Raw genomic sequence first — 55,540 nt, 5'->3', positions numbered from 1 at the left:
AGCTTTACTGCGTAAGCATGAAGCATTGATACCAAAAAGCTCTTTGACGGCTTGGTTCGTGTTCAAATAACTTACTGGCATACAGCGTCCTGGATAAACCTTTCTTCACTACGGTAATAGGATATATCTAGTTCCGCGATTTTTTGTGCTGATCTGTATTTTGAACTTTGATGGCAATATTGGTCTGGTTCAAAGTGGCTAATTGCTCCGAGGCAATAGCCTGCTCGAAAGCTTTCTTCTTTTGATGTGGTCAAAAAGGCACCAAACATTTCGTTGTCTTTTTTATTATATAGCTCGATGTATTCTTGGCACGCTGATTGAAGAAAAGCAGGAGAGCCTGGTTCATTTATCCTGTCTGTTTTCGCTGCTGAACAGAAAGAGATACTGATAAGAGTGAGGAAAAATAATGGTCTCATTGAAGGTTTTCCTTAGTTGTTTCTACTTCAATTTCCTTTTTAGGAGCAGGAAGGGCTAAATTAGTTCTTTTAATTTTGAAGTTACTAACTCTTATCACTACTAGAACAGAAGAAAAGTAAGTTATATTAAGTATTGGGTGATGAAAAACATATAAGTTTTTCATTATGATAGCTAAAGCTATGGCTGCGGTGAACCAAGCACCGAGTAGGTATCCTTGTGGTATGAAGTAGTATTGAAAGCCTTTAAAGGCACCTGTCTGTGATGACTTAACTTGACAAAAGTAATTTCGTGTAAGTATGACAAAAGCACCAAGAAAAATTAGTTCTGAATAATCCAACTCACTAAATGATATTGAGTATTCAAAGATGTCGTAGAGTATTAGGCCCAGCCCCAATATTCCTATTAGGAAGAAAGTTCCCTTCCAGAGGAATTTAAGAAAAACTTTGATTGAATGGCCAATACGAGAGAGTGTTGAGTTATACGATTGTTCCATGTCTAGTCTGTTGTTATTTGTTGTTGATATGCAATTATACACATTTGGCGGTATCTTGTTGATACCTAAAAGTCTAATATTTATCGAAAAACTGGATTATTGATGATTGCGAACCTTTTAAATTAGCGTATCCCCATCAGTCAATAGCTAGTAAGTGTGACTCGTTGAGCTGGTTGTATGAAGCCAATACCTTTGTGCGTAGTCAGAACTTATCCAGGTATGAACAGGGTGACTTGTCGAAATTGACTTAAGATACTGTCCCAATCGCAAGTTCAAACAGTATCTTAAGTCGGATGAGAAGCTAGTTTTTCTGTAGTTTTGAAAATTGCTCTTCGATCTTCAACAGATGGCAAACGATACTCTCGGTGAGCTTCTGCACTTCATTCTCATTGGTCAGAGAAAGCAGTACAGGATCGGTATCAAATGAGTCCCCAAATTCTGCGAATTTAACGATGGGTTGTGTTGTTTGCTCATCATTGTAGTAACAGGTAACCCAGTCATCCTTCTTGCTGTTAACAGCGTTTCCAGTAGGGAGGAGAGGAGCGATATCGTTTTTGATGTCGCGTCTGCTGACAGCATTTCCATGTTCGTCGCAAACACGCAGCCCATAATGAACCCAGCTATATAGATTGATATACATGTATACGTTCATATCGGCGTATTGCCCAATAGGGTACTTGAGTCCGATATTTTTGTTACCTTTGCTATTTTGATAGTAGTTCTTCGATATATTCTTTATCGATTTTCCACCATAGACTGCTACGATTTTTTCCTGACTCTCCAAGGCTTGCTTGAGCGTTGTCCAGAAACGCTCCTGAAGCATTATCTTACTTTTTACAATTGCATGTTCGATGGCAAGAGCTGCTTGTAAGTCATTAGGGTTTGATGCCAGTTGTTTAGCCAATTCCATCTTAAATTCCTGTCGTTGCCCGGTTAATTTCTCAATGAGAAGTTTGTATTGAACTAATGCTTCCCTAAGGACTGGCTTCATTGCCGCCTCTTTAATACAAGCCGTGAGCCAGTCGACGATGTGGCTGCTAAATGCAATAAGCTCATATTGTTTATCAGTAAGGCTATTGAGGCTGCCTGTACTTGGTTGAGTACCGAAGAGGGTGAGATAATAAAGACGAACTTCTTTATTGGTTGCTCTTTTCTTTAGCTCTAGAAAGTAGTCATACAATTGGTTGTGTTGATCGGCAGCATCAATCTTCATCTCAATGCCGATCATTGAGTCTGCTGACTCAATGGTAAAGTCAATTCTGCGGCCTTCATCAGTACCGTCTTCACGTTTTACCGTGTACTTACCACGCTGATTGTCTAGAGAGAGGACATCTGTGATAAACAATTCCAGAAATGTTGTCCCCATTCCGTGGCGTCCATGAGGGTTGAGTAACTCATAGATAAATCTCGAATGGGTTTCAACTTCTTTTCGTTCCATTTTTAATATACTGAAGATATTAAAACGCTCTCCTTGCTGATTAGAAAATGCTCGATGTTGTTCAAGTAATAGGTGAGTGCGATGCAGTAGATTGGTTTCGTTAATTGGTCTGTTAGCGTTGTTCTGCAAGTTCGGAAGTTCCTTTTTGTTTACATAACAGGCAGGTGTCAGTTCTTGTGAGCTTCATTGAATGGTTGCCTATGCCGGTAGATTTTATGCCTGAACATTTAATAGAGTCTTTGTAGTGCATCACAAAGTTACAGGTGCGAGCTTTAGAGTATAAGGGTGAGGAATGGACTTGAATGAGAAACAATCAAAATTACTGAAAGAAGTGAAATGTTTGCTTAAGGATATTGATGGTGAATTACACTTTCGCTTGCCTCACTCCTCCAAGCGAACTGATATACGGGATATGCTGGAATGGCTGGAGACCGGCGAGCCTGTCGGCAACTTTGAGGTTCTGTACGATCTTGAACAAGAAAGTGAAAACACAGAGGGTGCAGATAATAGAGAAGGGTTTTGGAGCTCTCCGCTAGAGAGTATTTTGGAACAACCTGACATGGTGACTCAGATTATGCTGAAGCTGGATCAGCATCATGGTGAAGAGTTGATTTACGAGCCCTTAATCTGCGAAGTGGGCAAGCCTTTTTACTTCACTCTCCTCAAACATCGGTGCCAGGGCGAACTCGAAGCCTTTGTGATTCTGTTCTGCCATTATCTCAGGTATATGGAGGAATTGAGCTGGGAGGAGATACGTCCTGAAAATGTAGATAATTTGATTGACGACAAGCTGATCTATTCAGTGGCAATGTGCTGCGAAAGTATCGTTCCGGCAGAAGCTGTAAAGAGTGAAACTCATTGGCATATAAACGTTGCATTAGACGATATTTTAATAAACTCTGGCAACCCAGATGTTGGGATCATACATAATGGAATAAGGCTTGAGATTGATGAAAATTATGAGCCTCCCATTAGTCCCTTAATCCATTATGCTCTTCAGCTCGAGCTGGACAATGATAACCCGTTGTTCTTTTTCGAGACCGAGAATGAATATGTGCTTTTTGGGAGTTAACGGATGAATCGATGCACATTGACCCTGATATCTTTGATGCTAGTTAGCCGAACCATGCCAGTACTAGCTTCAGACAGTCAGATTTTACGGCACATTGAAGCCCTTAGCCGAGATTATTACTACGTGCATATCGAAAAGCCTGCACGGCCGTTTCAGGTTAAGGATATAGTCGGAGGCGAGCATGAGAATAAGTACCATATCCTAGGTTTTAAAGGTGATTCCTTTATTATTTCGCTCGAGTCAGCAGAAGGTGAGGCAGGGTACTCGTTGTATGGCGATGGGTTTGAAAGAGTAAGGGAAAAGCACGGTGATAGGGTAACCGTTCAGGGCACCCAAACCTGGATTAGTATTGGTGTGTCAGCAACGCCTTATGCGGAATATATATTAACGGTAAAAAAGCATGAGCAATAAAATCGTTCACCAACAACACACATTTCGAGTTCAAACAAAAGCCTTGCTTGATTTATTGCCAACACTTAAGGCTGAACTGTATTTTGCTGGATGTGATGAGAAGTCTCGTCTCCTGCAGCGTATCGATCAGGTATACGGTGAATTAACCCAGTTTCAGGCATTACAGGCAGAGAAACTGGGCTCAGATTCATGCAATGGTGATGATCCCATCCACTTACTGCAGCAATATGAGTTTAGCGAACCGGTTTATCACTCTGATGGGTTAGGGCATATTCAGGTACAGGAAAGCGATCCGCCATATCCTTTGGAAGCGTTATTACAACAAGTAGAAGAAAGAAAAGAATGGGATGTTTGTTTCTTGATGTTCGAATCTCAGTCAAAGGTGTGGTTGTTGGATTTTGCGGAGCACCTGGAAAATACTGCGTCATATCATACCGATTGCAACATTGTAATAAGTCAGATTTTAACGGATAGAAGTGATCTCATTACTTTGCTGCAAAATGCCGATAGATGGTATTGGAATAATACAAACAGGCACTTAATCCCTGCTTTGACTAAATCTGTCGATGCATTGCTAAGCTACCATGAGCCAGATGTTCTACAACGGGAAATTGATACCAGCATTTTAACTGGATTGAAGAGCCGTTTAGATAGGCTCTACATGAACGAGCATAAACCCAAGCGAACATCTTGAGGTAAAGGATTACGATGGTGTTATTGTGACCTCTATTGCTTATCATTTGGATAGTGATGTAGTAGGCTGATTGTTACGATATTGTTTTAACAGGGAAAGGTATTGTGAATGACCTGAGTTTAACAAGTATTGCAGCCAGCCACCTCTTAACCCGTCTCACCGATGGGGTGCTTATCATGACAATGAACCGACCAAAGAAACTCAATGGTTGGACATTGGATATGATGGATGCACTTGGTGAAGCCTTTGTAAAGGCGAATACTAACGAGGCTGTCAAAGCCGTTGTTCTGACTGGCTCCGGCAATTATTATTCCGCCGGGGTTAACCTGGGGGGCTCTCTTAAGCTCATGCACCCCAAAAAGTTGCGCGAGTTGATCGTAAAAAATAATAAGGCTTTATTTGAGCTTTTCCTTAACTGTGAAAAGCCTCTGTTAATTGCTGTGAATGGCCCGGCAATAGGTGCCAGTGTTACAGCGTCCACCTTGGCAAATAGTATCATTGCATCCGAAAATGCGACTTTCTCAACACCATTTGCGGCACTGGGTATCACGCCGGAAGGGTGCTCAAGTGTTCATTTTCCCCGTCTAATGGGAGAAAAGAATGCACAGCGTATGTTGGGAAGCGAAGGCTGGAAACCTAAGGCCACGGAAGCGTTAGAAGCAGGTTTGGTTCAAAGAGTTGTACCCCATGAGCAATTAATGGATGAAGCAGAACGCATTGCACGAGGTTGGGTGATCAACCAAGAACCGCGACAGTTTATGGCTGGAAGTCAGTTGGACGATCTGAAAACGGCTAACGCTCGGGAATCTGAACAACTTGCGGATGCTTTTCTAGGCGCGGACTTTCTAAGAGAGCAATCACGTTTTTTATGGAGCAAGAAAAAATATGCCCCGTCGATGATGTTCTTTTCGCTGTGGAGCTTAAGACCCTTTTGGGCCCGTTTAATATAGCTTTCCATTAACGATTGGCGGCCAGATAGTGCCGCCAGAGCTTGATTTCGTTATTGAAATCAAATTTTTTCTTTCTATTTCATCAGTTTGTAAGACTAATAAGAGCTTCGTCAAATTAATATTCAACTAGCTTGATATTATGATAAGCCTTCAAATGTAGAAGGTACTAATAGATTGATAAATAAGGGAGCTGCATAATGAAATTTGCCGCCTGTTTCGTGCATATACTGCTTTGGCTGAAAGTAGCGGTATCGCCAGCCTTATTAGGGGCGTTTATTGGTGGGATGATTTGTTTTGCACTGAATGAAATGGTTCTTCCCGTCGTTGCGATCTGTACTGGTTTAGGTATCGTTTGGGGTATTATTTGGGCAGAGAAAACACGCCGAACAGTGGGGTTGTCTAAGTTCCATGGTCGATTAATTGGCCATCCTGAAATTGATGGCTCAAAGAGCAAATAAACTCGCTGTTTGCTGGCTTGGTTGTTACGTTAAATTAACGCTTGAAATAAAGTATTACAATTGTCGCCTATCGTATAGGTTGCGTTCACATTATTGGTTGATGTTAGACTTTTTTATTCGCTAGTGTTGCTGTATTGATTTAGTATTTGCACGTGAAAAGTTTCAGATCTTCAATAGACCCCCAATTAAATTCAGGTTTTTATGATGTAAATTTCTCCAGTGGCCGATGATTTGTCGGCTGGAGTAATTTACAGCTCTGATTGGGCGAATATTGGGTTTAATCGTATTTAATTTGGCGAGTGTATTCTTCGCATCGCTCATACTGGCGATATAAGCTATAGGGTAAACGGTGAGTAAGCGAATAATAGAAGTTGTTGACTATGATCCTAAGTGGGTCGAGTTGTATGAATTTGAAGCGACGGCGATTAAAGAAGTACTAGGAAATACGGCTGTCAACGTTCACCATATTGGTAGTACGGCGGTAAAGGGGTTAGCGGCAAAACCCATTATCGACATTCTTGTAGAAGTGACTGATTTGAATTCTGTGGATTTACTTACTTCAGAGTTGGTTTCACTCGGCTATGAAGCGATGGGTGAATTTGGGATAGCTGAGCGCCGGTTTTTCCAAAAGGGGGGAAATCATCGTACCCACCATATCCATGTTTTTAAGGTCGGGGATAATAACGGAGAGTTGCACATCACATTTAGAGATTACCTGATTGCTCACCCTGAGATAGCAATCGAATATGGTGAACTAAAAAAGAAGGTTGCACTTGAGTGTGATAATAATCCTGATCGTTATAGTGCGGGGAAAAATTATTTCGTGAAGTATCATTTGCTACAACTGCTTAAATTTCGTAAATAGCGTTAAGGGTAGCAAACTAAAAAGACGAAGCCACCTTCAGCGAAGGTGGCTTATTACTATGAACTATTTTTTATTTACACCTTTTTCCAAGGGCCTGAAGCGCCGCTGGTTTCGGGGTTATCACCTTGTGTCCACCATTTGGCCTCGTAGGTCACGCCATTCACAACCACACGATCGCCGGTGTTGTAGACTTTATTTGAATCCCAGGCATTGCCTATAGGATCTGTCGGACCTGTGCCAGGATCTGTTGGCGGCATGGTATCGACGACACGTACCTGAGGCCAGTTGGCATGGGACTCATAGAAGTTGGTAATACACTTCTCGTAGTCGCCGGGAACCAGCGCCGAATAGGCCGTTTGATACCCAACCAGTTCACACTCGAAAGAAACGCCTTCAGGGCGATCCGGGTAGTATTTCCAGTTAGCCTCCCAGTTAGTGTAAAGCACATCGGTTGAGCCGTTCAGGTTCAGGCTGCCATAAGGCGTCTGTTGCCAGCAGGTGTTGCTTTCATCCGCTTCGATAGGAATATTGTAGTGTGCAGATAAGCCTTCCCAGTAACGGATCCGGTTTACAGGCTGGCCTTTATATCTGTTTTGCTCGCCACACTCGATACCGCCGTTAATGATATTGATTGTGGTACCAAACCCGTAGCCAATTCCGGCTTCTTTCTCGGCTTTGGATGGTACCCAGGTACGGTCGATAACGTGCAGCATTGCAGGTTTAGGGGCCTGAGGGGTAAGGAAGAACCAGATAGCAGAAGAGAGGTTGAGCCAGGTATCAGCAACGAGAGCGGGGTTATTCAACAGTACCGTGGCATCGCCGTCGTACATGACTTCAGAGAAGGGCCCATAGTTGAAGTGGTAGGATAGCTGCTTGGCACCACGACCAAAGTATCCCTGTCCTGGTGAGCAAGGCCAGCGCTTATTTTGCCAGTCATTCTGGCCGCAGCCTGTGGTATAGCCCGGTTGGCCTTCCTGCCAGCCCATTTCACGAACGTGAACCAGCGCTTGTTGCCACTCCTCAAGTCCAAGTGGGTTGTCCCAATAGTTGTCCTTCGCTATGTGACCACCCGTTTCCTGTGCGAAGTGGGCAAATGCAGTGATAATTGACTTCTTACAGATCGCGTCAGAATCACGGCCATCGGTATACTCACCACAGAATGCCGGGAACTTACCTATAGCGCGCAGGAAGCGGGTATAGGTGTATTCGGGCGCGGCCATATGAGTCAGGAAGTCCCAGTCTGATTGGGGGAAAACGCGTTCAACGCGTTTGACATTTTCAGGGTTGCTGGCAAGACCGGGTTCAATGGCTTCTACTATTGTGTTCGGACGGGTCGCAAGCGCCTTAGCCCAGACTTTATACATAGGATCTGCCGTTTTAGCTTGTTCTGCGGCTACGACGTCAGCTTTCGATACAATATAGCCAGTGGGATTTTGTGGATCGGGTTGGGGACTCATGGCATAACTGCTTGCCGCTATACTACAGCCGATTAAGGTAGACAGAAGCTTTAGCTTTAACATGTGAAACTCCTTGTAAGGGACAGATATTGGATGTGTTATTACTGGCTTTTTTGTTTTCTTGATGTCCAGAAGCCAGCCAATACGACGATTGACAGCAGTACCTATACCTGAGGAGAGGATGAGTTTGTGACACACAGTAAACCAAGGATTAAAAGCTCTTCCTTTTATTCATCATGTTCGCCTTTGGTAAAGAGACTGAATATCACTCACAGCTTTCAGTCTTAATTACTGTCTAACCACGCAGCGACTTCACTATAGAACTTAAAATTGAATATTCTCAATATTTTGTTCTTCATTAAAATTATCTTCAAATGACCACGTTAAAAGGTTTTTTGTCTAAATATTAAAAGCATGATAAGAAAGAGAAGTGTGAAATTTAATCCATTCTAAAAATTCAGATTAATATTCTGATGGGGTGAAGGTGTGCTTGTTTCTGTATCTGCGAGTGAATTCAAATGAATAACTGGGAAGTTGTATTGATTTTAAAGGTGAATGTTATTTGTGTTGATTTTTTGTTCAAGAGAAAAGGTTGAAAGCTATCTATGTTCAGTGGTTTGCGGTGGGGGAACTATATAACCTGTGATAGTTTGTCTCTAATTTAGGCTGAAAATGAAACAGCTTAACGATCTGGTGGAATACTTTATTGTTAAAAGGCATTGCAATAGTGCTTAAGCAATGCCTTTCTGTCATATCGACTAGTTAACTATTTGCTGATTAAGCTGGATGTACTTATTAGATAGCTTGTCTTCTTCGGCGCAGACACTCAACAGATCGTCGATAAAGTGGTTAAGTGCTCGTTGTTCAATCTGTCTGATCTTCTCTTGCTGTTTTTCAGTGAGCATGTGATACATGGTCGCGGCACCGAAATCTCCAAAAATGATGTTGGCCTCTTCGTCAAAAAGCGTATTGTGCGCGTACAAGTCGCCATGACTCACCTTATTGGTGTGCAAATGGTCAAAGAGATCCTTCATTTGAGCAATGATCTTATCTATCTCGTTTATAGACAGCGTAAAGCCGGGAGGGAAAGTATCACGGGTGCAGCTGTCCAGGCATGGCGGAAAACCCAGATTGCTGTAATGCGACGGGATCAGTCCCATAATCAGTGCCGAGTAGTCTTCTTCGTTGACCTGAGCCAAAGACTGGACCAAATTAGGGTGTCTGCCTACTTTCAGGCAAGCTTTTAGTTCATCCTCAGGGTAACCGTCACTAGTGACTTCACCCTTAAAAACTTTTACTGCTATCTCGCTTGGGAATTCGGCCTGAGGCTGGTTCCATGCGGCCTTGGAAATAACACCGGATGCACCTTGTCCGAGCACTTCTTGCAAGGTATAGCTGGATGAAGCCACTTCAGGGACTGAGTGTATCTCGAGATCTGACTGGCTGAACGGGTTCCCCGAAAAAGCAAGCCAGGCAAGCTTCGGCAGGTTTAGTAGATGCTCAGGGCATTCAGCCAGTTGGTTGGCCGAGATACGTACCAGTTCGAGGTTGGTTAACTGAGCCATGGTCTGCGGTAATTCTGTTAACCGGTTACCGGCAAGGGCCAGCTTCTGCAGTCGAGGGCGCTCGCCCAGTGAGTCAGGCAGTGTCTCGACACAATTATCCGTCAGGATAAGCCAGCGCAGTTTTTCCGGCAGGGCGTTTGCCGGAACGTTAGAGATTTTGTTTGCCTTGAAACCGACCATTTCGAGGTTAGGGCATTTGCCGAGTACTTCGGGCAGAGTTTCAAACAGGTTGTTCGAGGCAAAAATAATTTTAAGCTTCTGAAACTTGGCCAATTCATCAGGTAATGATGTTAATTGGTTACCGGATAAATCAAGGATTTCTAAACTGTCAGCCAAAGAGAATATTTCTTCTGGGAAAGTCGTTAGGTTTTCTGATAGTTTTAAGTGCTGAGTACCTGATAATTCACCAGATTTTAGCTGAGATAGTGTGTGCAAAATGATGGACCATGAATGAGAGGGACATAAAACGGCTCGTAGTCTACAAGAAAGTAAAGCAAATGGTAAGTTGGTGTTGCTAACTTGCCATGAATTCAATACTTAATTACCTGCAAATGATAAGGAGTGGACTGTATATGCAGAGTGAGAGAATCAAACTAGTACCACCTTCAATGGATTTGGCCCAGCCAATGTTAGAAGCTATTCGAGCAAGCCAACATGAGCTTAGCGAGTATTTGCCTTGGGTACCACATGCGCTAACTGAATCCGAGTCTATCAAAAACATGCAAGAAGCGATTGATAAGTATGAGCGCTTTGACGGTGAGCTTCGGTTATCCATTCTGCGAAATAGTGATTCGAAGTTTCTTGGTGCGATTGGGCTAATTATTCGCGATAAATCGGTGCCATTTTTTGAAATTGGCTACTGGCTAAATACCAAAGAAACAGGGAAGGGGTATATTACTGAAGCGGTTTCCCTGATAGAAGACTATGCATTTAACGAGCTGAAAGCGCTGCGTTTGGAGATTCGGGCTGCTGAAACCAACAGTAATAGCCGTGCGGTTGCCGAAAGATGTGGTTATCATCTTGATGCCACTTTGGTAAATGATCGTCGGCTGCCTTCCGGAGAGCTGTCCAGTACGGTTATCTACAGTAAATTGGCTCGGTAAAAAGTCTGATTTGGCAGTTAGATAAAGACAAGTTCAGTAATTTGACGAAATTATATCTTGAAGCCAGGTTTATTGCTTGATAGATTCGAGCAATGAACTTAAATCATACGTATCTAATCATTTCAATTTCTTGGTGGCGCTCTATTAAATAGAGCGGCGCTGAATCACATCTATTCATTGCCGTCGGAAGACTGACAATGAATACCTTCACTATGTCTCCGGCGGTCTATTTAGGAGACAATTATGCAAAATCAATTTCAATCTAACTTACAGTCTGATGATCCGGTAGAGAAAATACTGACTGGCGATCGTGCAACAGGACAACTTCACATTGGTCATTATATTGGTTCGCTGCAGCAACGGGTCGAGTTACAGCACAAATATCAACAGACTATATTAGTGGCCGATCTTCAGGGGCTCACAGACAACGGCAATAACCCGCGTAAAGTTTCTTCCAATATATTGAATGTCGTGGCGGATTACCTGGCGATTGGTATAGATCCGTCGAAAACTACTATTTGCCTGCAATCGGCGATCCCGGCACTGGCGGAGCTGACCATGTATTATTCAAATCTGGTATCGGTAGCGAGGTTGCAAAGAAACCCGACGGTGAAAAATGAAATAGCCAGCAAATCTTTCGGTAGCTCTATCCCGACAGGTTTTTTGATGTATCCCATTAGCCAGGCGGCTGACATAACAGCATTTAAGGCAACATTAATCCCCGTGGGCGATGATCAGTTACCGATGATTGAGCAAACGAATGAGATAGTCAGAAAGCTCAACAGTATTGCCCAGGAAGAAATATTAGTGGAGTGTCGCCCGCTATTAAGCAAGGTACCACGACTTCCTAGTACAGACGGCAATAGTAAAATGTCTAAATCAATGGGAAATTGCATCTTGCTGAGCTCAAGCGAAAAAGAGATATCGAAAGCGGTAAAATCTATGTATACCGATCCTAATCACCTCAAAATTGAAAATCCCGGCCAGGTAGAAGGAAATGTTGTTTTCACCTACCTAGATGCTTTTCACCCGGATATAAATTATGTTAATGAGTTAAAGGTTAAATATCAGCAGGGTGGTTTGGGCGACGGGACGACGAAAAAAATATTGGAAGAATGCCTTCAGGAAATTATAAAACCGATAAGAGAGCGCCGGGAGATGTTTATTGCTGACAAAGCACAGTTAATTGACATTTTGCGACAAGGCAGCGAGAAATCACAGGACGAATCGAATCAGGTACTAAACAACGTAAAGAAAGCCTTTGGATTAAACCTGTTCGGATAATGATCTTTAGTAATTTTAAACAGAGATCTTAAGTGCTAGTGCTAACCTCCACCAAATAAGAACTCCTGATGGCTATCTGCCCACTGCGGATACTGGGTCATTGCGATTGAATAGATTGGGTTCTGATAGTGGGTGTTTAGCCACCGGTGTAGGTTTGGGTAGGGGGCGTTGATAAACCACTTGCGGTCGACACGTGAAAATTGGCGAAGAAAGGGAAGGAGGGCGTAGTCGGCCAAACTTGGACGCGCGCCCATTAGGTAGTCGTATTTGTCGAGGCTTTGCTCTAGCGGGGAAATAAGCTTTTCACATTGCTGGCGATAAGTCTTCTCGGCGCTATCATGGTAGCGAGCAGCCGTTTTGTATTTTTCCAGGGCATCGACAAAATCCATGTCATAGCGTTTTATTTTGGCCAGCATTGACGCTAGGGCACCAGGTTGTTTGCTATTTAACAAGTCGTTGGGGTCATTTTGTTGTAAAGCCCAAAGCATAATATCCAGGCTTTCGTCAATGACACGGGAGTCTTCAAAGACCAATACCGGCACAGTGCCTTTGGGGGAAGCTGCAAGTAGTTCTGCGGGTATGTGTTTCATTACAACATCACGCAGCCTGACCGTCTGCCGGGCAAGCAGCAACGCTATTCTTGCGCGCATGGCATAAGGACACCGCCGTAAAGAGTAGAGTATTGGTCGCGACATGTCTGTCATCCTGAACTTAACCAGCTAAATTTATAGTAGATTGAATTTGATGAAGTTCCTACTGTAAGTACAGACAATGAAGAGTGCCGACATTCTTGAATGGTCTGATGAGTTGAACCATACTGGTTTAATTGAGCGATTTATTTTCAAGGATGAAAACACAGCGCATATGAGATTACATAAACTGGAAGGCTACATTCAGTCGATATATTTAGCTGAGTATCAAGACAAGTTGTTGTTACTTGATGGGTGTAGCCGTGCTGATATACACCAGATCAAACATTTTATTGTCGGAAAACTGCATCGGCCATTTAGTGATTTGAAACTGGTTGTTGTTACGCACATGCATCCGGATCATGCTGGAGCGGCCAACACACTGCGTGATTTAACGGGCTGTAAAATTGCTGCCGCGAATGTACCGGGCCAGTGGTATGCCGGCATTGACGGGAGGCTAATGCACTTTACCGATATGTTACTGGCAAAGTGGGTAGCCAAACGAATGAGGAAGCCCCGCCGTAATATATGGTATTCGTGTAGGTTAGAGCCTGATTACAGCTTGGATGATGGCGAACCGTTGCCCGGTTTCCCGGAATGGGTGGCGCTTTTTACTCAGGGTCATACCGATCGTGATTTGTCATTGCATCATTTGCCTACAAATTGTATCTATGTTGCCGATCTGATGGTCAAAGTAAAAGGCCGTTTTATTCCCCCGTTTCCTGTCTTCTATCCCAATAGATACCGAAACTCGATAAAGAAGGTTATCGATTTAGCGCCTTCATCCATTATTCTTGCTCATGGCGGTGAAGTTTATCCATCCAAGCAAGAGTTCCAACACTTGCTCGACCGCGCACCGACGGTTCCTATGACTCATTGGCGATCAGTTAAGTCAAAATTTAGAAAAGCTATTCGGAAAGCAGCCTGAATAAATATCGCAAAATAGATCAAACAGTCTGGTCTATCGGGCCAGATTCTCTTTAAACATGCTCCGAAACCAGCAATTTCGTATCCAGATCTCAATTACAAATGAAAGCGCAATAGTGATGTGCTATTTGTTTAATATTGAGGTCTGATCATGAAATTATGTTTTACATTGTGTTAGCTTTTGTGGTGCATAATGTTGAAGGAGTATTATATGCAAGATGCAAACGCTAGGTTTCCTCTCACAGCTAGGATATTAATCCTAAGGCAATTCCTCTGGGGAGCCGCTTTCTATGGTACGTATGTCTTATTAACGAAATTCTTTCTGGTTGAGCTAAATTATAGTGAAGCCGACACGATTATGATGCTGGGGGCATTTGGTGCGGTTGGCCCTGTATTCTCAGCTGTCGGCGGCTTTGTCGCCGACCGATATATCGGTGCATTCCGGGCGGTGTATATCGGTTATACCGCTTATACTATCGGCTTCTTTACGCTTGGCCTTGGCGCTTCCCAACTCAATATTCCGATGAGTATTTTCGCCATTGCTTTAATTGGCTATGCCCGAGGGCTGTCAGCCACTTGTCCGACAGTGCTGTTCGGTAACTCGTATTCGGCGACGAATCGAGAGTCGTTCCAGCAGGGCCTTACCATTAACTATTCGATAAACAACCTGGGCTCATTTTTATCGCAATATTTATTCCCGTTTATGGTTGCGTATCTTGCCTATCAGGGTAACTTCTTTATTTCATCATTCCTGATGATGTTAACGCTGGTTTTATTTTTCACGTTCAGAAAACGATTTGTTGTTGCCGGTAACGATTTAGACAAACGTCCCGTTAGCATGAAGGTGTGGGCTGGTTTCATTATCGGCTCGGCGATCATGCTTCGCTTGGTGTACTTTATCTTCGATAACCTGGAAGTCGGCAAATACTTGCTGTATTCGCTAGGTGTCGTGGTTATTTTGTATTTCATCTATGAGATAACACGCGCAACTGTTGCCTATCGCTATAAGATGTGCTGCGTACTCATCATGATTTTTGTTTTCATGGTGTTCTACTTCTACTATGGCCAAATGCTGACGTCGATGAACATCTACGCCATAAACCTAATGGGTGATCAGCTATTGGGCTTCATTCCAATTAGACCTGAATCAAACGTTGCGTTTAACCCGCTCTGGTGTTTTGTATTGGGTGGGCCGGTTATTTTTCTCTATGACTGGCTGGAGAGAAAAGGGTTTTCACCAACAATTCCGACCAAGTTTGTGGCTGCATTTGGTCTTACTGCCATTGCATTTGCGCTGTTGGGTCTATCGACCAGCTTTGTCGGCGAAGACGGAAAAATCTCTGCCGACTGGATTTTATGGGTGAACTTCTTCCAGTCGTTTGCCGAGCTGATTGTGGGTGCGCTGGGCGCCGGTTTTATTTTTGAAATGGTACCGCGCTACTTGTCTGCGTTCTCGATGGGGCTTCGTGCTGTGGCGTTGTCATTGAGTGGCATCGTCGCGGCGGTGATCTCGACCAAGATTGCCTTGCCAAAGGATCAGGTGTTGACGCCTGAAATTATCGAGGGTGTTTATGCCAGCTATTTCTATAACCTCGCTATTCTTGCGGTTGTGATGGCCGTTGTCACCTTGGGCTTGTCTAAAGTGATCGCCAAACTGATCCGCAAAGGCGAAGAATTGGAACAACAGGAAGCAGGGCAGGATATTGCAACTGATCATTAATAACGACGTTTAATTAGGTCGAGCGCCAGCCAGCAGGCTGGCGCTTTCTATTGGCACTATTCAGCCTTGTCTGTTGTCAGATTCCCTTTAATTGCGATATGTGTCATTTGTTTCCTAAGCCTTTCATCCGCTATTGACACTTTTCATATCAAGATCTCATAAATGCAAAAAAGCGCATATCCAATATGCCATTAATCGAATAACAAGGTTTCGATCATGAAACTATATCTCGCAATATGCTACTTTTCGCAGCGCATAATATTAAAGGAGCATGGCATGCAAGATGCAAACGCTAGATTTCCGTTTATGGCCAGAGTATTAATCCTACGTCAATTTTTGTGGGGTGCGGCTTTTTACGGAACTTATGTACTACTAACAAAGTTTTTTCTTGAAGAGTTAAATTACAGTGAAGCAGATACCATCATGATGATGGGTGCTTTTGGTGCCGTGGGACCGGTCTTTTCAGCTGTCGGCGGCTTTGTTGCTGACAGGTATATAGGCTCGTTCAGGGCGGTCTATATTGGTTATACGACTTACACCATCGGCTTTTTCCTCCTGGGGCTAGGGGCCAGCGATCTTAATGTTCCTCTGAGTATATTCTCCATAGCTTTAATTGGTTATGCCCGTGGCCTTTCGGCAACCAGCCCGACCGTCTTGCTCGGGAACTCTTACTCGGAAACTAACCGTGAAGCATTCCAGCAGGGCTTAACGGTTAACTATTCAATCAACAACCTGGGTTCGTTTTCTTCCAAGTATCTGTTCCCGTTTTTGGTTGCATTCCTTGCCTATCAAGGCAACTTCTACATTGCATCCGGCTTAATGTCGCTGACACTGGTGCTGTTCGTTATCTTCCGTAAGCAATTTGCGGCGGTGGGCAACGACATTGATCGTCGTCCGGTTGACCTTAAAACATGGGTTTGCTTCGTAGTCGGCTCGGCGGCAATGTTAGGCTTGGTATTCTGGGTGTTCTCAAATCTGGACGCTGGAAAATACCTGCTGTATGCCCTGGGTGCGTGTGCGATCATGTATTTCATTTATGAAATTACCCGCGCAACCGCAGCCTACAAATACAAGATGTGTGGCGTTCTGATCACTATCTTTATTCTGATTGTTTTCTATTTCTATTATGGCCAGATGCTCACTTCAATGAACATTTACGCGATAAATTTGATGGGCGATCAGCTACTGGGCTTCATTCCAATCCGTCCGGAATCTAATGCGGCGTTTAACCCGCTATGGTGCTTCATTCTTGGTGCGCCAGTGATTTACATTTATGCTTGGCTGGAGAGAAAAGGATTTTCACCAACAATTCCAACCAAGTTCGCGGCTGCCTTTGTATTTAGTGCCATGGCTTTTGCTCTGTTGGGCCTTTCTACCCACTTTGTCGGAGATGATGGCAAGATCTCAGCAGACTGGATCCTTTGGGTCCACTTCTTCCAGTCGCTGGCTGAGTTGATTGTTGGCGCGCTAGGTGTCGGTTTCATCTTTGAGATGGTGCCACGTTACCTGTCGGCGTTTGCTATCGGTCTACGCTCTGTTGCGCTGTCGCTCAGCGGCATTCTGGCAGCGGTGATCTCCACAAGGATTGCACTGCCGAAAGATCAGGTGTTGACTCAAGAGATCATTGAAGGCGTGTATACCAGTTACTTCTATAATCTAGCGATTCTCGCTGTAGTGATGGCATTTGTAACCTTGCTGTTGTCTAAAGTGATTGCGAAACTGATCCGTAAGGGTGAAGAGTTAGAGCAGCAGGCATCAGGCAAGGATGTTGCGACTGATCACTAATACCCGGTAATAAGCTTCAAACGCCAGCCATTAGGCTGGCGTTTGTGTTTTCAGCCCTATTCAGTTACTGCTTCATTGCTACTGCAGTGCTGGCGTCCTTGGCCTCAACCGATATGGTGGTTTTGGTTGATGTCATGTTGACGATATCGACTTTCAGTTTTCCTTTCCCGAGTAACTCATCGACCAGTTTCTGCGGGAACGGCCAGTACTTCAAATCGGCATTAAGGGTGATATCGCCTGTCACTTCTTCCGGAACAAGGAAGGTGTAGTCAACGATCGAGTATCCGTTAGGCAGAATTCGAGTGTCCGACAGTATTCGGTCCACTTCCCAGACATTGAGATCGACCACATTGCCGTTGGCATCGCCCAATATAACTTTGAAACTCTGCGTACCGGCTTCGGTGTGCCCGTCTACGATAGCCCCAGAACGATAGATTGAAATTTGGTTGTCGGCTTTGACATCGAAATCGACCCACACTTCCCGACCTTCAGGAAAGCCGGTTGGTAGCTTATGCCCGGCACCGACATTGGCCACTTTGACCTTGATGGTTGCCAGCTGGCCGGGAGTGAAAGACTCAGGTAGTTCGATAAACTCGATGGTCGCGGCTGAGCGAAGCATTTCGCGAGCAAGTTCGGCGCTGTCGGGATTTCCAAAATACTGATGCAGGGTAGAGTTACCGCCGGTAAATTCATGAGAATAAATGTGCTCGCGTTCTTTGCCCATAATGGCAGAGCGGCCTGGGTTGTCTTTAATGCCAGGCCCAGGTGTCATGTGACAGTCCTGACAGTGAATACCTTTCTCGTTGTACGCACTTTCTTGCCATTCGTCGTAGGTGCGCTCGATGGGCGTACTATTGAAAGGGTGAGAGACGTTATGGCAGACCGAACAAAATTCCGATTTGGTATGAAGATCGGAGAACTCGGTCTTATGATAAGGCGATGTCGCATCGGTGCGCGGCCCTAACTTCACGTGCTTCTCTTTGTTGGGAGAGAGGATGTAGGCGCCGTTATCATTACCGCTGATGCCTACAATGTTATGGCATACCTCGCAGTTGACGCCGGGAAGATGCTCATCGCTATCAAGCATTTCTGCCGTTGCCTGCATGCTGGTCATTCCGATTGGGCTATGACAGGCAATACAGAAATTATCAACTTGCCCATCTGTGGCTTTGCTGGCTCGCCTGAATAACGCTTTGTAGATAGGATCTTCCCACGAGTTTGCCATCACAGAACGTTCCCACTGCTGGTAAATCTCATTGTGACAGCCTTTACAGATTTCAGGGTTTTCGAACATCTCTGGGGTGAGTTGCTTGCCATTCGTTGTTGCTCGCGATGGATAGAATGGCATTTGCTGTTCTATTTGTTGTTGAGTTTCTGGCTTGTGAGGTTTCAGCCACTTTTGCATATCTGATGTGGCATGGGAATTAAACGAACTCAGGATGAACAGGCAACAGATCATTATTGTGCCCGTCATTAGGTGAGGTGATACCAGCTTGTTTCGCTGTTTATTTTGATAATACTGATTAAGCCAACTAATCGTTGTTTGGATATTGCCCATAGGAGTACCCGCTGAATGTTTCTATGTGATACTTAATAAAACTGATGCCTAATAAAACAGACTTAGTTTAGGCCGGGTAAAAAGGAGAAAATGTCCCGAAACTGCAATAACCTTACTCATGAAGAGGTTTATTAATTGAGAGTGACTTGAAGTCTGTTGTAGCGCAGTTGAGCAATAATTATTTAGAATGAAGCACATAAAAACGCGATATGATTTGGATAGGCGAGTCATTTGTTCCTTATATCAGGAGATGAAAGTGAAGAGAGCTTTTGCAATTGGTATGTACATGTCTGGTTTTATGTTGTCTGCCTTGGCATTGACGGGGTGTGGTGAGGAGTTGGAGCTAACAGTTACTCCCGTTAAGAATGTCGAGAATGTGCAGGTTACCGATCTTAATCAGCTTGATGTGTATTGCCAAACCGGGATCTGTCAGTTCGATGTCACGGCCAACCAGCAGGCTAACATCACCGTCAACATGCACTACAGTGAGTCCCGGGTTTTCGAGAAAATTGAGGGTGTCAGCGTAACTGGCAAGCTGGGTTCATCTGTAGTGATGGTCGATGAGAATACATTTACATTGGATGTTTCCGGAGAGCCCGAGCCGTCAAAACTGCTGGTTGTTGATTACTATCGCTAATGTTTCTCTGTTTTGTCTGCTTGCTTACGTTTGTGTCGATTGGACGCATTGGCTGCCGGTTTGTCAGGGATCGGTCGTTTTTCCGCGATAAGGTGGCGTATGGCCAACACAGGATGCTTCAATAACATTCTCGGCCCGGAATAGCGCATGATTTCCCGTGATAACTGCCTGTAGTCGGTTTTGTAGCAATGGATAGGGCAGAGACGGCATGTTGGCTTTTCTTCGCCATACGGGCATCGATCCAGTCGGGTATGGGCATACTGGAGAAAATCCTCACATTTATCACAAATCCCGGCGGTGTTGTGGTGATCTTTACAGTAGATTTTAACCATTGCCTCGATGGTTTTATATTCGGTTTGAAGGCTTCCGAATAGAATAATTGTTTGGTCTGTTTGGGTCATAATGGTTTCTCTACAGCATAAATCTTACTGAGACACACTAAACATACATTTATAATATACCTACAACTATACGCTGAAAACATGATCTAAATCGTGATTTATATGACAAGAATGCTGAATGTTGTTATGAACATGAAAAAATTATGGCTTTTATCGCACTAAATCGCCATGCATGGGTTGATTTCATTGGGTTTGAGCAGTAGTATCCGCTCCTCTTTTTTTGTGGTGGTGTATATGAGCAGATTTGAGTGCCTTGAAAGAATTGTCGACGAATACCGTAAGAAAGTTCGTGACGCGGAGTTTAATAAACAGAATGACAGTGAAGTCGCTAAAGTCCTAGTTCTGCTTGTCGGAAACTCTATGTTCAACTTGGCAGATGAATTTGCAGATTGGGTAAACCGTGGTGGCGATCGCAGCTACGGTGGTAAGTTCTTTGTCTCTAAGCAGCTAATGACGTTGCTTGAGCCTGTGACTTTCCGCGGTGTAACTGTACGCCGTGATTCGATCAAGCTGTTCAGAATTTCTTAATTGTCCGGTTTGTATCGTTTGTTCAATGACTCTCATAAAAGAAAAATTGAAGAACATATTTATAATCTCGCCTAGCGCAGTCTAAGCCAGATTAGTAGAAAAGGATGCTTCGGCATCCTTTTTTGCATCTGAATGCTGAGAATCGATCATCTTCCGTAATACTTATTGATAATAGCTTTATTTGCGCCTGTGATTGATTATAGAGCGATTTGGTGATGTTTTGCGCGCGTTGTTGTTTGTGATTCGTTTGAGGCGCTCAGACGGCGCCTGAGGCGTTTATGGGCAGTGGCGGTTTTTCCTGCTCGCTGAGGGCGTACCTAAACTGGATCAGAGCAACAAACTATGGTCAGATAGCGGCCATAGAGAAAAATAACAAAACGTTTAATAGTAAAGTCAGTTAAGAGATTCTAATAAGATGGATGCAGAATTTTGGCATAGCCGCTGGGCGGAGAACCGTATCGGTTTTCATTTAAGTGACATTAACCCTGTACTAACGAAGTATTGGCCAACGTTAAACATGACACGCTCGGACACCGTGTTGGTGCCTATGTGCGGCAAATCAGTTGATTTGGCCTGGTTGGCTGAAAAACATGACAAGGTTATCGGTATTGAGCTCAGTGATATTGCGGTACGAGCGTTTTTTTCCGAGCATTTCTACACACCCATGGTGACGTCGATAGGCAATGGCCAGACGCTCTATGAGTTCGATGAAATTACCATTCATTGTGGCGACTTTTTTGCCACTCGTGTTGACCCTGTCGATGTGGTTTATGATCGTGCGGCATTGATCGCGATGCCTGAGAACATGCGCAAAATGTATACAGAGCATCTGCTTTCGATGGTTAAGGCTGGTGGACGTATTTTGCTGGTTACTGTGGATTACCCGCAGCCAGAAATGGATGGCCCTCCGTTCAGTGTCACCAAAGATGAAGTTGAACAGCTGTTCGCAGGCTGTAAGATCACCCACCTTGATCGGGATGATGCCGATGAATCACACCCGCGCCGTCAGCGTGGACTGTCACGTTTTGCTGAAGAAGTGTGGCTAATCGAGCTCTAATCGTTCGGACTGTTTTCAGTTGAACTAATATGAAAAAGGAGCCAGAGGCTCCTTTTTTCATGCTTGGCGTGTTTATATTTTCGTTAGAAAACGACTTTGATATCCGAAGCTGTTTCAACCGCGTCGCTGATTGCCTGATCTGTCGTGTCTCGGCGAGTCAGGGCAACGCCTAAACGGCGGCGACCGTTAATTTCTGGCTTGGCAAACAGGCGAACCTGCGTTTGCGGACGGGCCAGTGCAGTTGCCAGGTTATCAAACCGGATGTTGTCGGAAACACCTTCAGACAATACAACAGCCGATGCTGACGGGCCGTACTGGGTGATAGTGTGGATTGGCATGCCAAGGAAAGCGCGAACATGCAGGGCAAACTCAGATTGATCCTGAGAGATCAGGGTGACCATGCCGGTGTCATGCGGGCGAGGGGAGACTTCGCTGAACAGAACCTCATCTCCTTTGACGAATAGCTCAACACCAAATAAACCATAGCCACCCAGTGCGTTCACTACTTTTTCGGCAACTTCCTGAGCGGCCTTAAGAGCGGCGGCAGACATTTGCTGTGGCTGCCAAGACTCGCGGTAGTCGCCGTCTTCCTGACGGTGACCGATAGGATCGCAGAAATGCACGCCATCAACGGCACGAACGGTCAGCAAGGTAATTTCGTAATCAAACTCGACAAAGCCTTCGACGATGACACGTCCGGCTCCTGCACGTCCACCTTCCTGTGCATAGTGCCAGGCAGATTCGATGTCTGCCGGTGTTTTGATCACGCTCTGTCCCTTGCCGGAAGAGCTCATGATTGGCTTGACGACACACGGTGTACCGATGCGCTCAACTGATGCGGCGAAATCATCATACTGATCTGAAAATTCATAAGGAGAGGTTGGGATAGCCAGTGTTTCAGCAGCAAGGCGGCGGATGCCTTCGCGGTTCATGGTAAGCTTGGTCGCATTGGCTGTTGGCACTACATTCAGGCCTTCGGCCTCTAGTTCAACCAGCGTATCGGTGGCAATTGCTTCGATTTCCGGTACCACATAGTGAGGCTGTTCCTTGGCAATAACTTGTTTGAGCGCTTCGCTATCGAGCATATCGATAACATGGCTGCGATGGGCAACCTGCATCGCCGGGGCATTGGCGTAGCGATCAACAGCGATAACTTCAAGACCTAAACGCTGACATTCAATTGCAACTTCTTTTCCTAGTTCGCCGGATCCTAGCAGTAGAACACGGGTTGCATCTGTGCGAGTCGCTGAACCTAACATCGAATTTCCTTACGATAAGTATTGATACTGAGCGCGATCATACAGGAATTCAACCATCACGCAAACGTTTGCTTTGTTTGTTTTTACTTAGTTTTTGCCTTGTTGTTCCAAGGCTATACTTAGCGGTTTCTTTGTAAAAGTTTTGTCATGATTACAGCGGAGCTATCGAGTCTTAGAGGGTTTTTGGTTAACGTAGGCCCATTATTCGTTACCGACAGTATGATTACGATGAAAAAAGTTTTACTAGGCTTGGCGCTTGCTCTTTCCGTTTCAGCACACGCTTCACAAAGCGTCGGGGTGTTTTTTGGTAGCCCGATGAGTGGTATTCAGTACAAGACGAACGATCTTCGATTTTCTCTTGGCCTGGATGATTTTGGTGTGGCGGTAGACAAGACGTTTAACTTAGGTTCACTCGTCAATGACCCTGATCTAAATAGCATGTACACCTTCGTTGGTGCGCAGTACGTCGATAACAAGCATGACAAACTGGGTGTGCGTTCAGGAGTAGGGTTCCAGGTGCCGGTAAGCCAGTTTGAACTCTACGGTGAAGTTGGCCCGACACTGTATGTCGTTGAAGACGTTGACCTGGAACTAGAAGGCGCACTGGGCGTTCGCTATCGCTTCTAAGTGGATTTGAGTTAGTTTTTAATGCTTGTGTCGGGAATGCTTATACAGTGTTTAAGGTGCATTCTGTGACGCCGTCACAAGCGTTGTTCTATTGCTAACCCTATTAACCCTATTTAATGAGTTTTGCTTCCTGGTAGTACTGTTTGGCACCATCATGAAGCGGTGCAGACAAGCCATCTTTGACCATTTCTTCTTTCTTCAGATTGGCAAAGGCTGGGTGAAGCTTGCGGAAGGTATCAAAGTTGGTAAAAACGGATTTGACGACCTGATAGATCAAGGCTTTGTCTGTTTGGGCCGATGAAACAAACGTGGCCCCGACACCAAAGGTTTTCACATCATTGGCAGACCCTTTGTACATCCCACCGGGTACTGTTGCGACACGATAAAAGTCATTCTCGGCAATCAGTTTGTCGACCACAGGCCCTGCCACCTCGACAATCACGCTGTCACAGGATGTAGTGGCTTCCTTGATCGCACCGCTAGGGTGGCCAACGGTATAGATCATCGCATCGATTTTGTTGTCACAAAGGGCTTTAGATTGCTCGGATGCCTTCAACTCGGAAACTAGCGCGAAGTCTTTATTCGTCCAGCCAAGGGTTTTCATCAGTACTTCCATCGTTCCTCGCTGGCCGGAGCCCGGATTGCCGATGTTAACGCGTTTCCCCTTTAAGTCTGTGAAGGTCTTAATGCCGGAGTCGGCCCTGGCGACAACGGTAAATGGTTCAGGGTGAATAGAGAAAACCGCACGAAGTGATTTGAAAGGGCCATTGTCGGCAAATTTGCTGGTTCCGTTATAGGCGTGGTATTGCCAGTCTGATTGGGCGATCCCCAGATCAAGCTCACCGGCCCGAATTGTATTGATGTTATAAATTGACCCGCCGGTACTTTCTACCGAACAACGGATGCCGTGAGCGTCACGGTCTTTGTTGACCAAACGGCAAATCGCACCGCCAGTGGGATAATACACACCTGTAACGCCACCAGTACCAATGGTGATGAATGATTCTGCGCGTACCGTGATTGAGAAGAGCAAAGAAAAAAGGCTAATGAAAAGAGACGCTAAACCAAGTTGCTTCATATCAGGTTCCTCTGAGTAACAAATTTCTCCGTACGATTGAAAAGTATAGAAGAGATACCGTAACTCACTCAGATTCTTCGTAATAATGAGCAGTTGTTCTAATTGGCTAGCAAGAAAAAGAAAATCCCCGGCAGAGCGAGGATTTTGGGGATAAGTGATGGGTTAGGCTGCTTCGCTTTTAACGGTTGCCTTTTTATTTTCCCACTGTGTGATAAAAGCGACGGAAGCGATAATAATGGCAGCGCCAAGCCACAGACGCCCGGGTGGTACCCAGCCAAAGACAACCCAGCCAGCCAGTACGTTCAAAGGAAGCTTGGCATGGTCAAACGGCTGAACGAATGAGGCATCGGCAACCGCGTAGGCTTTGGCAATCGACCATTGTGCCAATGCTGTCAGCAATCCGGCTCCGGCAAGCAGTACCCATGTCAGCCCGCTTGCAGGCATAGAGAAGTCCGGTACCGCAAGAAACAGGTTGAATGGCGTGATCAGAATCAGCAGGTAGACAACCATCGTCGTTGGTGAATCATCGACAGACATCTTTTTCACCATCAGTGAATAGCAGGCCCAGAAGAATGCAGCACCAACAGGTAGTAAGGCTGCCCAACTGAACGAGTCGGCCCATGGCTCAAGAATGATCATCGCACCAACAAAGCCCGCTAAGGTAGCCGCCCAGCGTGCAATACCGACTTTTTCCTTTAGGAATAACCCAGAACCGATAGTGGCAAACAATGGCGAGGTCATTAGCAGTGCAATACCCTGCCAGATAGGCACCGGATAGGCGAGTGCCCACAGCCAGAGCTGAATACCAATCACTGAAAGGAACACACGTAAACAGTGCATCCTAAAGTGTTTGGTTTGCAGTGCCTGCCGTAGCCCCAGGCTTCTTAACCAAGGGAAGATAGCGATAAGGGCAATGAAATATTGAATAAATGCAACAGTGGTTGAGGGCAGGTGGAGCATGACACTCAGGTACTGAGCCAGGCTGTTGACGATAGCAAATGCAAGCCCTGCGGTTAGCATCCAACTGGCGCCCTGGAGCGGATTGTGGTGATGAGACATGGGTAATATTATCAGTACAGGTAATAAAATCTTACGGCATCATACCCCTGCATACGAGAGGATGAAACTGATTTAAAAAGAAAAACCGCCATTCGGCGGTTTTTGGATAGTCAGATTATGCTGCGCTACTGTTAAGCCGCTACATAAGTAAGAGGGACATCTGGGTTCAGCGCTTCCAGGGTGTTTTGGGTATCTGCCAAGTGGCTGATAGTGCTGTCTGATTTTTCTACCAGTGCCGCTTCTTCAATGTCTGAAAGCGGGTAACCAGCCATGTTCATGTTAACCAGTGCAACCTGAAGTGGTGGCAGGCTTGGGTTGAACGCTGCGTTCTCGGCATACTTACCAATGAAGGTTTTACCGTCTTTGGCTTTTAGCGCAACTCCACTGAAGTTCTTGGTGTATGGCGCGTGAGAGCCGTTGGCCGCCGCACACGCTTCTTTAATCAGTGCTTCGGTCGCATCGGTTTTCAAGCCGTGGTCAACGTTCGCCAACAGGGCATCAGTAATGTTCAGATCAGCAGGACCGAATGACTCAGGCAAGTATTCCTGAAGCTTTTTCGCTGCGCGTTCAGGTAGCTGAACAACCAGGCTCTGTGCTGTAGTCAGCTCGTTCATGAACTGGCGACAGTGGCCGCAAGGGCTGTAGTTAATGGTGATATCGGAAATTCCTCTTTCACCCTTCACCCAGGCATGGCTGATTGCAGATTGTTCGGCGTGAATGGTTTGTGACAGAGAAGCACCGACGAATTCCATGTTAGCGCCAAAGTAAAGGCGACCAGATTCACCACGCACAATAGCACCGACGAAGAAGTTGGAAATCGGAGCAACGGAATAGGCAGCAGCAAGAGGAAGCAGAGCAACACGCAGTTCACTGTCCGTCATCTGTGTTTTAGCGAGCAGCTGTTCGAATACTTCTGGGCTCAAAGTTGCATCAAAGTTTGCATCTTCTAAAACAGGCTTAATTGCAGTCGCCAGATCAGAGGGTAAAGTGCCTAAAGCATCCATCACTTTAGTATGCATGAGTGTTACTCCGTATTGTGTATGGAGAAACATTGTAGGCGCAGTGATTAATTTCATGTGTGATCTTTGTCACAGATACCCAATCGTCGTTACACGCATTACATAAATGAGAGTGGTGTCACACAGATTTTAATTTTCGCGCCTTTATTTATCAACAAGTTAACTATGTATTCGATTACCTGCATATATTGTGAATACTAATGTCTTAGCTGAATACCTTTAAGATTAGTGGAAAAATGGCCGGTGCAAGGATAGATGTCATGACACCGCAGATCACAAGCGCCAGTGAACTGAATGCGCCATCCTGATAGTTTTCTTCCGCCGCTTTTGCCGTGCCAAGGGCATGAGATACCGTCCCCATCGTTAGTCCTTTGGCGATAGGGGCTTCAATGCCCACTAACCGAAATAGCGGGTAACCCAATACCGCGCCGAACAAACCCGCAATAATCACCATGATGGCTGCAATTGCCGGAACACCGCCAATCTGCTCAGAAACCGCCATTGCGATAGGTGTAGTAACAGATTTAGGCAAAATGCTTGCCGTTAGCTGAGGGTCGGCACCAAGCGACAAGGCAATGCCGGCTCCGGTTAGCATCGACAGCACACTGCCGGCCAGGCATGCGGTGAAGATGACTTTCCATTTTTGTCTGATTTGGGACAGCTGTTCGTAGAGGGGAAACGCCAGTGCGACGACAGCAGGTTCAAGCAGCGCGTTCAGCCATTTGTTTTGTTCGAAATAGGTTTCGTATGGCACGTTCAACCATACCAGCAGAGGGATAATGACAAGCAGGCAGATCAACAGCGGGTTGACGATAGGGTGCTGAATGTACTTTGAAATATACCGGGCAATATAGAAAACAATTAATGTTGTAGCCAACCAGATCATCATTTTTCCTTGTAGTGAGTCGCCACGCCAATAACCAGAAAAACAATCAGGCTGCTGCCAATGGTGCTGAGTAAAATCGGTAAGGTGTTTGCGGAGAGTAAATCAAGATAGTTCATCAGGCCGACGCCAACGGGAACGAAGAGCAAGGCCATGTGGCGAATGAGCAGATGGCAGCCTTCTTTTGCCCAACTGGAAGGGATGAGCCCCATTGAGAGCACGATGAAAAGAAGCAACATGCCGATGATGCTACCGGGAATAGCCAGCTGGGTAAGGTGCTGTATCGCCTTGCCGATAAACAGGCAAATAAGAATGACAGAAAAGGAACGGAGATATGCCATGAGCCTTGATTCCTAACGAAGAGACTCATTCATCATACAAAACAAATGTGATCTAAGCCACAAAAATTTGAGCGTAAAATTACCGACTGTTAGAAGTTAGAAACAACCACAATTGCAACCCCGGCTGCGGCTAGTAACAGCACTGAAATCTTATGCAATAGGCTGTATTTAACAATGTGCTCGGTGGCTGACTCCAGCTTTGGTTCCTGGTTACTTTCGGCAGGAAGTCTCGGTTGTTTATCAAAGGTATGGACAAGGCGGCATGTCTTGTCTGGAAGGGGAACGCGAAAGCCAAAATGAGGAATAACCTCAATGGGAATGGACATCTTGCCATTGTATTCGAGCTTTTTTGTCAACGAGATCAATAAAGTATTTAGATCATAGTGGCTGTTGCTTTCGTGGCTGTATGGATCGACCTGAGTGAATGTCTTATCGAACAGCGACTGGGCACTGATCACCTCACCGGCGAAATAGCACAGGGTTTCCAACAGGCGAGACTCATGGACCGTGAGCTCGGTTTCAGTGTTGTCTTGCCATACCAGCAGACGCAGATCGGGCTCAAAATCCACGCTTTCAAAGCGATAGCAACGCGTTAATGCTTTAGTCGTCATATCAACCACTTAAATACCAATGAATACTAAATTCGATACTTGCGACGTAATCTCCACTGCAGCGCAGGTGTGTTTAATGGCGATTTCGTCTGATCAAAAAAACTTGGACTCAGACTGCAAGGCTGAATGAGTAAAATCTGACTTTCGTTCAGATACCTTCGTTATAAGTGTTGATGGCAATCGCACTAAGTTCAAATCTCGAAAATGGGATAATGTCTTAATAAAAAGCCCTCCGGCTTTGCAGGCCGGAGGGCTTAGATAAAATAGTATGGTATTACGGTGTGTTAGCCAGCTAAACAGCAAAGTGAAACGGCTTACATCATCACTGTATTGCTATACCAGGCTGTCTACATACTCATACACTGCTTTGAGTATCGCTATTTTGGCTTCATCCGCCTGGTGAGTCATAGCAGTTGCCTCGAGGTTTTCCATATAGGCAGGCAGATTGGATTCAAAGTAATCCTGACAATGGTGTTTCCATTGCTGTTGCTCTTTGAAGTCCAGCGTCATCGGGAAGTTTCTGGCACGATAACGGAACAGCAATGGTTTGATGCGTTTGTCGTCGACATTCAGCTCGAGGTTCGCCAGCTCTTCCGGCGCAGTCTCGCGGATAATGTCGATCGTTGAGCGATCAGCATTGGAGAAGAAGCCATCGTACAGCATGGCATCGACATTGGTGTTGGCTTCATACTCACGTTCAACGCTGTAGATAGCCAGCAGCTTCTCACGAATTTCTGGGTGTGATTTCAACAGCTGCAAGTTCTCCAGACACTTCTGGCGATCGATTCCGATCCGCTCTGCATCCTCGGCCTTGAGCGTTTTGGCAGGCGCCAGAACCGGGCACTTGTTTAGATGCACCAGCTTAAGCGGAACCGGCAACTCATCAGGGCCAAGATCAACACGTTTGGTGTACAGCCTTTCACGCAATGTATCGGCATCAAGCTCGATAAGCGGGGTAGGATCCATCGCAAGGTTAACCGTGATCACGGCATTCTTGTTATCCGGATGCCAGGCCATTGGCACAATCCAGCTGGTATTGCCGCACTCGACACCAAACATACCGGAGACATGCACCAGCGGCGTCATTTCAACAATATCAACCAGCTCCTGCAGCTTGCGCTTGTGACGCAGGCTGAACAGGTAGTTAAACAGTTTAGGCTGGTTTTGCTTTAAGATCTTCGCCAGCTCAATTGTCGCGTAGACATCCGCCATCGCATCGTGGGCATTGGCGTGTTCGATACCGTTGGCAACGGATAAGTGCTCAAGCTTAAAGCTCGGCAGGCCATCTTCATTGTCATGCCAATTTACCCCTTCTGGGCGCAATGCGTAACAGGTACGCATAATATCGAGCAGATCCCAGCGCGAGTTGCCGTTCTGCCACGCCCAGGCATAGGGGTCGTAGAAGTTACGGTAAAGGGTATAACGGGTAACCTCGTCATCGAAGCGAACGTTGTTATACCCAATCACACAGGTATTCGGCTTGGAAAGCTCAGCGTGAATACGGGCAATAAACTCCGGCTCCGACAAGCCCTTCTCATGCGCTTCCTGAGGTGTGATCCCAGTGATCAGACACGCTTCAGGTGAAGGCAGGTAGTCCACTGGCGGTTTACAATAGATAACCAGCGGCTCGCCGATAATGTTGAGATCCATATCGGTACGCACACCCGCAAACTGACACGGACGATCAGTCGAAGGGGTAGCGCCAAAAGTTTCATAATCTAGCCAAAACAAAGTTGGCTCATTTGTATTGTTCATAGTGTTTTCCAGAAACCATTGCATTCGTATTAAGTGCTTGTTCTAACAATGGCTTTTCAATGCTATACTGTACATCTATACAGTAGTTAATTCTTGCACAGTTAGGTTTGGGATTTGCATTTGTGTCCAAATCTGTGTCCAAAAAAATTCTCGCTGTGTCCAAATTAAGGAAGCTTATGTCCCTGATAGATAGAAGATTAAGAGCCATTAGCAAGCTCGAAACCTATGACGGTCCATCCCAACTTAGCGACGGGGATGGCCTGATTGCTCGTATCTCACCTCTCGCAATCATCACCTTCCAATATCGCTGCCGATTCAATGGTAAACAACTGAGAATTAATATCGGTAAGTATCCCGCAACTAGCCTGAAAGAGGCAAGGCGGAAACATAAAATCATGATGGAATTGAGGGAATCAGGCCGAAATCCCGAGATTGCGAATGGGGTTGGTGGTAGTGGTGAGCAAGATTTCGTCACTTTAGATGACTGCGTGAACTACTGGCTGAAACACTTTGTCCCAACTTTAAAGAAGGGGACACAAGCACTTTACCGATCCTTCGCCAACAACTACTTCCTTGGCACCTTCCCCGACAGAAACGTCGAAACTATACCCGCTCGAGAATGGATGCAGTGGCTAGACTCAATCAGTGCTGAAAAGCCCAAAACAGCCAACTCCATCTTCACCACGCTCCGCGCCTGCCTTAACTTCTGCAAAAGCAAATTCATCATTGAAAGAACTGACCTGGACCGAATTAAAAAACAGAACGTCGGTATGCGGCCAGAAAACGGTAGCCGCGTTCCTACCTGGTCTGAATTAGCCCAAATCTGGTTAGCGATAGAACGCAGCCGAGCCAGCACTTCCAACAAAACCCTTCACCAACTCACCATGCTATGGGGCAACCGGCTATCAGAGCTGCGCCTTGCCCGTCGTTCCCACTTCGACATGAAAGCGGGCATTTGGACCGTGCCCAAAGAGCTCAGCAAAACCAACAAGCCAATCCGGCGCCCAATCCCTACCAAAGTCCGAGCCATCTTAGAGCGTGTTATGGCGACCTACGACGACGTGTTATTTCCAGGGCAAGATCTCAATACCCCAATCAGTATTGCTGCTGCAAACCGTTATATACGCCGTATACGCGAGAACCTGCCACTAGAGCACTGGCGAACCCATGACTTCAGGCGCTCACTGTCTACAGGTGCCTCTGAACTGGGCGTAATGCCACACGTAGTAGAGAAGATGCTAGGCCACGAGCTGGGTGGCGTACTGGCCGTGTATAACAAGCATGATTGGTTAGACGGCCAGCTAGAGGCGTATGAGTTGTATGCTGATAAGTTGACAGCATTTCTGGATGCTAATGACGGATAACATGTTTACACCTTGGTTTTCATATGGTTTCATACAAATCTAGTTGATATGGATATATGTGTGGTAATACTCACAGGGTGCTGAGATATGTGGATGCTCAACGTTAGCTTTCTTCGGAAATCGCGGGTATTAGGAAGATATATAAACAGTATTCGCAGAGTATAATGTTGGGGATTTTAAAATACATGGAGTATTAGAATGGTTTCTTGGAGTCAGATGATAAAAAATTTCGATAAACGCTTGGATATTGAAGATATTGAAGAGTTTCAACTCCATCTTACGAAAGCTGTAAATCGAAAGATTAGCAAATTAGAAGAGGAATATGGGACTGTATCCGAAGATGATATGGCAGATCCTAGAGATTTAGATGCGTATAAAGACCATTTAACAGATGTAATGATTTCTACGCAATCAGCGAAGATTTTAGGTGATGAACTAAGTATTCTTGCTCTTTATAAAAAAGTAGAAATAAAAACAAAAAAGATAATAGAGTCAAAAGTTCCAAATCCAAAATCGAAGAATCTCTCTTATATAAATAATGTTCGCAGTATTTTGCCTTTTGAGCTTGAAACTATAGATGGTTACAGCTCATTCAATGAACTTAGATTATTGAACAATGCAATTAAACACGGTGGTTTGGTTTCCAATGAGCTTTCTTCTAAATACCCATCTTGGATTGAAGGTGACGAATTGAAGGACTTAGATATTGCATACAGACGTCTCCTTTCAGGGGTTGAGCTATATGTAAGCACGTTAGTTGAAAGGTTATATTCGTTGTCAGAGCAGCCTTAACAAAAATTTCAAGTTGACGCTTTTTATTCGGTATTTTTGGTATGGAGTTCGCTGTGCTTGGTCGGTTTAGTGGGGCGCAACTTATGTTAGGCGTTAGCAATCTTGGAGGTAAAATGAATACAGCAGAAAAAGTCATTTCTCATGAAGTGTATTTGAAGCACTTAGAACTCAAACTAGAAAAAATCAGAGAGATATCCAAGATTTCAGAAGAAGAAGCGTTGGCGCTTTGTTGTTGCTACATTGAAGCCATTGGTAGTAAAAGGTATGAGCTAGCAAATCAAGGCAAAAGAGGTGGAAGATACTCTAAGACGGCAGCTTTTACGGACACATTGGTAAATTTCAGTGGCTATGATTTTTGGGACAAGATTCACCCTATCGCATTGTTGGGTTACTTACCTGAAATTTTTGACAAAAACTACGATGAGTACGTAGTCGAGTTAAATGAAATAGGGGACTCAGTTCGAGAACCAGACTTTGTTCGAGCACACATTGAAAAGCTCTATCTTAATTCGGAACAAAGGAAATGGGTAAAAAAGCATATTCGCAAAGCATCTATTGCGTCACTAGCATACTCAAAGGTTAGATGTGAAATTGTCCATAATATTTCACACCAACCTATAAGCTTCCTTGCATCACACAATGTAAATAAGCTTCCAGATATTGACTTCAAACTAATGGATAGCTGTTTAACTAATATCATCGATAACTTAAGGCAGTTGTCGATAGAGCACAAAAAAGTCTGGTGGGAATTTTGAGGTGGTTATTAACAAAGCATTTAAGAGTGATTCCCAACGCTTGGTATTCTTCATTCCATCGTTAAATTTTGTGTTACAGTTCAATGATTTAGGTTAGGTGGCAGCGTTGCTCTCACCTTAATGAGGCGTAAGCCATATACAGTAGTTAGGAGAAAGTCTGTTGCTAAAGAGTTTATATAAATACGCTTCACCGCATCCGCAGATTTTTGACAATCTCTTGATTCGTGCCAGTCAGAGGTATTCATTAAATGACCCTTTTGAGTTACGCCCATCTAGCGAAAATGTTTTAGAGTCACTCTCAAACGTAGAGGTGAATATAGGTAACGGTTATAAGCCGTCTTACGATGACTATGGAATCATATCTTTCACCGAAACATACAATAATTTACTGATGTGGGCGCACTATGCAAATGAACATAAAGGCATTGTAATCGAGTTTGACCATTCAAAACTTAATTTCAGTCGATATCAGAGCTATCCTATTTTCGACAACAACGAAGATGATGAGATGTTTGCCAGTGAAAATCCAATTATCAAGGAGCTAAATGAAGGGGTGGTTCAGAGGATTTTATACAATCATAACCGTCCAAACGAGCGTAAGTATGAAAACATTCTAGAGCACTTTCTAGTTAAAAGTGATGAATGGATGTATGAAAAAGAGCACAGAGTAATTGTTCCTCTTATCACCGCTGAGTGCATCATTATAAGAAAAGCCTACTTAGAAGTTATCGATAGTGTCTTGGAGCTTGATTATAACTACGTGACTCACGATTTTGGTAATGGGATGGTTATGGTGTCATTTGATGATGCATTGCGTACTGAAGCGGCAAAATATTACTATGCTTCAGATTGCTTAGTCTCGGATGAAGAGTTTTTTCAGTCCTTTAAGTTGGCTTTCTTAGGCGAAATTCTGTCAACTTTATCGAAAGACCCATCAAGCATTTTTTTGTATAAATTGCCATCAGACTCTATAAAAAGAGTGTTCTTTGGCTGCCGTATGTCTGAGATCGATAAAAAAGTAATTATGCGTAACATAGAACGTAATGAGTCTCTTTGGGAAGTATCGTTTACAGATGTCACAACCAGTCCATCTAGGTTTGAATTAAACTTTTCGCAAAAAAATGGCTAGTAAAGCATTTAAGAGTGATTCTTAACGCTTGGTATTCTCTGTTTTTGGTTGGTTTTTGTAATGGCTTAGGTTAGGTGCTGGCGTTGTTCACAATTTTATGCGGTGTTATATGCAGGGCAGTAGGTAGGAATTATGTCAGATAAAAAATGGGCACAAGTTGATAAAGCATATGGTTTTTTCTTAAAAACTTATAAAGCGAGCGATAAGTTCTCTCTTCATGAATTATCCGAAGAAACAGGTTGGAGTCTTTCGACGGTTAAAACATATCTACGAAAAAAGTGGGCATCTTTACTCGAAGATTCGGGGGAAGGGTTTAAAGTTACTGAAGCAATAATGACATTTAATCAAACAACCTTTCGTCAGCACCAAAGCCAAAAAGATGAAGTAGAGAAACTGTTGCATCAAATCATGCTTGAGAAGTCTGTGTCAGCGTGTGTTTCAGCCATAGAAATATATAATAAACCAAACTTTCAGCATAGAGAGGAAACATTCTCAATCCTAATGACTAACGCATGGGAGCTATTACTAAAATCAAAACTTGTAAAAGATTCCAATGAGGATCCAAGTTCTATTCATTTCTTAAATAAAGGAAAAGTCGTAATATCTCCTAGTGGTAACCACAAAACTATATCATTAGGTGTCGCATTAAATCGACTTTTGGCAAAAGGTACCGTACCTAATGTCGTTGGTGACAATATAAAACTACTAATGAACATTCGAGATGATTCTGTTCATTTTATGTGCGGTGATCTGGAGTTGAGCACTAGAATTCAAGAAATTGGTACAGCCGCTCTTAAAAATTTTATGACATTAACAATGGAGTGGTTCAACTACGATTTTAGTCGATACAATTTTTATCTAATGCCAGTGTCTTTCTTCCACTTATCTGATGTATCTAGTTTTAGCGTTGATAACGAAGTTAAAACAAATTTACTTAAGTACCTAAAAGCTGTGGAGAAAGAGCACGAAAGCGAGAAAGATGCAAATTATGCTATATCACTGAAGTTACATACGAAACTAGTAAAAACAACTAACGAAGAAGCTTTACAAGTTCGGCTCACTAATGATCCAGATGCACCAGAAATAGTGTTGTCTGAAGAGGATTCGCTCAAAAATTATCCTCATGACTACCATGAGTTGATAGATATACTGAAAGCGCGCTATACAAACTTTAAGCAAAATAGCATTTTTCATGATCAAATGAGAACATTGAAGGCTGAGGGAGAGCGTTATTGTAAGGTTCGTAGGTTAGACCCTGATAACCCTAAAAGTATTAATAAGACTTTCTACCACAATAGGGTTATTGATCAGTTTGATCAATGGTATGAAAGAATCAGGGTTAAATAATTCACTTAATAAGTTGTTATATAGAGATTAGTATATCGTAGTATTTTAGTTTGCGTTGAATTCAGTGTTTATGTGCGATAAGAAGGCCTATGTATCACGCGCAGAAGCTGATAGTAGCGTTAGGTTTTCGGAGAAACAAGTATTAGATGAAGACATTAGTTTTTAAAGCCTGGAAGGATCCTGTTTTGAGCAAGGTTATTGCTTCTGGCTTACTGTTAGTATGCGGCAGCTTTGGAGCATGGTTTTTAGGTCTATGGCCAGAAATTTATGAGTTACTTCTGACAGTTTTGGAGTTGGTTGTCTATGAGGTGCAAATTCCTCTTTGGCTAATTGTTGTCTCTGTACCTTTGCTTATCTTTATTGTTCCATTAATTAGGTTGTTAATTCCTGAGCAAGAACCGCGTTTTTTGAAGTATCGAAGTGACAACATATTGGGCATTGATTGGTCTTGGGGTTGGTCTTCGCCAAACTTTCATAATGATAAATACTCAATTAGAGATCTGCATCCTAGATGCCCTAATTGCAAGTCTAGCTTGGAATTAAATGACTACTCAGGTCAGCTAGTACACTGTATAAACGATAGCTGTAATTGGCAATGGCAACAGCAAGGTAGCTTTAATAATAGGATTTCACACTCCAGTGAACTAAATCAGAAGGTATGGAATGTCATTGATAGAAAAATACATAATGGCGAGTTCAAAACCTAACAAAAAGCTGCACCTGACAAATATTGCTACGCTCGTTTTTGTGTATGTCGCGTAGCTCCATTTTACACAAAAATGTTCTCCGCATTATTTGCAAGTGAGCTTGGCGTTAATAAAGCGGCCATCCGGCCGCTTTCCACCATCACCGCCCACAGCCACCAATACCTTCTTTCCACTCTTCAACCGCAGAGCGTAACCATCGCAGCGGCATGAGTGTAACCGGATCTGGAAAGCCACGGTTTTGGCGCCACTTGTAGATGGTGGCTTTGCTGGAGATTTGGAACATCTCCAATACTTCTTTATGGCTGATCAGTTGCGGTGATGACTGTTCATCTAAGGTTGTAACTGGTTGAGATTTCTCGGGTGAAAGTTCCTGATTCTTTTCAGAATCCAACTGTGACGGTGTCACGTTAATGTCTGATTTAACACTATAAGAGACATCAACAGTAGGGTAGTTAGTGTAATTGTACATTTTGCTGCTCCTCATCGGCTTCGAACCAGGCATCTACGCCGTCTGTTTCAATTTCACCAGTGGCGCAGCAGTTGAGGCACTTTGCTTTGTCACCGTCATATAGCCATTCGTCATTGCCAAGTTCGGTTGTTACTTCGATTTTGTTACTGTCGCAAACTGTGCAGTTTAGCCACGTTATCCTAAGTTTCTTACTCATCACGATTTCCTTAATTCGGGTTGTTACTGGTATAAAGCGAATAACCGACATAAAAAGCAGCACAGCCGATGGCGTAAATGATTACTGGTAAATATTCCATCATGAAACCTCCGTTGAATTTGGTAGTAGCTGCGGATCGAAAATCCTTACCCGATTTGTTGTGTGCCAGCAGCGGGCGTCGCCTTTGAATAAACCGCCGGGCTTTAATTTGGCGCAGCCTTCGGGTAGTGATTCGCCGCAGTACTTGCAGGTGCCCAACTTTTCTTTGATTGCCGGAATTTCGGCGTAAACTCGGTGAATCATTAGTTGAAGCGCTTCGGCCTGATCGCATTCTTTTCCTGGTTGAGAAAAGAAAGTGCAGATCTCATCAAGCCGCTTTGACTCCATTGATTCCAAAGGAACGGGTAGGGTGGTTATCCCGCTTTCCTTTCTTCTATCCCGTAATCGTTGGGCCCGGCGTTTTCCTTTTTCTCGCCTTCGTTCTTCTTTATTCATGCCGCTGCCTTCTTAGATTTCTTACTTCGGGAAGCGGCTTTCTTATTGGGCTTAATTAAATGGCGAGCTTTAGTTAAACAGCTATCGAATACTTTGCCTTTGGCAAACGAAGCTGTATTTCGGTAGAAACGTAAAGCCTCATTAATACCGCGATCTATTTCCTCTGGCGGATAACCCTCTTCTTGGAGTTTTTTATCAATGTTCTTTACGATGAATGCCTCAATGCTGTTATTCACTGGATGTCTCATTGCACGATTTCCTTTAGGTGAATGTTTGTATTCAGGGTTTGATCTTGCAGGCTGGTCAGCCCTGCGTTATTCTTTATTCGAGCCTCGATGAGGACTCATTGCACGAGATGCCCCGTTTGGTTTGGTCACCGGACGGGGTTTTCTTTTAGGTGTATGAAGAAGAAACCTGAGCGACGTCATTAGTATTTCCATAAACACCGCAAATTAATGGCAGGTATTCAAACGCTACTGTCAGTTCGCCTTGGCGGTTATAGGCTGGTTGGCCGTGAGTAATGTATTTACCGTTTTTATAATCCTTCTCACACAAACAAGGTTTCCACCAAAACCGCCAATCCGCGGAAACAACGTTGCCGTATGCGTCTGGAAATTCTTCCTTCTCGCCAAATTCGTTTTCTAGCTGTTCAAGGTTTTTGGCTGCAAATATTTCGCTTTCTTCTCCAAACCAAATCGCCTTACGTCCTTGCAGAGTAACGTCAGTTATCATCTGTTTGACTTGCTTATTACTTTTCATAGCCGCTTAAATCCTTCTAAGTGAGCAGGGTGGTCAGCCCTGCGTTATTCTTTATTCGAGCCTCGATGAGGACTCATTGCACGAGATGCCCCGTTTGGTTTGGTCACCGGACGGGGTTTTCTTTTTTAACTTCTATGAATCGGATATCCGCCTGCGCGGTTAATCGGGAAGCCCCAATTCTTTTTGACATGGTCGAATACAAGTACTTTATTCGTACCTTCATGTTTCTTTTCCCAGCAGAGTGAATAGCGCGGGTTGTAATGAGTTGCACCATCCGGACGTCCTTCGGGGATGAGCATCTGAATATAGTCAGCCATTTTTTATGTCCTTATTTCAGCCTCGGTGAATCAGGATTTAATAATCACAAACTTCAATGTTGTCGCCGTAGATATTTTGCAGGCCGGAGATCTTGGTTTTTCGGCAGTAGAGTTTGTAGAAGTATCCGGCTAGGCCCATTGCGTGAGTGGCTCCGGAAATGCTGCCGCTGATCCGATTGTCAGATTCGCTGATATAGCCGATGTGGAAATTACCATCGGTTTCTCGGAAGTTGTAAAAGGTGACTTTGATATTATCGGACTCAAATTCCGGGTGTTTTAATGTCATGAAGATGGTGTCTTCACCGTGTTCATCCCAGTCAATTTCGATTTCATAGGCGTGGGCTTCGTGCGCTGATTCTTTCCAGCAGCGTTTAACTTCTTCCAACATTTCTTGAGCATCAAGCTCTTCCGGAACTGGGCTAAGTTCATTTTTCAATAACTCTTCAAGAAGTGGGGCTGCCTGCTGATCCAATGCCTGGCCGTATTTTTCTTGTACCAACTGGGCGACGAAGTGGTTGTACTCAGGAAACGAAACTTGGTTGAGTGAAGTCCCGATAGACATTTCGATGGTTCGGGTGAGTGATTTACCAAAATCACTGTAGCTTTCCATCGCTGATTTGATGGTAGATTGCATCAGTTTTTCCAGCTGGCCTTCAATCATCTTCTCGATAGAACCGTCGTCTATCATGGTGGCGAGCTTGGTTGTGACGATGTCATTGAGTTCTTTCATGGTCATTCCTTAGTAAACTTTAATGTTTAATCGCTATCAATCTTAGTTATCTAAGATTAACTGTCAAGAATTTGTTTTAGTTTTCTAAGAATTTTAAGCGTAAAAAAACCGCACAAAGCGGTTTTAAAGGATGAGGGAGGAGTGTGAGGGTAGATTGTTTAGTTAAAGGATCTACCAGAAAACACAACAACGCCAACGATGGTGCAGTTGCCGTTGATTGGGATAATTTGTTCAGGCCAATTGGGATTAGCTGGCTTTAAGAATTTTTGGCCACCTTCGATAATCAGCTGTTTGAAAGTTGCTTCATTTTTGTCGTCTAAACGGGCAACGATGTATGAGCCATGTCTCCATTCAACCTGAGGGTCAACGAAGATTAGGTCTCCATCACGGAAAATGGGCTCCATGCTAATGCCTTGTACCTTAAGAACAAAGCTATCATCACTGCATTTTACGGGGCAAGGGAAGCGAGAGGCCTCAGCTATGCTGATTTCTTCAATCGTACTCCAAGCTCCAGCTTGAACCCAGCTAATTAACGGATAATACCCCTTAATTTCTGGTCCATATGTAACATTAGAAGTCGCTGTCTTTTGTGTTGGTTTATCTTCACCAAAAAGAAGCCAGTCAGGTTGACACTCTAATGCCTTAGCTAGAGCAATAAGCTTTTCTCCTCGCGGACGTGTCATGCCATTTACCCATTGGCTGACGCCACCACTAGAGACTCCAGTAGCCTTGCTAATATCTACGCCTTTTAGCCCTAAGGCTTTCATGCGTTCTTTGATGCGATCTGCAATATCCATAATTTAAGTATTCTAAACCTTGACCGCCTTAGTTTCCTAAGTTTAGAATCTTAGTTTTCTAAGAAAAGGTGGTTTATGCGTAAGTCAGATGTGATCAATCACTTTAAAAAACGAGTCAACATTGCTGAAGCTCTTGGTATTTCATCGGGATCAATTTCCCAATGGGGAGATGTCATCCCTGAAAAACAAGCTCTAAGGCTTGAACACCTAACTAATGGAAAGCTCAAGTATGACAGTAGCCTATATACAAAAGCAGCTTAGTAATCATAAGCCAACCATTTGATTAAAGGTGATTACAAACAATCAGTTAAACCAACAGTAAGGATACAACCATGCTAAGTCTTAAAAGCGTTATGCGTAACGCTGTTGAAAGTTGGCGGTGTGAAGTGTCAAAGGAATTCATCGCCAATAAAGTCGCCAGTTTTTACTACAAAATGAATCTGCTCCATGAACCGGACGCGCCAAAAAAGCCGGTTCTCAAAGTCCCCGGGGCGGATGATGCCAACAATTCTCAAAACTTCTGGCGCTACAACGAACGGGTTTCCGCCGAGGCCAAGGCCAACATCATGGATCTGCTGCCTGCAATTTTGGTGGCAATGCCTAAACAACGTGCCTGTGATGCGCTCAATACCTTCCTCAATCCCCTCGGATTTTCCGTGGCAGCGATAGGGGATAACAACACCGCCTCGGGCCGTGATCGCCTGCTGGCTCAATTCACCAAGGAATCATCAGAAGCGCTGACCACGCTGTTGATGCTGCCCGAGAACGCCACGCTAGACCAACTCCGAGCCGCTTACAAAGAAGTGCAGGAGAGCGAGGGCTCTCACAAACCTCTACTGGGATATTTAGAGAACTTGATGGCGGGTAAAACCGCTTAAGGATTTCGTGCAATGAGTCTTTATCTAATTATCAACAGAGGCCAGCCACTATGAGCGTGAAAGTGATGTCGGCGGTATGGGATGCCGACAACCTCAAGGGAAACACCAAGCTAATCATGCTCTGTCTGGCTGACTTTGCGAACGACGAAGGGTACTGCTGGCCTAGTTTGGATCGTATTGCGAAGAAGTGCGGTATCTCTCTCAGTACGGTTAAATCTCAACTGGCGAACTTGTGTAAGGATGGCTTCGTCAGGAAGGAATTACGCAAGAAAACGACGGCTTCCGGAGAGATAACCAACGACACCAACATGTATTGGATCGATGTAAGAAAGCTACATGATAGCGAATCTGCCTCCGTCGAAAATTGCCCTAGGGCGAAATCTGACCTAGGCCAGAATTCGTTAAAGGGTAGGCCGGAGGCTGACCCCAAACCATCATTAGATCCGTCAGATATTAAAGATCCCCCTATAGTCCCCCAGTCGGGTGATTCTGGAAAGTCATCTGCCAAGCCAACACGCAAGCGATCCAAAACGCTCCTGCCTGCAGGCTTCTCGGTGACAGCTGAAATGAACCAGTGGTATGCCCAGCAGGGTTTCACGCTGGACGTTCACGAGGCAACGAACCAATGGGCCGACGCCATGATAGCCCGGGGATCGAAATACACCGACTGGATTGCTGCCTGGCGAAACGGCATGCGCAACGCCAACAAGTGGGCCAACGAGCGCAGCAGCAAATCAACCTCAGCCACCATGCGAATGGGTGCCAGCAATGGCAACTACGGACCACCGGAGGGTTACTAATGAACATCATGGATCGTTTATCCAAGGCCTTGCCAACTGCGATGCCGAAGCACATTCAGCCCTATACCGCTGAGCAAATGGCCGAGATTCGGGAACGCGAATCGATGGATTACCGCCGGCAGCTGGACGAAGAAAATCGTCAGGTGCTTGCTGCAAAAGCCATTGGCCGTTCGGGTATCAAGAAGCGTCATCAGGGCTGCAAGTTCGACAACTACTTCACCCACTACGAAGGCCAGCGTTTGGCTTATGCCGAGTCTCGCACCTTGCTGGATGACTACATCAACCGTCGATCTGCAGGGGGATTCATCTTCGCGGGAACCTCGGGCACTGGCAAAAACCATCTGGCCTGCGCCATCGCCAACGGGCTGTTGCAGCTGCGTCGGTCTGTCGTGGTGATCACCGTCGCCGAGCTGATGTTGAAGATCCGCGACTCCTACCGCAAGGATGCCGAGATCAGCGAAACAGAAATCATCCGCTACCTGAGCAGCGTCGAACTGCTGGTTATCGACGAGCTTGGCGTTCAGCACAACAGCAACAACGAACGGGTGATGATTAACCGCATCATCGACGAACGCTACACCCAAGAACGCCCCACAGGCATCATCACCAACCTCGAAAGCGACGACTTGGTGAAAACACTCGGGCGCGCCGCCATCGACCGCATCATGGAAGACGGCAAGTGGGTAACGTTCAACTGGGAAAGTTTCCGTCGCAAAGGGAGGGCCGCGTGATGCCGATATTAATCAAGAGCAACACGGCAGCAAGCGATAAGAACCGCTGGGGTACGCAGTGGGAATGTTTTTGGGATGCGCAGGCACTTTACGGCAGGCCTTTCGAACTGGATGTTGCCGCCGAGCCGGAAACCACAAAGTGTGCAGAGTTCTTTGTATCGCCGGAGTGGTTTTCCCGTCATCGGCTGTCGAACTATGGCCTTCATGGTCTCGAGACCTTCCGGTTCAACCCTAACAGCAAGATTGTCGGCTTTGATGCCCTGCAATGTGATTGGGCGCCGCACTGGTGGTGCAACCCGCCGTTCGACAAGAAGCCGGAGTTCATCACCAAGGCCGTCGCCGAGGCCAAGAAAGGCAACCCGGGCATGATGTTGTTGCCCTATGAACCGTTAACCGGTTGGTGGCTGCAGTATGTCGAAGGCAAAGCCGCCGCCGTTTATGAGCCCGATGGCCGCTACAACTTCGTAGAGCCAGACGGCGAAACCAAGAAGACAGGAGTCAACTTCGGTAGTGTGTTTGTGCTGTTTACGCCGGGGTATTTTCCTGTGACGCAGCGGATCCGTTTTAAGCGTGGTATTTCGGACGAGCTAACGATCAACTTTCGTGAAAAAGTGGAGTTTGCCGCATGAACACACAACAAGAATTCGACCAGGCTGTTGCAGGCCTGAAAACTCAGAAGCGATTAACGCTCAGTGCTGATACGCAATTTAACCGGGTAGTTTCTTCAGCGCTAGGGCTTGAGTGGTCCACACTCAGGGATTTGGAACAGCAGATCCAAAGCAAATTTGATTGCTTCGATACACAAACCGCCATCAGCGCTCGCTTGCGGGAAGTGAAGCCAAGCAACACCGGCTTAGTGAAACAGCGGATGTGTAAATCAGTAAACAGCAAATTGGTTCATTATTACCGACTGGTTCCAGCCAGCATGGTACCAACGCTCGAAGAGGCGGCATAAGAAGATGAAAATTGAAAAGTTGCTAGGTAAATTCGGAATGAAGGGGATCACCTACGGCCCCCGAACTGGCGGTAAAGCTTTGCTCAGCCTCGACGAGCAGCTGGCAGTAGTAGGCATTTCATGGAAGGAGTCACCGGTTGGCTTCCACATCCTGTTTGTAGAGTGCCTATCCGACAGGGATTCAGCCAGAGAGCTATACCAACTAACCTGGTTAGAAGCCGCCAAAGCCATGCAAAAATGGCGCGGCGTCTACCCACCCAAAGCCATCGAAGCCCTGTGCCTAACCGCCATGGCAGAAGCCACCCAACAACTCGGCCAACTCTGCCCCGAGTGTAATGGGGCGGGGAGGGTAACCAACAAGCATCGCGTCACCCGCAAGTGCCCATGCTGCAAAGAAGGCCGCATAGAGTGGACAACAGAAACCCGCTTCGCACTCTTCTGCCAGAAACTACCGATCACCTACTCACGCTTCAAGCGGTACTCAACAGTATTAGAGAAGCTGGTTGAATGGCTGGTAGGGCAGAGAACGGCCGCGGTGTTAGCACTGCAGGGCAGGGTGGAGCGGGAAGAAGCTGAGGTGTTGGAGGTGGCTTAGGGGAGGGTAAAGCCCCGTATTATTGAAGGGCAGTTTTCTTCAGGTTATTTCGGTAGAGGCCTGAACTTAAGTTATCTCAATATTTATACTCGTGGAATTTTAATAACGGCAAATTACTGTATTTATATACAGTAATTTGCTATTGTTGCTTTGTAGCGTTCAATCAATTCGTAACTGTATAGCTTAGGGCTAGGTAGTATTTATGTGATGATGTTCTCAATCGGAAGTATTTGCTTTATATCGACTTTATTTCATATTAACCAGATTAATCATTACAGTTATGATGGTCTCTATATATGTGTCTTAATGAGTATTAGCATGATAGAGACCAAGATTGGCAACATTGACGGGGATTCTTGGGAAGAACTCTGTCAGCAGGTCTACAAAAGAAGATATACCACATACCAAGAGATGGTAGCTTCTCCAGGCGATTGGGGAATTGAAGGGTATGTTAGAGGGGAAGGTATTGCTATACAGTGTTATTGTCCAAGTAAACTCTATTCGGCTAATGAACTGTATCAAAAGCAAGTCAACAAAATCACAAAAGATCTAAACAAGCTATCTGAATATAAAAAAGAGTTGCTGGATAGAATCGGAACTAATAAAGATGATTTAATAAGGCAGTGGATATTTATAACGCCCAATTATCAAAAAAATGAGATCCTTAAGCATCTTCTTAAAAAGGAAAAAGAAGTTAGAGAGGAAAACCTAGAGTTTATATCTCCAGATTTCAAAGTATTAATTCATACAATTGACGATTATCTAGAAGATATTGTTGCTATTCAAAGTTTAAAAGGTGAAAAATTATCACTGTCAGAATCTTATTGTCAAACAATTGAAAAGGTTGAAAGTCATGACGATTACTCTAATAATATTTACCGAAAAAACAGAGTAAGATGTACTAATAATGGCAATTACAGTGAAATAAAGCATGCTAAACTAAATGAGATTACCAAAGAGAAATTTATATTTGGTGATAAGTTGATTAGAAACATTGAAATTACCATACCAGAGATATATCAAGCAATGGCTGGTATAATAAACCAATATGAATCTGAGGTAGAAGAACTGTGTTGTACATGGTTTGGCTCCCATACTGAATTAATTGAAAAAATTAGAGATCAGCTTAAACAAAGACTAGTGTCTGAAGATAAAGTAAAGAATTCGATTTCTAATTCTGATATTGATGAAGTTGTAGACCATATGATATCGAAGTGGATTGCACTTTGTCCATTGGAGGTTGAATAGATGAGTGGGATTACGTTTACAAGAAGACCGATGCCTGTCATTCCAGACCATCGTCCAATGTATAAAATATCCTTATTGCTTCTTGTTTTAAAAGAGTGTTCAGTAGGTGGTAAATCATCTTTAATTAGGCTTCATTTATTCAACTGGGCATTAAAGAGTGAGCAACGAACAAAGCAATTGATATTATCTGCTGAAGAAAAACAGCTGACGTTTGATATATGGGGAATGGATCCAACAGTTAACTTTGCCATTAATCATGCTATTGCCAATGGGTTGATGATTAAAATAAGTACAGGTTACAAAATATCGTCTAAAGGCGAAGAGTTCTTAAGTAAGTATAATGTGAAAGAACAGTTCAGAGCCAACGAGTATTTTTTTAATGCAGTGAAGAAAAAAATATCTCAAAAAATGGTAGATCAAGTTGCATTGAGGTGGAAAAGTGAAATTTAGACGATTGAAAGTAAAAATATTTTCCGAAGGTGAGTGGTTTGGTTTTGAACATGAATTTAAAACTGGACTGAATATTATACGAGGAGATAACTCTTCTGGTAAAAGTACTTTAGTTAACTCTCTCATATACTCAATAGGTATGGAAGAGATTATTGGTAATAAAGGGCCATCTAGTTTACCTTATGCACTTAGGACTCATTTTGAGTTAGAAGGTAGAAAATTTGAAAATGTTGAATCAATGACTTTAATTGAGTTGGAAAACTCGAAAGGAGAAATTAAAACATTCAAGCGTTACATATCTTCACGAGATAAAGATTCAAAGCTAGTTCAAATTATTCATGGTGATTATTTAACTAAAGGTGAAAGTGTAACATTTGACTCTAGTCCAGTTTATCTTCATGATCCAAACTCAGCAACTAATGAAGAGTTTGGTTTTTTCGCTGCTTTCGAGAAGTTCTTAGGTTTAGAGTTGCCTGTTATTACCGACAATAAAGGAAATAGCAGAAAATTATATTTACAATATATATTTGCAGCATTGCTTATAGAGCAAAAACGAGGCTGGACAAATTATATTGCTAATACACCATACTACGGTGTTAGTGGGGTTGTTAATAAGACTGTTAGCTATTTGTTTGGTTTAGATACATTTTCAAATGAGAAAAAACTTAATGAGCAGTTTACTCGGAGAAATCAGATTACCTCAGATTGGTCTGAAATTGCATCTAATATTAAATTGACTGTAGCTAATGCACGCTTGATGGTTAAAGGCTTAAACATGAGGCCTGCGTTAGATTATAACCGACAAATGGTTTTAATCTGCCAAGGGATTGATGTGACGAAGTCAATACCTGCTTTAGTGGAAGAAGCACAAGCTTATCTAAAAAATTTAAATGAAAAGTCATTACAAACCATAACTAGAGAGCAACCTGATCTGGCGAATAAAATAGAAGACGTGCAAGCCAGAATTAGTGAGCTTTTAACTATGCAAAAGATTCATGGAGATGATGTAAGAATTAATGAATCTAAGATAAATTTATACCAAGAGTCTTTAAAAGATATTGAGGAAGAACTCGAAAAAAATAAAATGACAAATAAACTTAATAAGTTTGGTGCTGATTTTGGGCTTCCTATAGCTGAAAATGTTTGTGCGACTTGTCATAACCCTTTAGATGACTCTTTGACATCACCAGAAAATACGGTGATGAATATGACTATCGATGAAAATATTAAGTACCTTGAAAATCAGAAATTGATGATTAAAGATCTAATCGCTGGGTTGTATAAACATCTTGAGAAGAGTAAAGGTAACGTATTACTAATTAATGGTGAGATACGTGAAAAAACGAAAAATTTAGCCTCATTAAAAAGAGATATTAAATCAATCAATAATACATGTGAATCAGAAGTTAGAAAAAAAATATTGACCGAAAATAAAATTGAAGAACTTACTTTTGTTAAAGAAACGGTTGATAATGAACTTGATAAACTCACAAAATTAGCTGATGAGTATAAAGATTGTCAAAGTAAAATTCAAAAGATGAGTCGGTATGAGTTTTCATTCGCTGATAAAAACAAGTTAGATCAGTTTGAAACTGGATTTAGACAATTAGCTACAGATTTCGCATATAGAAGTGCTAAACCTGATGAAATTGAAATTAACCGAAATACTCTTGTTCCTTACTTAAGAGGTTTAGAATTAAGAGAGATAAATACAACCGCTGATATTAAGGCTGATTCTTCAGCGAGTGATTTTGTTCGACTAATTTGGTCATATCTGATTTCAGTTTGTAATGTCTCGATAAATAATAATGGAAATCACTTGGGAGTGCTGTTGTTTGATGAGCCAGCTCAGCATTCAATGAGTTTAATGAGTGTAAACCAGTTATTAAAAGCAATGGCTGGAATGAAAGAAGCGCAGTGTATTGTGGCGGCTTCATTTGAGCAAAGTGAGGAAGCTTTTGTTAAATCGACAGATGGTGTGGAGTTTAACTATATTAGACTACCAAGCAAGTTAATTGAACGTATATAAATTATACACCGATTATGATGAAGCTTCTGTATTTTGCTGTTGACTTATGGAAATCCAACCACGGACAGGTCTTGATTCTTTTATACATCATTGTATCTGAACAGGGTGAGAGGGAAGAAATAGAGGCATTGGAGGAATCTTAGCTTAAGGTTGAGATGAGGTAAGAAAAAAGGCGACATAGAGTCGCCTTTAAACTGTAAAATAAAATAAATTATAACTCTAACTCTTCAAATTCTTCAAATTCTTCAAACTCTTCAGTGTCAGTATTTTCTGTTGTCGATAAACTATTTAAGTAATCAATTAAATCATTGTTATCGAGCATTCCTAAGTATAATGATGTTTTCCAATTTTTTGATTGCTCACTATCTTCTCTTTCATGAATACGATGGTTTAATGCGATTCTAATATCGAAGTTTTTATTTTTAAGTTTATTTTTCCACTTAGTAAACTCTCTGTTACAAAAATCCATCACTCTTTGATTTAGTTTTAAAGCTCTTAAGTGTTTTACCACTCGGTCTCCAGATGGATTATCAAGTCCCCTCGGTTTCATGATTTTTAACGAAAATGTTGGTTTTTTAGTTTGAATTGAAAATTCAACCACAATTCTAAATTTGAACTTTGATAATATGTCTGAATATATTGGATGAACAAATATAGCTTTTTCATCCTCATCACAATAATATTTTTCACCTTTTGTTGGGGCACATCCTCTACATTGAGGAACTAGGTTATTTGGGTGAATAGAGAATTCTGGCCAGTTATCTTTAGGGATGAAGTGATCTAGTGTATCTGGAGAACGAGGATTTCCACAAAATGGACATTCAAGAAGTTCATGGTCATTTCGCCTTTCTAGTATAAGTTTTTTTAACCCCGCGGGAGGTTTTTCATAATACTCCTTCAGCAGGTCCTTATTATCAGTAAACTCACTATCGTCAAGATCATCAAGATAGTTTTCTATTAAATCATCATATTCGTCATATCTATCAAGCAATTCATTTTCAATTTCAACCAAATCATCGACATTTTCTTTTCTACACGATGTAGCTAAGTCTAGCCAAGTGCTATTTGAGTCAACTTTCATTTCGTCTAGAAACTTCACTTACTCATCCTCAACTTCGAAATCGCTGTCATGCGTTATTTTGGATGCTAAGTATGTTAAAGCTTCGTCACCCATTGATTTACTGTAAGAACTTAGAACCTCTTGAGGTGATTCATGTTTTTCAATAAGTTTATCTATCACTTTTTGAAATGGTTTTGGTGTAACATAATCATCAAATGCTTCACCTATAATTAACTCTAACGATTCTCCATATGTTTGGATGTTAGGAGTAATAACTTCAGTATTATTTTCTTCATTATGTCTTAATATAGTCACACCCTTTCTATCAACTTCTCTTGCTAGAACAGCAGAATGTGTGGCAATTATTGCATATGATGATGTTTCATTTAGTAAGAATTTAAGCATATTAATCAAACCTATTTCAAGGCTTGGATGAAGATATAATTCTGGTTCATCTAAAATAATTAAACTTTCATCTTCAATTTCTGCCACTATTGCTGGAAGCATATATGAATATATCTTTTGGCCTGAACTTAACTTTAAAGCTTCTCCATTCTTAATGAAAAATATGCCATCTTCTTTAACTATCTTGTTTTTTATTTCTTTAAATTGTTTATAAAGGTTGTTATCTATTTTGAATAACTCATCTTGATCTTTTAGCTTAACGGCTAGATGATCAAATTTAATGCTGAGGGAAAGGGTTTCTAACAACTTATTAAGTCTTGTGTTATCATTATCCCACCACCAATTATCGTCATCAAAATCCATTATTTTAATTAAAGAGTCAATGCTATGATTTTTAGGCCAGTCTTTATCAAAATTTCCGTTTTCTTTTCGGAAGCCAACATAAGCATATTCATTAACATTTAGTCTTCTTCTATCTTTGCTCTTTGGCTTTCTTGGTTTGCCATTCTTAGAATACTTTTCATCAATTTTATCGAGGATATCATCTTTTGTGTAAAAATCTTCAAACGGAGAGTATGCTACGACAATCAATTTGTGGAAATAAGGCCAGTCATCCCCGTGGCTTTTCAAACCTGTGATTGATTCTGTAAGAGATTTTAATAAGTGTGTTTTTCCAACACCGTTTCTACCAATAATTAGGTTAATGTTAGTTCTTTCAAATTCTCGTGAGTTGTTAAAGTAGAACTCTACAGGATCAATAGTATCAGACACATTATCTAATAAAATTTTAAATGACTTCTTGGGAACATAGTTACCCATGGCAATTTGATGGCCTTTTCTGAGAATTGCTTCCGATGCGGAGCCATCTCTCATTATTGAGCCATTAAACCCTGGCCAATCTTTATATGTGTTGTAATTGGAGTAAAAGAAACTTGCATCACAAATTAGTGAAAGAAGTTCGTTAATTTCATCTTTTTTGAGTATTTTTTTCAATATATTATAGAAGTCAATATCCAGAGGTAAGGAAACAGAGTCCTTTTCATTCATTACTCCTGTGATGTTGTATATTTTGGGTTTTTCTAACACACCTTTCTCTATGAAATATTTTGATGTGTCTTCATAGCCATTAATAAGTGTTCTTATATAGCCTAATTTATTTACTTCACCATCTTTTACATGATAAATCTTGAATTTAACAATGTAGTCATAGTCATTCCAAGCACTAGAGTGATTGGTTCCAATGTGATCTTGTACAAGGTGAAACCCATTATATGAGTCGATTGATAGTGTTTCGGAATAATATAAATTCATTCTCTTTTCTCAATTTTCTAAACAATTGATGGGAGTGCTACTTTTCAGTCGATATAAAATGTAGTGCTCAGTAAATTTTTTACATTCAGTGCCATGAACGCCGCCATTATGCCTTAAAAACTGGCATAAAATTTGTGTGATATATCAAGTTTATTCATCTTTCTGATAGGAAAGGCGCGTAAAATTAATGAATTAGCTGAATTGTAGGTTTCAGTCTGTGAACTGGAGTCTAGTTAATTGTACAAATTTCAACCTGAACGTTGACACTCACCCCTAAACGATGCATGATTACCACGTTGGAAAACCTCGCCTGATGGCGGGGTTTTTTCGTTTTAGCACTATCAACATGAATTGGCGCTTCTGGCTTTTCGGTCGGCGGCGCTTTTTTGTATGGGTGGAAAGCATGCAGGAAAAGCTATCTTCGGCGTTGTCTTACCTTTGCGCCTGGCTGTTGGCTTTCTTCGGGGCATTCTCACTGCAAGATTGGGCAACCATTATTGGTGTGGGGTTGGCGATTGGTACGTTCTGTATTAATCGCCATTACCGGAAGAAAAGCTATTTGTTACTGCGGCAGCACCCTCAGTTGAGGGAGCTGTATGAAGATATCAATAGTTAAACGTTGTGCGGCTGTTGTTATCCTTGGTCTGTTATCGGTTCTGCCTTCCGACACACTGAAAACCAGTGATGCCGGGCTGAAGCTGATAATGGACTATGAAGGGTGCCAGTTAAACGCCTATCAATGCTCTGCCAATGTCTGGACTAACGGTTATGGCCATACGGTTGGGGTTACGCCGAATTCGGAAGTAACCCATGAACAAGTGGTCGGGAACCTGGTTAGCGATGTGCAGTCGGCAGAGGCTGTGGTGGATAGGTGGGTAACTGTTCCCCTTGAACAGCATCAGTTCGATGCGTTCGTCAGTTTTGTTTTTAATGTCGGGGCAGGGAATTTTCAGCGGTCTACGTTGTTGAAAAAGCTCAATGCCGAAAACTATACCGGCGCCTGTAACGAGCTAACCCGCTGGGTGTATGCCGATGGCAAACGCCTGCAAGGGTTGGTTAGGCGCAGGAACGCGGAAAGGGAGGTGTGTTTGAATGTTCACCCGCTTTAACCCGCTTTCCGGTAACTGGTTTGGTGTCGGGCTTGGCATTTCCCTTGTTGTCAGCCTCTTGTTCAATTATTCCCAATCACATATCAACCAGAACCTGAGTACACAGCTCAAGGCTTCACAACTCATTGTTGATTCACTCACTGCCAAGAACCATGCACTGGATAACCAGCTGCAGGGGTTGGTGCAGGCGAGGGATGCGGCTCAGCTGGCCGCGGATAAAACTCAGCAGGAAAATGAGAAGCTAAGGCACGATGCCCGGGTGCGTGTTGATGAGGTTCGGACGGTGATACAACATGAAGATTGCTATTCCCAGCCTTTGCCTGGCGCTGTTACTGAACGGATGCACTACTACTGAAATTGTTACTGAATACCGGGAGGTGGTGGTTAAGCCTCCCGCTTCAGACCTTACCTTATGTTTACAGCCGTTTGATTCGCCTCCCGCCACCTATGGCGAGGCAGTCGAACGCGATCCTTTATGGTTTGCCTCCTGGAAGGAGTGCGCCAATAAGATTCAGCGTTTGAGAACCTTTTACGGTTTCCCGAACGCTTTACCAAATACGGGCGAATAAGTCATATCAAACTGGGTGGTCGTCCACCGTAATCTTAAGTCGCCCGTTCCTTTTTTTATATCGATTTATCTAATTACCACGAGCGTGGAAGCGTTGGTGCCTCGCTGTGTTCATTGTTAGCTAAGACCGTGATCAGCCTGCAAGCTGTATCTCCTTGAACGAGAGCGCAATGAGTCATTCAAAAAGGCACAAGCAGGGCTGAAAGAGCCTCATTGATGGAAACGTCAGCCAGATGCGAAATGGGCGTGACACCCGGAGAGACGGGACTAATCCAGAGAAGTAAGCATGACGGCTAAGTATATAACGAAGCGATTACGTATTTCAGACCGTTCGATAGAGCGCCATCTGTCGAATATGGAGATCACCCGGTTGCGGGATGAACGTTATGCCCTTGAGTTGAGGTTTCATAAAAGCCGGAAAAGTGGTTCGTGGTACCTGGTTGATAAGCGTAGTAACAATGGCCGCAATGGTCGGGCAAAGTGGGAGCGATTAGGCTGTTGGCCGCAGCTGAAAGCAAGCGCGTTGTTCGAGTTGTTGCCGTTGAAACTGGCGCAGATGGCCACTCAATCAGAGACGACGATAAGCGACTGGCTAACGTTCGGTGATTGCCTGCGTTGGTATGTGGAGCATGTGAGTTCTTCAAAGCAAATCAGTACCAGTCGGCGCAATGCGGTGAAATCGGTCATCACCAAGCATTTGCTTCCTGCCTTGGATGAGCTGCCTTTGGATGGTGTTAAGAAGCATCACATTAAGCAGTTGGTGATTTGGCCGTTGCAGGAACAGTATGAGCTGCGAACGGTGAAAGGGTATTTCGCTATCTTGAAAGCGGCGTTTATGCAGGCTTCTCGTGAAGAGCTGCTGACTCATAACCCGATGTCGGCCATGCAGTTTGCTGATTTCATTCAGGCTAAGGCCAAACCCAAAGAGGGCAAGCTACACCCGCCGATGGTGAAGCCGTTGTTTGTGCATCTGCAATCGCTGCTATGGCCAGAACGAATGCTAGTGCTGATGCAGCTGGCCCACGGCACCCGAATATCTGAGACCAGGTTGGCGCGATGGTGTCATATAGATTGGGATAACCGGCTTTGGCGTATTCCTGCCAGTCACACCAAAACCAAAGAAGCATTGTATTTGCCATTGACCGAACAGGTGATTGCATTGCTCAGGATATATCAGGCTACGCAGCCTAAGGGCAGTTTGCTGCTGTTTCCGTCTTCGAATCTTAAAGAGGCTATTGGCAAAGATGCTGCTAATGATATCTACCAGAAAGCCAGCAACGGTGAATGGACCAGCCATGACTGCCGAAAACTGGCTCGTACTCGTTTAGCTGACCTCGGCGTTGATAAGTTCGTGGGTGAGCGAATACTGAATCACAAACTGTCTGACCTTGATCAGGCATACATTCATACCACTACTGAATCCCTCAAACGTGAAGCCCTGCAAACCTACCATTCTTGGTTAGATTTGCAGGGTTTTCTTATTTTTCATGGGAAGACAGAGGGAAGATCCGAAAATAAAAAAAATCTCGCAAAGCCAGAAACAGCAAGGGCTAGCGAAGAGTTTGCCGATTTAAACTAAGAGAAAATCGGGAAGGAAATCGTGCTACAGAATTTCAAAGCCTCCAAATGAGAAAAAATCACCGGAATCGATGAGGGCGATTTGCTGAATTGAGTCATTTTTGATTGTGAGTGTGTTGTCAGTAGCGGAAATCGCCGGGCGAAATCGGAGTGGATCATTTCGGTGTCGAAGATGATCAATTTGATCGCTTTTTACCGCGTTTTGAGGGTTAAGGTACTCCCTGCTGGGGCACGTTTTCAACGGGGCATAGACTCGCACGGTCCGACAAATTTTTTTTTGAAAATAGTGGTGTTTCCGCTTCCGCATTTTAAAGGAGTTATTAAGTAATGAGTATAAAAGCAGTTTCAAACATATTAGGTGTTACAGAACGTACTGTTCGAAACCAGAGAAGTAATGGTTACGCCTTGGTACGCAAGGATAACGGCTCGGTTGACGTAGAAGAATCAGTACGATCATACGTGAAGTTTCAATCGGATATTATTCGCCAGCTTAACGCTGTCAATGGTCGAAATTCGAGCGGAAACAGCGGAAGCAGTGGAAACAGAGAGGATGATTTTTCGGGTAAAGATTGGAAAGAAGAGAAGGATAAACAGGCCGCTTTACGGATGAAGCGTCAGAACGATTTGGCGATGGGAGAGTTGATTCCCGTAGCCGCTATGGTTGACCTGTATATCGAGCCGATGACGCACGTGAAAAACAAGCTTTTAGACATACCCAACGAGCTTCAAAAGCATTTTCCGATAGAGCCTGACAACTTAAAGGTCGTTGATGAAGTAGTGAGAAACGCTCTCTATAAATTAGACGAGAAGGATGGCGATGAACTTTAATCTGTTATCCAAAACGTTATCAAGCGCCATTCGGAACATTATGGTGCCGCCGCGGAAGACGGAGATAATCGCCTGGACGAATAAGAACGAAAACCCTCTCGCGCAGATCTACTCACCTAAGCCATTTCAAAAAGCATGGCTGCAGGCCATTGAATCACCCTACATTGAGAAAATCGTACTGTGTAAAAGTGCCCGTGTTGGGTATGCGATTTTCGTCAATACGGCGATGGCCTGGGTAATCACCAACGACCCGGGCAATATTATGATCGCCCAGAATACCGAGGGTGATGCCGAGAAGTTCGCCGTGCGAGAGGCCGGAAAGGTATTTGCTCATTGCGATCCTGTTATTCGTCGTATGCAGGGGAAGAACACGTCCAAAGAGAAAAGCTTTTTCGGTGGTGAGCTTTGTATTGTTTGGGCGACGTCTGCCAGCTCGTTCCGAATGCTCACAATCAAGTACCTCTTTATGGATGAGGTATCTGGTTGGCAGGATAACGTTGAGAAAGAGGGTGATCCGGTTGAACTGGCGATCACTCGAACGGAGACTGAAGCCCAGCGAAAAATTGTATTGGGCTCGACACCGAAAGAAGCCGGTACTTGTAAAATAACGCGTGAGTTCGGGCTGACCGATCAGCGTTTCTTTTATGTCCCTTGTCCTCACTGCGCTCACAAGCAACGGCTTAAGCTCGAAAACTTCCGCTATGATCCTGACGATTATTCCACGGCTCACTTTGTCTGTGAGGGCTGTGGCGAATCCATCTATGAGCATCATAAAAGCAAGATAGTAAAAGCTGGCGAGTGGCGGGCAACAAGGGAGTTTACTTGTTGCAACACTCATCAGGAGCCCAGCCAGTGGGACGAAACAGGTTCCGCGCTTTGCTGCAAATGTGGCAAACCGGGCGACAGAAACGAGCGGGGGAAAATCGACGCAGGCTTTCATATTTGGTCGGCCTACAACGATAACCTGAACACTGCGCTTCCTTCTTTGGCGAGTGAG

64 protein-coding genes and 1 pseudogene (2 of these 65 only partly in view) are annotated in these 55,540 nt (G+C 43.9%); 38 read left to right on the top strand and 27 right to left on the bottom strand.

The features are described from left to right. From EIZ48_RS19610 to EIZ48_RS19595, 4 genes are all read right to left on the bottom strand, one after another. Window positions 1-81: the 5' portion of a hypothetical protein gene (locus EIZ48_RS19610; RefSeq protein WP_160655087.1), read on the bottom strand. The gene continues 624 nt to the left of window position 1, outside the view; only the first 81 of its 705 coding nucleotides appear in the window; it begins with the start codon at window positions 79-81; the stop codon falls past the left edge of the window. Next, entirely contained in the window at window positions 72-416 is a 345-nt protein-coding gene (locus EIZ48_RS19605; RefSeq protein WP_160655084.1) for a hypothetical protein, read from the bottom strand. The genes EIZ48_RS19610 and EIZ48_RS19605 overlap by 10 nt, the downstream gene beginning before the upstream one ends. After that, entirely contained in the window at window positions 413-910 is a 498-nt protein-coding gene (locus tag EIZ48_RS19600; RefSeq protein WP_160655081.1) for a hypothetical protein, read from the bottom strand. The genes EIZ48_RS19605 and EIZ48_RS19600 overlap by 4 nt, the downstream gene beginning before the upstream one ends. A 301-nt stretch (window positions 911-1,211) precedes the next feature. Further along, the gene (locus tag EIZ48_RS19595; RefSeq protein ID WP_160655079.1) at window positions 1,212-2,477 is read right to left on the bottom strand and encodes a PDDEXK-like family protein; all 1,266 of its coding nucleotides are present in this window, start codon (window positions 2,475-2,477) and stop codon (window positions 1,212-1,214) included. Between the two features lie 169 nt (window positions 2,478-2,646). On the opposite strand from EIZ48_RS19595, the gene EIZ48_RS19590 reads away from it, so the two are divergent. The 6 genes from EIZ48_RS19590 to EIZ48_RS19565 all read left to right on the top strand — a co-directional run bounded on the left by EIZ48_RS19590 (window position 2,647) and on the right by EIZ48_RS19565 (window position 6,798). Next, a complete protein-coding gene (locus EIZ48_RS19590) occupies window positions 2,647-3,420 on the top strand; it encodes a hypothetical protein (RefSeq protein ID WP_160655077.1) in 774 nt (257 codons plus the stop codon). 3 nt (window positions 3,421-3,423) lie between these two features. After that, window positions 3,424-3,831 (top strand): hypothetical protein, encoded by a 408-nt coding sequence (locus EIZ48_RS19585; protein WP_160655075.1) that lies wholly within the window; start codon window positions 3,424-3,426, stop codon window positions 3,829-3,831. Further along, window positions 3,821-4,525, top strand: a complete 705-nt coding sequence (locus EIZ48_RS19580) for a hypothetical protein (protein WP_160655073.1) — start codon at window positions 3,821-3,823, stop codon at window positions 4,523-4,525. The genes EIZ48_RS19585 and EIZ48_RS19580 overlap by 11 nt, the downstream gene beginning before the upstream one ends. Before the next feature lie 104 nt (window positions 4,526-4,629). Then, window positions 4,630-5,475 (top strand): enoyl-CoA hydratase-related protein, encoded by an 846-nt coding sequence (locus EIZ48_RS19575; RefSeq protein WP_160655070.1) that lies wholly within the window; start codon window positions 4,630-4,632, stop codon window positions 5,473-5,475. 197 nt (window positions 5,476-5,672) lie between these two features. Next, window positions 5,673-5,933: a hypothetical protein gene (locus EIZ48_RS19570; RefSeq protein ID WP_160655067.1), complete on the top strand. Its 261-nt coding sequence runs from the start codon at window positions 5,673-5,675 to the stop codon at window positions 5,931-5,933. 349 nt (window positions 5,934-6,282) lie between these two features. Next, on the top strand, window positions 6,283-6,798 hold the full coding sequence (locus EIZ48_RS19565) for a GrpB family protein (protein WP_160655063.1): 516 nt from the start codon (window positions 6,283-6,285) through the stop codon (window positions 6,796-6,798). Between the two features lie 77 nt (window positions 6,799-6,875). Here EIZ48_RS19565 and EIZ48_RS19560 read toward each other — a convergent pair. Further along, window positions 6,876-8,318, bottom strand: a pseudogene (locus tag EIZ48_RS19560) (chitinase); the annotation flags it as partial. 695 nt (window positions 8,319-9,013) lie between these two features. After that, window positions 9,014-10,255, bottom strand: coding sequence for a leucine-rich repeat-containing protein kinase family protein (locus tag EIZ48_RS19555; protein ID WP_160655055.1), 1,242 nt, complete (start codon window positions 10,253-10,255; stop codon window positions 9,014-9,016). A 137-nt stretch (window positions 10,256-10,392) separates the two neighbouring features. Between EIZ48_RS19555 and EIZ48_RS19550 the strand changes: the two genes are divergently transcribed. Further along, the gene (locus EIZ48_RS19550; protein WP_160655052.1) at window positions 10,393-10,923 is read left to right on the top strand and encodes a GNAT family N-acetyltransferase; all 531 of its coding nucleotides are present in this window, start codon (window positions 10,393-10,395) and stop codon (window positions 10,921-10,923) included. Window positions 10,924-11,166: 243 nt separating this feature from the next. Beyond that, a complete protein-coding gene (trpS, locus tag EIZ48_RS19545; RefSeq protein WP_160655050.1) occupies window positions 11,167-12,207 on the top strand; it encodes a tryptophan--tRNA ligase in 1,041 nt (346 codons plus the stop codon). A 41-nt stretch (window positions 12,208-12,248) separates the two neighbouring features. Here the strand turns inward: trpS and EIZ48_RS19540 are convergent, their stop codons facing one another. Next, window positions 12,249-12,902, bottom strand: a complete 654-nt coding sequence (locus tag EIZ48_RS19540; protein ID WP_160655047.1) for a glutathione S-transferase — start codon at window positions 12,900-12,902, stop codon at window positions 12,249-12,251. Between the two features lie 169 nt (window positions 12,903-13,071). Here EIZ48_RS19540 and EIZ48_RS19535 point away from each other — a divergent pair, with 169 nt between their 5' ends. The 3 genes from EIZ48_RS19535 (at window position 13,072) to EIZ48_RS19525 (ending at window position 17,328) form a co-directional block, all read left to right on the top strand. Further along, window positions 13,072-13,824: an MBL fold metallo-hydrolase gene (locus EIZ48_RS19535; RefSeq protein ID WP_160655107.1), complete on the top strand. Its 753-nt coding sequence runs from the start codon at window positions 13,072-13,074 to the stop codon at window positions 13,822-13,824. A 210-nt stretch (window positions 13,825-14,034) separates the two neighbouring features. Further along, the gene (locus tag EIZ48_RS19530; protein WP_160655044.1) at window positions 14,035-15,543 is read left to right on the top strand and encodes a peptide MFS transporter; all 1,509 of its coding nucleotides are present in this window, start codon (window positions 14,035-14,037) and stop codon (window positions 15,541-15,543) included. 276 nt (window positions 15,544-15,819) lie between these two features. Further along, a complete protein-coding gene (locus EIZ48_RS19525; RefSeq protein WP_160655041.1) occupies window positions 15,820-17,328 on the top strand; it encodes a peptide MFS transporter in 1,509 nt (502 codons plus the stop codon). Window positions 17,329-17,392: 64 nt separating this feature from the next. On the opposite strand, the gene EIZ48_RS19520 is transcribed toward EIZ48_RS19525, so the two are convergent. Then, a complete protein-coding gene (locus tag EIZ48_RS19520; protein ID WP_160655038.1) occupies window positions 17,393-18,886 on the bottom strand; it encodes a multiheme c-type cytochrome in 1,494 nt (497 codons plus the stop codon). A gap of 256 nt (window positions 18,887-19,142) precedes the next feature. On the opposite strand from EIZ48_RS19520, the gene EIZ48_RS19515 reads away from it, so the two are divergent. Further along, a complete protein-coding gene (locus EIZ48_RS19515; protein WP_338046932.1) occupies window positions 19,143-19,523 on the top strand; it encodes a spore gernimation protein in 381 nt (126 codons plus the stop codon). On the opposite strand, the gene EIZ48_RS19510 is transcribed toward EIZ48_RS19515, so the two are convergent. Continuing rightward, on the bottom strand, window positions 19,520-19,924 hold the full coding sequence (locus tag EIZ48_RS19510) for a nitrous oxide-stimulated promoter family protein (protein WP_160655035.1): 405 nt from the start codon (window positions 19,922-19,924) through the stop codon (window positions 19,520-19,522). The two genes, EIZ48_RS19515 and EIZ48_RS19510, sit on opposite strands and share 4 nt — an antisense overlap. 234 nt (window positions 19,925-20,158) lie before the next feature. Here EIZ48_RS19510 and EIZ48_RS19505 point away from each other — a divergent pair, with 234 nt between their 5' ends. Both EIZ48_RS19505 and EIZ48_RS19500 read left to right on the top strand, forming a co-directional pair. Then, window positions 20,159-20,452 carry a hypothetical protein gene (locus tag EIZ48_RS19505; protein ID WP_036826689.1) on the top strand — a complete coding sequence of 98 codons (294 nt, stop codon included), beginning with the start codon at window positions 20,159-20,161 and terminating at the stop codon, window positions 20,450-20,452. A gap of 415 nt (window positions 20,453-20,867) precedes the next feature. After that, on the top strand, window positions 20,868-21,509 hold the full coding sequence (locus tag EIZ48_RS19500; RefSeq protein WP_160655032.1) for a thiopurine S-methyltransferase: 642 nt from the start codon (window positions 20,868-20,870) through the stop codon (window positions 21,507-21,509). Window positions 21,510-21,592: 83 nt separating this feature from the next. On the opposite strand, the gene purT is transcribed toward EIZ48_RS19500, so the two are convergent. After that, window positions 21,593-22,768, bottom strand: coding sequence for a formate-dependent phosphoribosylglycinamide formyltransferase (gene purT, locus EIZ48_RS19495; RefSeq protein WP_160655026.1), 1,176 nt, complete (start codon window positions 22,766-22,768; stop codon window positions 21,593-21,595). A 228-nt stretch (window positions 22,769-22,996) separates the two neighbouring features. On the opposite strand from purT, the gene EIZ48_RS19490 reads away from it, so the two are divergent. Next, on the top strand, window positions 22,997-23,395 hold the full coding sequence (locus EIZ48_RS19490) for a hypothetical protein (protein WP_192928646.1): 399 nt from the start codon (window positions 22,997-22,999) through the stop codon (window positions 23,393-23,395). A 109-nt stretch (window positions 23,396-23,504) separates the two neighbouring features. Here EIZ48_RS19490 and EIZ48_RS19485 read toward each other — a convergent pair whose 3' ends face one another. The 7 genes from EIZ48_RS19485 to sbcB all read right to left on the bottom strand — a co-directional run bounded on the left by EIZ48_RS19485 (window position 23,505) and on the right by sbcB (window position 30,141). Further along, window positions 23,505-24,473, bottom strand: a complete 969-nt coding sequence (locus EIZ48_RS19485; RefSeq protein ID WP_160655022.1) for a TAXI family TRAP transporter solute-binding subunit — start codon at window positions 24,471-24,473, stop codon at window positions 23,505-23,507. 162 nt (window positions 24,474-24,635) lie between these two features. Then, complete coding sequence (locus EIZ48_RS19480) at window positions 24,636-25,532, bottom strand: DMT family transporter (protein WP_160655019.1); 897 nt, start codon at window positions 25,530-25,532, stop codon at window positions 24,636-24,638. Between the two features lie 131 nt (window positions 25,533-25,663). After that, complete coding sequence (gene cdd / locus EIZ48_RS19475) at window positions 25,664-26,551, bottom strand: cytidine deaminase (protein ID WP_160655016.1); 888 nt, start codon at window positions 26,549-26,551, stop codon at window positions 25,664-25,666. Between the two features lie 205 nt (window positions 26,552-26,756). Then, on the bottom strand, window positions 26,757-27,434 hold the full coding sequence (locus EIZ48_RS19470; RefSeq protein WP_338046933.1) for a CidB/LrgB family autolysis modulator: 678 nt from the start codon (window positions 27,432-27,434) through the stop codon (window positions 26,757-26,759). A gap of 2 nt (window positions 27,435-27,436) precedes the next feature. Further along, window positions 27,437-27,775 carry a CidA/LrgA family protein gene (locus EIZ48_RS19465; protein ID WP_160655010.1) on the bottom strand — a complete coding sequence of 113 codons (339 nt, stop codon included), beginning with the start codon at window positions 27,773-27,775 and terminating at the stop codon, window positions 27,437-27,439. 89 nt (window positions 27,776-27,864) lie between these two features. Continuing rightward, the gene (locus tag EIZ48_RS19460; protein WP_160655007.1) at window positions 27,865-28,386 is read right to left on the bottom strand and encodes a winged helix-turn-helix domain-containing protein; all 522 of its coding nucleotides are present in this window, start codon (window positions 28,384-28,386) and stop codon (window positions 27,865-27,867) included. A gap of 333 nt (window positions 28,387-28,719) precedes the next feature. Beyond that, window positions 28,720-30,141: an exodeoxyribonuclease I gene (sbcB, locus tag EIZ48_RS19455; protein ID WP_160655004.1), complete on the bottom strand. Its 1,422-nt coding sequence runs from the start codon at window positions 30,139-30,141 to the stop codon at window positions 28,720-28,722. A gap of 176 nt (window positions 30,142-30,317) precedes the next feature. On the opposite strand from sbcB, the gene EIZ48_RS19450 reads away from it, so the two are divergent. The 6 genes from EIZ48_RS19450 (at window position 30,318) to EIZ48_RS19425 (ending at window position 36,235) form a co-directional block, all read left to right on the top strand. Beyond that, window positions 30,318-31,505, top strand: coding sequence for a tyrosine-type recombinase/integrase (locus EIZ48_RS19450; protein ID WP_160655001.1), 1,188 nt, complete (start codon window positions 30,318-30,320; stop codon window positions 31,503-31,505). A gap of 198 nt (window positions 31,506-31,703) precedes the next feature. Further along, window positions 31,704-32,297, top strand: a complete 594-nt coding sequence (locus EIZ48_RS19445) for a hypothetical protein (RefSeq protein WP_160654998.1) — start codon at window positions 31,704-31,706, stop codon at window positions 32,295-32,297. A gap of 113 nt (window positions 32,298-32,410) precedes the next feature. Beyond that, window positions 32,411-33,052, top strand: coding sequence for a hypothetical protein (locus EIZ48_RS19440; RefSeq protein WP_160654995.1), 642 nt, complete (start codon window positions 32,411-32,413; stop codon window positions 33,050-33,052). A gap of 160 nt (window positions 33,053-33,212) precedes the next feature. Beyond that, entirely contained in the window at window positions 33,213-34,181 is a 969-nt protein-coding gene (locus EIZ48_RS19435) for a DUF2971 domain-containing protein (RefSeq protein ID WP_160654992.1), read from the top strand. A gap of 132 nt (window positions 34,182-34,313) precedes the next feature. After that, on the top strand, window positions 34,314-35,528 hold the full coding sequence (locus EIZ48_RS19430; protein ID WP_160654989.1) for a DUF3644 domain-containing protein: 1,215 nt from the start codon (window positions 34,314-34,316) through the stop codon (window positions 35,526-35,528). A 146-nt stretch (window positions 35,529-35,674) separates the two neighbouring features. Beyond that, window positions 35,675-36,235, top strand: coding sequence for a hypothetical protein (locus EIZ48_RS19425; RefSeq protein WP_160654986.1), 561 nt, complete (start codon window positions 35,675-35,677; stop codon window positions 36,233-36,235). Between the two features lie 139 nt (window positions 36,236-36,374). Here the strand turns inward: EIZ48_RS19425 and EIZ48_RS19420 are convergent, their stop codons facing one another. The 8 genes from EIZ48_RS19420 to EIZ48_RS19385 all read right to left on the bottom strand — a co-directional run bounded on the left by EIZ48_RS19420 (window position 36,375) and on the right by EIZ48_RS19385 (window position 39,998). Further along, a complete protein-coding gene (locus tag EIZ48_RS19420; RefSeq protein WP_160654983.1) occupies window positions 36,375-36,704 on the bottom strand; it encodes a helix-turn-helix transcriptional regulator in 330 nt (109 codons plus the stop codon). After that, window positions 36,688-36,900, bottom strand: a complete 213-nt coding sequence (locus EIZ48_RS19415) for a hypothetical protein (protein WP_160654980.1) — start codon at window positions 36,898-36,900, stop codon at window positions 36,688-36,690. The genes EIZ48_RS19420 and EIZ48_RS19415 overlap by 17 nt, the downstream gene beginning before the upstream one ends. Window positions 36,901-36,999: 99 nt before the next feature. Further along, window positions 37,000-37,395 (bottom strand): hypothetical protein, encoded by a 396-nt coding sequence (locus tag EIZ48_RS19410; protein ID WP_160654977.1) that lies wholly within the window; start codon window positions 37,393-37,395, stop codon window positions 37,000-37,002. Further along, complete coding sequence (locus EIZ48_RS19405) at window positions 37,392-37,643, bottom strand: hypothetical protein (RefSeq protein ID WP_160654974.1); 252 nt, start codon at window positions 37,641-37,643, stop codon at window positions 37,392-37,394. Before EIZ48_RS19405 ends, EIZ48_RS19410 begins: the two co-directional genes overlap by 4 nt. A 145-nt stretch (window positions 37,644-37,788) precedes the next feature. After that, entirely contained in the window at window positions 37,789-38,154 is a 366-nt protein-coding gene (locus EIZ48_RS19400; RefSeq protein WP_160654972.1) for a hypothetical protein, read from the bottom strand. Window positions 38,155-38,279: 125 nt separating this feature from the next. Next, window positions 38,280-38,471 carry a hypothetical protein gene (locus EIZ48_RS19395; RefSeq protein WP_160654969.1) on the bottom strand — a complete coding sequence of 64 codons (192 nt, stop codon included), beginning with the start codon at window positions 38,469-38,471 and terminating at the stop codon, window positions 38,280-38,282. Window positions 38,472-38,508: 37 nt separating this feature from the next. Then, window positions 38,509-39,201, bottom strand: coding sequence for a hypothetical protein (locus EIZ48_RS19390; RefSeq protein ID WP_160654966.1), 693 nt, complete (start codon window positions 39,199-39,201; stop codon window positions 38,509-38,511). Between the two features lie 158 nt (window positions 39,202-39,359). Then, window positions 39,360-39,998 carry a LexA family protein gene (locus tag EIZ48_RS19385; RefSeq protein WP_160654963.1) on the bottom strand — a complete coding sequence of 213 codons (639 nt, stop codon included), beginning with the start codon at window positions 39,996-39,998 and terminating at the stop codon, window positions 39,360-39,362. Between the two features lie 75 nt (window positions 39,999-40,073). Here EIZ48_RS19385 and EIZ48_RS19380 point away from each other — a divergent pair, with 75 nt between their 5' ends. The 10 genes from EIZ48_RS19380 (at window position 40,074) to EIZ48_RS19335 (ending at window position 47,684) form a co-directional block, all read left to right on the top strand. After that, a complete protein-coding gene (locus EIZ48_RS19380) occupies window positions 40,074-40,259 on the top strand; it encodes a Cro/CI family transcriptional regulator (protein ID WP_160654960.1) in 186 nt (61 codons plus the stop codon). 71 nt (window positions 40,260-40,330) lie between these two features. Next, window positions 40,331-40,876, top strand: coding sequence for a toxin YdaT family protein (locus tag EIZ48_RS19375; RefSeq protein WP_160654957.1), 546 nt, complete (start codon window positions 40,331-40,333; stop codon window positions 40,874-40,876). 50 nt (window positions 40,877-40,926) lie between these two features. After that, window positions 40,927-41,676 (top strand): helix-turn-helix domain-containing protein, encoded by a 750-nt coding sequence (locus tag EIZ48_RS19370; protein WP_160654954.1) that lies wholly within the window; start codon window positions 40,927-40,929, stop codon window positions 41,674-41,676. Then, window positions 41,676-42,407: an ATP-binding protein gene (locus EIZ48_RS19365; RefSeq protein ID WP_160654950.1), complete on the top strand. Its 732-nt coding sequence runs from the start codon at window positions 41,676-41,678 to the stop codon at window positions 42,405-42,407. The genes EIZ48_RS19370 and EIZ48_RS19365 overlap by 1 nt, the downstream gene beginning before the upstream one ends. Beyond that, on the top strand, window positions 42,407-43,036 hold the full coding sequence (locus tag EIZ48_RS19360; protein ID WP_160655099.1) for a DNA N-6-adenine-methyltransferase: 630 nt from the start codon (window positions 42,407-42,409) through the stop codon (window positions 43,034-43,036). The genes EIZ48_RS19365 and EIZ48_RS19360 overlap by 1 nt, the downstream gene beginning before the upstream one ends. Further along, a complete protein-coding gene (locus EIZ48_RS19355) occupies window positions 43,033-43,362 on the top strand; it encodes a hypothetical protein (RefSeq protein ID WP_160654946.1) in 330 nt (109 codons plus the stop codon). Before EIZ48_RS19360 ends, EIZ48_RS19355 begins: the two co-directional genes overlap by 4 nt. A gap of 4 nt (window positions 43,363-43,366) precedes the next feature. Further along, window positions 43,367-43,957 (top strand): hypothetical protein, encoded by a 591-nt coding sequence (locus tag EIZ48_RS19350; protein ID WP_160654943.1) that lies wholly within the window; start codon window positions 43,367-43,369, stop codon window positions 43,955-43,957. A gap of 318 nt (window positions 43,958-44,275) precedes the next feature. Continuing rightward, entirely contained in the window at window positions 44,276-45,205 is a 930-nt protein-coding gene (locus EIZ48_RS19345) for a hypothetical protein (protein WP_160654941.1), read from the top strand. After that, complete coding sequence (locus tag EIZ48_RS19340) at window positions 45,206-45,655, top strand: hypothetical protein (protein ID WP_160654938.1); 450 nt, start codon at window positions 45,206-45,208, stop codon at window positions 45,653-45,655. Further along, window positions 45,645-47,684 carry an AAA family ATPase gene (locus EIZ48_RS19335; protein WP_160654935.1) on the top strand — a complete coding sequence of 680 codons (2,040 nt, stop codon included), beginning with the start codon at window positions 45,645-45,647 and terminating at the stop codon, window positions 47,682-47,684. The genes EIZ48_RS19340 and EIZ48_RS19335 overlap by 11 nt, the downstream gene beginning before the upstream one ends. Before the next feature lie 211 nt (window positions 47,685-47,895). On the opposite strand, the gene EIZ48_RS19330 is transcribed toward EIZ48_RS19335, so the two are convergent. Both EIZ48_RS19330 and EIZ48_RS19325 read right to left on the bottom strand, forming a co-directional pair. Then, window positions 47,896-48,783, bottom strand: a complete 888-nt coding sequence (locus EIZ48_RS19330; protein WP_160654933.1) for an HNH endonuclease — start codon at window positions 48,781-48,783, stop codon at window positions 47,896-47,898. Next, window positions 48,784-50,460 carry an AAA family ATPase gene (locus tag EIZ48_RS19325; RefSeq protein ID WP_160654931.1) on the bottom strand — a complete coding sequence of 559 codons (1,677 nt, stop codon included), beginning with the start codon at window positions 50,458-50,460 and terminating at the stop codon, window positions 48,784-48,786. It lies immediately after the preceding gene. A 403-nt stretch (window positions 50,461-50,863) separates the two neighbouring features. Here EIZ48_RS19325 and EIZ48_RS19320 point away from each other — a divergent pair, with 403 nt between their 5' ends. The 7 genes from EIZ48_RS19320 to EIZ48_RS19295 all read left to right on the top strand — a co-directional run. Beyond that, a complete protein-coding gene (locus tag EIZ48_RS19320; RefSeq protein WP_160654929.1) occupies window positions 50,864-51,076 on the top strand; it encodes an HP1 family phage holin in 213 nt (70 codons plus the stop codon). Then, window positions 51,057-51,569, top strand: a complete 513-nt coding sequence (locus EIZ48_RS19315; RefSeq protein ID WP_160654927.1) for a lysozyme — start codon at window positions 51,057-51,059, stop codon at window positions 51,567-51,569. Before EIZ48_RS19320 ends, EIZ48_RS19315 begins: the two co-directional genes overlap by 20 nt. Continuing rightward, a complete protein-coding gene (locus EIZ48_RS19310; RefSeq protein ID WP_160654924.1) occupies window positions 51,553-51,924 on the top strand; it encodes a DUF2570 family protein in 372 nt (123 codons plus the stop codon). Before EIZ48_RS19315 ends, EIZ48_RS19310 begins: the two co-directional genes overlap by 17 nt. Beyond that, entirely contained in the window at window positions 51,863-52,138 is a 276-nt protein-coding gene (gene lysC, locus EIZ48_RS30710) for an Rz1-like lysis system protein LysC (protein WP_439126587.1), read from the top strand. The genes EIZ48_RS19310 and lysC overlap by 62 nt, the downstream gene beginning before the upstream one ends. 285 nt (window positions 52,139-52,423) lie before the next feature. After that, window positions 52,424-53,716 (top strand): tyrosine-type recombinase/integrase, encoded by a 1,293-nt coding sequence (locus EIZ48_RS19305; RefSeq protein ID WP_160654921.1) that lies wholly within the window; start codon window positions 52,424-52,426, stop codon window positions 53,714-53,716. 326 nt (window positions 53,717-54,042) lie between these two features. Next, on the top strand, window positions 54,043-54,543 hold the full coding sequence (locus EIZ48_RS19300; RefSeq protein WP_160654918.1) for a hypothetical protein: 501 nt from the start codon (window positions 54,043-54,045) through the stop codon (window positions 54,541-54,543). Continuing rightward, window positions 54,533-55,540, top strand: the 5' portion of a protein-coding gene (locus EIZ48_RS19295) for a terminase gpA endonuclease subunit (protein WP_160654915.1). It continues 909 nt past the right edge of the window; only the first 1,008 of its 1,917 coding nucleotides appear in the window; the start codon lies at window positions 54,533-54,535; its stop codon lies beyond the right edge, outside the window. Before EIZ48_RS19300 ends, EIZ48_RS19295 begins: the two co-directional genes overlap by 11 nt.

It is taken from the genome of Photobacterium alginatilyticum, assembly GCF_009910675.1.
In the GTDB taxonomy this organism is placed as follows: Bacteria; Pseudomonadota; Gammaproteobacteria; order Enterobacterales; family Vibrionaceae; genus Photobacterium; species Photobacterium alginatilyticum.
Note: the sequence above shows the minus strand (reverse complement) of the source record. Positions and strands in the feature narration are given on the sequence as shown.

Excerpts from the sequence above, each read along its gene's own strand:
- EIZ48_RS19315 (WP_160654927.1), top strand. The coding sequence starts at position 51,057 with ATGAAGATATCAATAGTTAAACGTTGTGCGGCTGTTGTTATCCTTGGT.
- EIZ48_RS19580 (WP_160655073.1), top strand. The coding sequence starts at position 3,821 with ATGAGCAATAAAATCGTTCACCAACAACACACATTTCGAGTTCAAACA.
- EIZ48_RS19450 (WP_160655001.1), top strand. The coding sequence starts at position 30,318 with ATGTCCCTGATAGATAGAAGATTAAGAGCCATTAGCAAGCTCGAAACC.
- EIZ48_RS19600 (WP_160655081.1), bottom strand. The coding sequence starts at position 910 with ATGGAACAATCGTATAACTCAACACTCTCTCGTATTGGCCATTCAATC.
- EIZ48_RS19430 (WP_160654989.1), top strand. The coding sequence starts at position 34,314 with ATGTCAGATAAAAAATGGGCACAAGTTGATAAAGCATATGGTTTTTTC.
- EIZ48_RS19550 (WP_160655052.1), top strand. The coding sequence starts at position 10,393 with ATGCAGAGTGAGAGAATCAAACTAGTACCACCTTCAATGGATTTGGCC.
- EIZ48_RS19480 (WP_160655019.1), bottom strand. The coding sequence starts at position 25,532 with ATGTCTCATCACCACAATCCGCTCCAGGGCGCCAGTTGGATGCTAACC.
- EIZ48_RS19375 (WP_160654957.1), top strand. The coding sequence starts at position 40,331 with ATGCTAAGTCTTAAAAGCGTTATGCGTAACGCTGTTGAAAGTTGGCGG.
- EIZ48_RS19360 (WP_160655099.1), top strand. The coding sequence starts at position 42,407 with ATGCCGATATTAATCAAGAGCAACACGGCAGCAAGCGATAAGAACCGC.
- sbcB (WP_160655004.1), bottom strand. The coding sequence starts at position 30,141 with ATGAACAATACAAATGAGCCAACTTTGTTTTGGCTAGATTATGAAACT.
- EIZ48_RS19570 (WP_160655067.1), top strand. The coding sequence starts at position 5,673 with ATGAAATTTGCCGCCTGTTTCGTGCATATACTGCTTTGGCTGAAAGTA.
- EIZ48_RS19500 (WP_160655032.1), top strand. The coding sequence starts at position 20,868 with ATGGATGCAGAATTTTGGCATAGCCGCTGGGCGGAGAACCGTATCGGT.
- EIZ48_RS19520 (WP_160655038.1), bottom strand. The coding sequence starts at position 18,886 with ATGGGCAATATCCAAACAACGATTAGTTGGCTTAATCAGTATTATCAA.
- EIZ48_RS19355 (WP_160654946.1), top strand. The coding sequence starts at position 43,033 with ATGAACACACAACAAGAATTCGACCAGGCTGTTGCAGGCCTGAAAACT.
- lysC (WP_439126587.1), top strand. The coding sequence starts at position 51,863 with ATGAAGATTGCTATTCCCAGCCTTTGCCTGGCGCTGTTACTGAACGGA.
- EIZ48_RS19525 (WP_160655041.1), top strand. The coding sequence starts at position 15,820 with ATGCAAGATGCAAACGCTAGATTTCCGTTTATGGCCAGAGTATTAATC.
- EIZ48_RS19460 (WP_160655007.1), bottom strand. The coding sequence starts at position 28,386 with ATGACGACTAAAGCATTAACGCGTTGCTATCGCTTTGAAAGCGTGGAT.
- cdd (WP_160655016.1), bottom strand. The coding sequence starts at position 26,551 with ATGCATACTAAAGTGATGGATGCTTTAGGCACTTTACCCTCTGATCTG.
- EIZ48_RS19585 (WP_160655075.1), top strand. The coding sequence starts at position 3,424 with ATGAATCGATGCACATTGACCCTGATATCTTTGATGCTAGTTAGCCGA.
- EIZ48_RS19505 (WP_036826689.1), top strand. The coding sequence starts at position 20,159 with ATGAGCAGATTTGAGTGCCTTGAAAGAATTGTCGACGAATACCGTAAG.
- EIZ48_RS19410 (WP_160654977.1), bottom strand. The coding sequence starts at position 37,395 with ATGAATAAAGAAGAACGAAGGCGAGAAAAAGGAAAACGCCGGGCCCAA.
- EIZ48_RS19405 (WP_160654974.1), bottom strand. The coding sequence starts at position 37,643 with ATGAGACATCCAGTGAATAACAGCATTGAGGCATTCATCGTAAAGAAC.
- purT (WP_160655026.1), bottom strand. The coding sequence starts at position 22,768 with ATGTTAGGTTCAGCGACTCGCACAGATGCAACCCGTGTTCTACTGCTA.
- EIZ48_RS19320 (WP_160654929.1), top strand. The coding sequence starts at position 50,864 with ATGCAGGAAAAGCTATCTTCGGCGTTGTCTTACCTTTGCGCCTGGCTG.
- EIZ48_RS19325 (WP_160654931.1), bottom strand. The coding sequence starts at position 50,460 with ATGAATTTATATTATTCCGAAACACTATCAATCGACTCATATAATGGG.
- EIZ48_RS19340 (WP_160654938.1), top strand. The coding sequence starts at position 45,206 with ATGAGTGGGATTACGTTTACAAGAAGACCGATGCCTGTCATTCCAGAC.
- EIZ48_RS19485 (WP_160655022.1), bottom strand. The coding sequence starts at position 24,473 with ATGAAGCAACTTGGTTTAGCGTCTCTTTTCATTAGCCTTTTTTCTTTG.
- EIZ48_RS19345 (WP_160654941.1), top strand. The coding sequence starts at position 44,276 with ATGATAGAGACCAAGATTGGCAACATTGACGGGGATTCTTGGGAAGAA.
- EIZ48_RS19490 (WP_192928646.1), top strand. The coding sequence starts at position 22,997 with ATGAAAAAAGTTTTACTAGGCTTGGCGCTTGCTCTTTCCGTTTCAGCA.
- EIZ48_RS19380 (WP_160654960.1), top strand. The coding sequence starts at position 40,074 with ATGCGTAAGTCAGATGTGATCAATCACTTTAAAAAACGAGTCAACATT.
- EIZ48_RS19540 (WP_160655047.1), bottom strand. The coding sequence starts at position 12,902 with ATGTCGCGACCAATACTCTACTCTTTACGGCGGTGTCCTTATGCCATG.
- EIZ48_RS19440 (WP_160654995.1), top strand. The coding sequence starts at position 32,411 with ATGAATACAGCAGAAAAAGTCATTTCTCATGAAGTGTATTTGAAGCAC.
- EIZ48_RS19415 (WP_160654980.1), bottom strand. The coding sequence starts at position 36,900 with ATGAGTAAGAAACTTAGGATAACGTGGCTAAACTGCACAGTTTGCGAC.
- EIZ48_RS19390 (WP_160654966.1), bottom strand. The coding sequence starts at position 39,201 with ATGAAAGAACTCAATGACATCGTCACAACCAAGCTCGCCACCATGATA.
- EIZ48_RS19370 (WP_160654954.1), top strand. The coding sequence starts at position 40,927 with ATGAGCGTGAAAGTGATGTCGGCGGTATGGGATGCCGACAACCTCAAG.
- EIZ48_RS19400 (WP_160654972.1), bottom strand. The coding sequence starts at position 38,154 with ATGAAAAGTAATAAGCAAGTCAAACAGATGATAACTGACGTTACTCTG.
- EIZ48_RS19395 (WP_160654969.1), bottom strand. The coding sequence starts at position 38,471 with ATGGCTGACTATATTCAGATGCTCATCCCCGAAGGACGTCCGGATGGT.
- EIZ48_RS19510 (WP_160655035.1), bottom strand. The coding sequence starts at position 19,924 with ATGACCCAAACAGACCAAACAATTATTCTATTCGGAAGCCTTCAAACC.
- EIZ48_RS19530 (WP_160655044.1), top strand. The coding sequence starts at position 14,035 with ATGCAAGATGCAAACGCTAGGTTTCCTCTCACAGCTAGGATATTAATC.
- EIZ48_RS19385 (WP_160654963.1), bottom strand. The coding sequence starts at position 39,998 with ATGGATATTGCAGATCGCATCAAAGAACGCATGAAAGCCTTAGGGCTA.
- EIZ48_RS19305 (WP_160654921.1), top strand. The coding sequence starts at position 52,424 with ATGACGGCTAAGTATATAACGAAGCGATTACGTATTTCAGACCGTTCG.
- EIZ48_RS19605 (WP_160655084.1), bottom strand. The coding sequence starts at position 416 with ATGAGACCATTATTTTTCCTCACTCTTATCAGTATCTCTTTCTGTTCA.
- EIZ48_RS19535 (WP_160655107.1), top strand. The coding sequence starts at position 13,072 with ATGAGATTACATAAACTGGAAGGCTACATTCAGTCGATATATTTAGCT.
- EIZ48_RS19420 (WP_160654983.1), bottom strand. The coding sequence starts at position 36,704 with ATGTACAATTACACTAACTACCCTACTGTTGATGTCTCTTATAGTGTT.
- EIZ48_RS19350 (WP_160654943.1), top strand. The coding sequence starts at position 43,367 with ATGAAAATTGAAAAGTTGCTAGGTAAATTCGGAATGAAGGGGATCACC.
- EIZ48_RS19445 (WP_160654998.1), top strand. The coding sequence starts at position 31,704 with ATGGTTTCTTGGAGTCAGATGATAAAAAATTTCGATAAACGCTTGGAT.
- EIZ48_RS19310 (WP_160654924.1), top strand. The coding sequence starts at position 51,553 with ATGTTCACCCGCTTTAACCCGCTTTCCGGTAACTGGTTTGGTGTCGGG.
- EIZ48_RS19425 (WP_160654986.1), top strand. The coding sequence starts at position 35,675 with ATGAAGACATTAGTTTTTAAAGCCTGGAAGGATCCTGTTTTGAGCAAG.
- EIZ48_RS19365 (WP_160654950.1), top strand. The coding sequence starts at position 41,676 with ATGAACATCATGGATCGTTTATCCAAGGCCTTGCCAACTGCGATGCCG.
- EIZ48_RS19300 (WP_160654918.1), top strand. The coding sequence starts at position 54,043 with ATGAGTATAAAAGCAGTTTCAAACATATTAGGTGTTACAGAACGTACT.
- trpS (WP_160655050.1), top strand. The coding sequence starts at position 11,167 with ATGCAAAATCAATTTCAATCTAACTTACAGTCTGATGATCCGGTAGAG.
- EIZ48_RS19465 (WP_160655010.1), bottom strand. The coding sequence starts at position 27,775 with ATGGCATATCTCCGTTCCTTTTCTGTCATTCTTATTTGCCTGTTTATC.